Origin of the sequence: Brotonthovivens ammoniilytica (assembly GCF_025566885.1) — a bacterium.
GTDB lineage: Bacteria > Bacillota > Clostridia > Lachnospirales > Lachnospiraceae > Brotonthovivens > Brotonthovivens ammoniilytica.
Window position 1 is genome coordinate 57,672 of sequence record NZ_JAOQJQ010000009.1, and the last position, 41,998, is coordinate 99,669.

Annotated in this window: 37 protein-coding genes (1 of these 37 running past the window's edge); 8 read left to right on the forward strand and 29 right to left on the reverse strand. The window is 42.8% G+C overall.

What is annotated here, in order from left to right; translation table 11 throughout:
• The 7 genes from fliB to rho all read right to left on the reverse strand — a co-directional run.
• Nucleotides 1-335, reverse strand: the start of a protein-coding gene (gene fliB / locus OCV88_RS15245; protein WP_158426304.1) for a flagellin lysine-N-methylase. Its footprint begins 820 nt before the window's first position; only the first 335 of its 1,155 coding nucleotides appear in the window; it begins with the start codon at nucleotides 333-335; the stop codon falls past the left edge of the window.
• 7 nt (nucleotides 336-342) lie between these two features.
• Nucleotides 343-1,806 carry a S8 family peptidase gene (locus OCV88_RS15250; protein WP_158426305.1) on the reverse strand — a complete coding sequence of 488 codons (1,464 nt, stop codon included), beginning with the start codon at nucleotides 1,804-1,806 and terminating at the stop codon, nucleotides 343-345.
• 250 nt (nucleotides 1,807-2,056) lie between these two features.
• Nucleotides 2,057-3,130: a peptide chain release factor 1 gene (gene prfA, locus OCV88_RS15255; RefSeq protein WP_158426306.1), complete on the reverse strand. Its 1,074-nt coding sequence runs from the start codon at nucleotides 3,128-3,130 to the stop codon at nucleotides 2,057-2,059.
• The gene (gene prmC / locus OCV88_RS15260; RefSeq protein WP_158426307.1) at nucleotides 3,123-3,962 is read right to left on the reverse strand and encodes a peptide chain release factor N(5)-glutamine methyltransferase; all 840 of its coding nucleotides are present in this window, start codon (nucleotides 3,960-3,962) and stop codon (nucleotides 3,123-3,125) included. Before prmC ends, prfA begins: the two co-directional genes overlap by 8 nt.
• Nucleotides 3,959-4,969 (reverse strand): DUF1385 domain-containing protein, encoded by a 1,011-nt coding sequence (locus OCV88_RS15265; protein WP_158426308.1) that lies wholly within the window; start codon nucleotides 4,967-4,969, stop codon nucleotides 3,959-3,961. The genes prmC and OCV88_RS15265 overlap by 4 nt, the downstream gene beginning before the upstream one ends.
• 71 nt (nucleotides 4,970-5,040) lie before the next feature.
• Nucleotides 5,041-5,241, reverse strand: coding sequence for a 50S ribosomal protein L31 (gene rpmE, locus OCV88_RS15270; protein WP_158426309.1), 201 nt, complete (start codon nucleotides 5,239-5,241; stop codon nucleotides 5,041-5,043).
• 156 nt (nucleotides 5,242-5,397) lie between these two features.
• Nucleotides 5,398-6,798 carry a transcription termination factor Rho gene (rho, locus tag OCV88_RS15275; RefSeq protein ID WP_158426310.1) on the reverse strand — a complete coding sequence of 467 codons (1,401 nt, stop codon included), beginning with the start codon at nucleotides 6,796-6,798 and terminating at the stop codon, nucleotides 5,398-5,400.
• Between the two features lie 223 nt (nucleotides 6,799-7,021).
• Between rho and OCV88_RS15280 the strand changes: the two genes are divergently transcribed.
• From OCV88_RS15280 to OCV88_RS15290, 3 genes are read left to right on the forward strand one after another with little or no spacing between them, the layout of a single operon-like run.
• The gene (locus tag OCV88_RS15280; protein WP_158426311.1) at nucleotides 7,022-8,173 is read left to right on the forward strand and encodes an NAD(P)-dependent malic enzyme; all 1,152 of its coding nucleotides are present in this window, start codon (nucleotides 7,022-7,024) and stop codon (nucleotides 8,171-8,173) included.
• 2 nt (nucleotides 8,174-8,175) lie between these two features.
• Nucleotides 8,176-9,102, forward strand: coding sequence for a tRNA modification radical SAM protein MnmL/YtqA (gene mnmL, locus OCV88_RS15285; protein ID WP_158426312.1), 927 nt, complete (start codon nucleotides 8,176-8,178; stop codon nucleotides 9,100-9,102).
• A gap of 11 nt (nucleotides 9,103-9,113) precedes the next feature.
• The gene (locus OCV88_RS15290) at nucleotides 9,114-9,629 is read left to right on the forward strand and encodes a DUF4364 family protein (protein ID WP_158426313.1); all 516 of its coding nucleotides are present in this window, start codon (nucleotides 9,114-9,116) and stop codon (nucleotides 9,627-9,629) included.
• Between the two features lie 60 nt (nucleotides 9,630-9,689).
• Here OCV88_RS15290 and OCV88_RS15295 read toward each other — a convergent pair whose 3' ends face one another.
• From OCV88_RS15295 to nifJ, 15 genes are all read right to left on the reverse strand, one after another.
• Complete coding sequence (locus OCV88_RS15295; RefSeq protein ID WP_158426314.1) at nucleotides 9,690-10,343, reverse strand: flavin reductase family protein; 654 nt, start codon at nucleotides 10,341-10,343, stop codon at nucleotides 9,690-9,692.
• A 34-nt stretch (nucleotides 10,344-10,377) separates the two neighbouring features.
• Nucleotides 10,378-12,036, reverse strand: coding sequence for a putative manganese-dependent inorganic diphosphatase (locus tag OCV88_RS15300; protein WP_158426315.1), 1,659 nt, complete (start codon nucleotides 12,034-12,036; stop codon nucleotides 10,378-10,380).
• A gap of 217 nt (nucleotides 12,037-12,253) precedes the next feature.
• Nucleotides 12,254-13,195, reverse strand: a complete 942-nt coding sequence (locus tag OCV88_RS15305) for a hypothetical protein (protein ID WP_158426316.1) — start codon at nucleotides 13,193-13,195, stop codon at nucleotides 12,254-12,256.
• Between the two features lie 91 nt (nucleotides 13,196-13,286).
• Entirely contained in the window at nucleotides 13,287-14,384 is a 1,098-nt protein-coding gene (locus OCV88_RS15310) for a PucR family transcriptional regulator (RefSeq protein WP_158426317.1), read from the reverse strand.
• Between the two features lie 209 nt (nucleotides 14,385-14,593).
• Nucleotides 14,594-15,706 carry an ABC transporter ATP-binding protein gene (locus OCV88_RS15315; RefSeq protein ID WP_158426318.1) on the reverse strand — a complete coding sequence of 371 codons (1,113 nt, stop codon included), beginning with the start codon at nucleotides 15,704-15,706 and terminating at the stop codon, nucleotides 14,594-14,596.
• Between the two features lie 196 nt (nucleotides 15,707-15,902).
• Nucleotides 15,903-16,337: a dUTP diphosphatase gene (locus tag OCV88_RS15320; protein ID WP_158426319.1), complete on the reverse strand. Its 435-nt coding sequence runs from the start codon at nucleotides 16,335-16,337 to the stop codon at nucleotides 15,903-15,905.
• 2 nt (nucleotides 16,338-16,339) lie between these two features.
• Nucleotides 16,340-17,356, reverse strand: coding sequence for an NAD(P)H-dependent glycerol-3-phosphate dehydrogenase (locus tag OCV88_RS15325; RefSeq protein WP_158426320.1), 1,017 nt, complete (start codon nucleotides 17,354-17,356; stop codon nucleotides 16,340-16,342).
• 16 nt (nucleotides 17,357-17,372) lie between these two features.
• The gene (gene plsY, locus OCV88_RS15330; RefSeq protein ID WP_158426321.1) at nucleotides 17,373-18,023 is read right to left on the reverse strand and encodes a glycerol-3-phosphate 1-O-acyltransferase PlsY; all 651 of its coding nucleotides are present in this window, start codon (nucleotides 18,021-18,023) and stop codon (nucleotides 17,373-17,375) included.
• Nucleotides 18,020-19,348: a ribosome biogenesis GTPase Der gene (der, locus tag OCV88_RS15335; RefSeq protein ID WP_158426322.1), complete on the reverse strand. Its 1,329-nt coding sequence runs from the start codon at nucleotides 19,346-19,348 to the stop codon at nucleotides 18,020-18,022. Before der ends, plsY begins: the two co-directional genes overlap by 4 nt.
• A 3-nt stretch (nucleotides 19,349-19,351) precedes the next feature.
• Nucleotides 19,352-20,737 carry a DUF512 domain-containing protein gene (locus tag OCV88_RS15340; protein ID WP_158426323.1) on the reverse strand — a complete coding sequence of 462 codons (1,386 nt, stop codon included), beginning with the start codon at nucleotides 20,735-20,737 and terminating at the stop codon, nucleotides 19,352-19,354.
• A gap of 390 nt (nucleotides 20,738-21,127) precedes the next feature.
• Complete coding sequence (locus OCV88_RS15345; protein ID WP_158426324.1) at nucleotides 21,128-21,940, reverse strand: zf-HC2 domain-containing protein; 813 nt, start codon at nucleotides 21,938-21,940, stop codon at nucleotides 21,128-21,130.
• Nucleotides 21,937-22,422, reverse strand: a complete 486-nt coding sequence (locus tag OCV88_RS15350) for an RNA polymerase sigma factor (protein WP_158426325.1) — start codon at nucleotides 22,420-22,422, stop codon at nucleotides 21,937-21,939. Before OCV88_RS15350 ends, OCV88_RS15345 begins: the two co-directional genes overlap by 4 nt.
• A gap of 103 nt (nucleotides 22,423-22,525) precedes the next feature.
• On the reverse strand, nucleotides 22,526-23,077 hold the full coding sequence (locus OCV88_RS15355; RefSeq protein ID WP_158426326.1) for a GNAT family N-acetyltransferase: 552 nt from the start codon (nucleotides 23,075-23,077) through the stop codon (nucleotides 22,526-22,528).
• Nucleotides 23,067-25,265 carry a P-loop NTPase fold protein gene (locus OCV88_RS15360; protein ID WP_158426327.1) on the reverse strand — a complete coding sequence of 733 codons (2,199 nt, stop codon included), beginning with the start codon at nucleotides 25,263-25,265 and terminating at the stop codon, nucleotides 23,067-23,069. The genes OCV88_RS15355 and OCV88_RS15360 overlap by 11 nt, the downstream gene beginning before the upstream one ends.
• 195 nt (nucleotides 25,266-25,460) lie before the next feature.
• Complete coding sequence (gene nifJ / locus OCV88_RS15365; RefSeq protein WP_158426328.1) at nucleotides 25,461-28,994, reverse strand: pyruvate:ferredoxin (flavodoxin) oxidoreductase; 3,534 nt, start codon at nucleotides 28,992-28,994, stop codon at nucleotides 25,461-25,463.
• A gap of 449 nt (nucleotides 28,995-29,443) precedes the next feature.
• Here nifJ and OCV88_RS15370 point away from each other — a divergent pair, with 449 nt between their 5' ends.
• From OCV88_RS15370 to OCV88_RS15390, 5 genes are all read left to right on the forward strand, one after another.
• Nucleotides 29,444-31,084, forward strand: coding sequence for an ABC-F family ATP-binding cassette domain-containing protein (locus OCV88_RS15370; protein WP_158426329.1), 1,641 nt, complete (start codon nucleotides 29,444-29,446; stop codon nucleotides 31,082-31,084).
• 264 nt (nucleotides 31,085-31,348) lie between these two features.
• A complete protein-coding gene (locus tag OCV88_RS15375) occupies nucleotides 31,349-32,449 on the forward strand; it encodes a glycosyltransferase family 2 protein (protein WP_158426330.1) in 1,101 nt (366 codons plus the stop codon).
• Between the two features lie 17 nt (nucleotides 32,450-32,466).
• Nucleotides 32,467-33,549, forward strand: coding sequence for a glycosyltransferase family 2 protein (locus tag OCV88_RS15380; RefSeq protein ID WP_158426331.1), 1,083 nt, complete (start codon nucleotides 32,467-32,469; stop codon nucleotides 33,547-33,549).
• Nucleotides 33,550-33,572: 23 nt separating this feature from the next.
• The gene (locus tag OCV88_RS15385; protein ID WP_158426332.1) at nucleotides 33,573-34,688 is read left to right on the forward strand and encodes a glycosyltransferase; all 1,116 of its coding nucleotides are present in this window, start codon (nucleotides 33,573-33,575) and stop codon (nucleotides 34,686-34,688) included.
• Nucleotides 34,689-34,770: 82 nt separating this feature from the next.
• Nucleotides 34,771-35,580 carry an SDR family NAD(P)-dependent oxidoreductase gene (locus OCV88_RS15390; protein ID WP_158426333.1) on the forward strand — a complete coding sequence of 270 codons (810 nt, stop codon included), beginning with the start codon at nucleotides 34,771-34,773 and terminating at the stop codon, nucleotides 35,578-35,580.
• Here OCV88_RS15390 and pgeF read toward each other — a convergent pair.
• The 7 genes from pgeF to OCV88_RS15425 all read right to left on the reverse strand — a co-directional run.
• Nucleotides 35,575-36,438: a peptidoglycan editing factor PgeF gene (gene pgeF, locus OCV88_RS15395; RefSeq protein WP_158426334.1), complete on the reverse strand. Its 864-nt coding sequence runs from the start codon at nucleotides 36,436-36,438 to the stop codon at nucleotides 35,575-35,577. The two genes, OCV88_RS15390 and pgeF, sit on opposite strands and share 6 nt — an antisense overlap.
• 21 nt (nucleotides 36,439-36,459) lie before the next feature.
• Complete coding sequence (locus OCV88_RS15400) at nucleotides 36,460-36,828, reverse strand: YraN family protein (RefSeq protein WP_158426335.1); 369 nt, start codon at nucleotides 36,826-36,828, stop codon at nucleotides 36,460-36,462.
• Between the two features lie 45 nt (nucleotides 36,829-36,873).
• The gene (locus OCV88_RS15405; protein ID WP_158426336.1) at nucleotides 36,874-37,497 is read right to left on the reverse strand and encodes a hypothetical protein; all 624 of its coding nucleotides are present in this window, start codon (nucleotides 37,495-37,497) and stop codon (nucleotides 36,874-36,876) included.
• 33 nt (nucleotides 37,498-37,530) lie between these two features.
• A complete protein-coding gene (locus OCV88_RS15410; RefSeq protein WP_158426337.1) occupies nucleotides 37,531-38,208 on the reverse strand; it encodes a SanA/YdcF family protein in 678 nt (225 codons plus the stop codon).
• A gap of 444 nt (nucleotides 38,209-38,652) precedes the next feature.
• Nucleotides 38,653-40,122 (reverse strand): hypothetical protein, encoded by a 1,470-nt coding sequence (locus tag OCV88_RS15415; RefSeq protein WP_158426338.1) that lies wholly within the window; start codon nucleotides 40,120-40,122, stop codon nucleotides 38,653-38,655.
• A 5-nt stretch (nucleotides 40,123-40,127) separates the two neighbouring features.
• Complete coding sequence (locus OCV88_RS15420; RefSeq protein ID WP_158426339.1) at nucleotides 40,128-40,658, reverse strand: sigma-70 family RNA polymerase sigma factor; 531 nt, start codon at nucleotides 40,656-40,658, stop codon at nucleotides 40,128-40,130.
• 139 nt (nucleotides 40,659-40,797) lie between these two features.
• The coding region (locus OCV88_RS15425) for an MFS transporter (RefSeq protein ID WP_262591477.1) at nucleotides 40,798-41,998 on the reverse strand (1,201 nt) is incomplete at its 5' end.

The following is a 41,998-nucleotide window of genomic DNA, read 5'->3' on the forward strand; positions in this document are numbered from 1 at the left end:
GACAGGGAGATTTCCCTCAGATTTTCAAATTCTTCATAGTGTCTGGGATATCTGCGGCAGGTTTTGCAAAGATACTCTTCTCCTGCCTCCAGACAGATATCACACAGATTCTGTTCATTGAGGAACGCACAGCGTTTGTGATCGTACTGCAAAAAGGTCCCCTCCGGCCAGTCAACAGAATTATACAGACGATTTCCAAAAGGTCCTTTTTCCTTTTTGTACTTTTTCAGAGTCTTTTTGTCAATGGCAATCTGCCAGCCCGCACAGCAGGTGTCACTGCATTGATGGGCTGTACACTTAAATTGTTTATAATAATACGGATATGTATATTCCATGTTCTCCCTACTTTCTCATTTGAATTGCCGCACTGGCCGCTTTCTCTGCATTCAGCAGACCGTCTCTTTGATCATTCACCAGACAATTATCGGCAGTGCTGCACAAAATCTCTTTGATCTGGCTCCCGTCCAGACTGGGATTGAAAGAAGCCAGCAGCACAGCTGTGCCGGAAACATAAGGCGCTGCCATAGAGGTTCCCATCATACCGCCATAGCTTCCTTTTCTTTTTCCAAGGAAATTCTCCTTCACTATCGTACTGTAAATATCATTGTCCCCTCCTCCGGGAGCAATCAGATCCACACGTTCTCCGGGGCTGCTGTAATCAGCCAGTGAAAGACTTCCATCTTCATTTTGTTTCGCTGCCCCCACAACCAGAATCCGGCCTTTTACCTCTGGAGCATCAATGGCAGCTAACGGATCGCAGGATGCATCCGTTTCCGGCAGATTTCCGGCGGCTTTACAGATCAAAAAATCATACCCGTGATTCAGAAATGCCAAAAACAGCTTTTCAAGCTGCACGGTATATGCTTCTATATTGGGATTTCCTTTTACAGCTTCCTCCGTCAAATCATCCCCGCCAAAGCAGGTGAGACTTAAATTAATCACCTTACAGCCACGATCTGCAATCAGATAAGTAAACGCAGTCTCAAGCCCCATCAGATCTATTTTATCATCTTTCACCCCAAGTCCAAACACAGAAGCACCGTACAGATTTCTTTTCTCTGTGGGAATGATACCGGTTATGCCAATCCCGTTATCAAATCCGGCAGCAGCAATCCCGGCCACATGAGTCCCGTGGGTTTCTAACTGCCCCTCTTCATCATACAGCTGATTGGCAAGAGGCATCTCCGTAAAGTTCAAATCTTCATGTTCTGTATAAAACCCGGTGTCCAGAATCCCTAAATTTACAGAAGTCTTCATCTGCTCTTTCAGTTTCCAGACCTGATCCATATGCACCGCTTTCATCCCCCAGGTTTCATTGACAGAAAGCTCTCCTGTCCACTCCTTTTCCCACCTGCTGTCTGAAGGCATGGCCCCTGATAAAATGCTGCACAAAATATTAGGTGTTCCGCATACGGCAATTCCCTTCTGTATCAACTTCTTCTGGACCTGCTCTAATTCCGGATAGGTATAACAATCCGGAAACCTGATCTGCACCACAGACACAGCTTTCAGCTCCCCTGCAATCGTTCCGTGATACTCACTTACAGCATTCAAAACATCTGCTTTGGAACATTCTGCCGCAAGCGTAATGAGAAGCTCATTATCTATGTACTCTATACCGCTGTTTTCATCTACCGCCGCATGTTTTTTATCCGGCTTCGTATAATAACTTTGTTTTGCTGGATCATAAGGCAAATTTACCGCTTTTGTCTTAATTTTTCCTGCAGATATAAAAGCAGAAATACTCACCCCTGCCGCCGCGGCAAATATCACAGCAAAAACGAAAACTTTTCCTTTCTGTTTCATTTTGGTTCCTCTCAGACTGATAACAGTTCCATCTGCAGATTAAATTTCCTATAGATTAAAAAAGAATCCTGCCGCAGCAGGATTCTCCGCCTGCGGCGGGTTGCGTAAACAACATGATTCCTCTCCGCCGCAGTGCGAGCATCAGCGGAGCGTTTTTTGCTCTATAGGAATCGGTACTTTTCAACTTTATCACAACACAGTATTTCCTATAGAGCAAGAAAGGCAATTCATTTCTGAATCGCCTCCCCTTCTAGTTTTCCTGCATATTTGCCATTTTAGCCGCCTGGTCCGCAGCAATCAGACTGTCAATAATTTCCTGGATATCCCCGTTCATAATATTTTCCAGCTTATACAGAGTCAGTTTAATACGGTGGTCTGTAACACGGCCCTGGGGGAAATTATAAGTACGAATCTTTTCTGAACGGTCCCCGGTTCCAACCTGGCTTCTTCTGGCCTCCGCTTCTGCATCATGGGCCTTCTGGCATTCCAGATCATACAGCTTTGCACGCAGTACTTTTAATGCTTTATCTTTATTTTTCAGCTGTGACTTCTCATCCTGACAGGAAATCACAATTCCGGTAGGTATATGTGTCAGACGTACTGCAGAATCAGTTGTGTTGACGCACTGTCCGCCGTTTCCGGAAGCACGGAACACATCAAATTTACAATCGTTCATGTCAATGGCAACATCCACATCCTCCGCTTCCGGCATAATAGCAACGGTAATGGTAGATGTATGAATACGGCCTCCCGACTCTGTCTCCGGCACACGCTGGACACGATGCACGCCGCTTTCATATTTCAACACAGAGTAAGCTCCCTGGCCGGTCACCATAAAACTTACATACTTCATGCCGCCGATACCAATTTCCTCCACATCCATAGTCTCTACCTTCCAGCGGCGGGACTCTGCATAATGTACATACATACGGTAAATTTCCGCAGCAAATAAAGCTGCCTCGTCCCCTCCTGCTCCGGCGCGGATCTCCACAATAACATTTTTATCATCATTGGGGTCTTTCGGAAGAAGTAAAATCTTCATCTGTCCTTCTAGCTCTTCCACTCTGGCTTTTGATTCATTCAGCTCTTCCTTAGCCAGTTCCCGCATTTCTTCATCGCTTTCTTCCTGCAGAAGCTCCAGGCTGTCCTCGATGTTCTGTCTGCACTGCTTATATTCTCTGTATGCCTCCACAATGGGCGCAAGATCACTCTGCTCTTTCATCAGTTTTCGAAACCGGTTCTGATCATCTGATACACCCGGTTCACTTAATTCGCTTAACACTTCTTCAAAACGAATCAAAAGATCTTCCAATTTATCAAACATGTTTCGCTCTCCTTCCAATTACAACCCGGTCCAGCCCGGCTAAATCTTTCAAAACCAGAATCTCTGTAAATCCCTTCCGGTTTAAAATCTCCGATACAGCCCCTCCCTGATCGCAGCCAATTTCAAATATCAGTATCCCCTCTTCCTTCAAATACCGAATACCTTCCTTTGCTATTTCCCTGTAAAAATGCAGGCCGTCTAAAGCGCCGTCTAAAGCTTTCCTGGGCTCATAATCCCGCACTTCCGGCATTAATGTTTCTATTACATCAGAGGGTATATAGGGTGGATTTGACACAATCACATCAAATTCCCCTTCTGTCTTTTCAAACAGATCACTCTGTAAAAAACGGATTTCCGTCTGGTTTTTATCACTGTTATAAGCAGCAACTTTCAGCGCAGGCGCTGAAATATCCGCCGCTGTCATCTGAATTTCCGGCTGATAATGTTTCAGGCTCACCGCAATGCACCCTGATCCGGTACACAGATCAAGAACTTTCATTCCGGGCTTTAAGTAATTCAGCGCCGTCTCCACTAGTATTTCAGTATCCTGCCTGGGAATCAGCACATCCGGGGTCACCTTAAAAGCCAGCCCCATAAATTCCTGTTGACCAGTCAGATACTGCAGAGGAATACGCTCACAACGCTTTGCCGCTATTTCCAGAAGCTTCTCATACTGCTCCCCGGGCATTTCTTCCATTTCATGCAGAAAATAGAAACTTCTGTTTATGCCGCAGACCTCTTCCATTAAAAACCAGGCATCTGAAATCTCATTTTCAATTCCTGCTGACTTTAAAAGCTTCTGTACATTTCTGTATGCTTCTCCGTATATCATGACACTGCTTCTCCGGAGGACACCTCTTCTTTCATTTCTTTCTGATATTCTTTCCAGTCAAAAACCGCTTCCACAGACGCAATTCCAACCTGAATCATATCATCATCCGGCTCCTTTGTAGTCAGCCCCTGCATCCACATCCCGGGTTTACTCAAGAAATTAATAAAAGCATTATCATATCTGCCGGCAAGCCGGAGTATTTCATAAGAAAGTCCTGCAATTACCGGTACCAAAAGAAGCCGGATCACCAGCCTCATAGTATGTGAATCCACACGGATAAACAAAAACAAAATAATACTGATTACAACAACAAACATCAGAAAACTTGTTCCGCAGCGTTTATGTTCCTTGGAGCTTTTTCTGACATTCTCCACATTGAGTTCCAGGCCATGCTCAATGCAGTTGATACACTTATGCTCTGCACCATGGTACATAAAAACCCGCTGAATCTCTTTCATTCTTGAAATCAGAAGAATATATGCCACAAAAATCACAAGTCTGATAATGCCCTCAAAGACCGCTACCGCTGTCTGTGACGCAACAGCACGGTTAAACAGCATAGACAGGTAATACGGCAGTATCATAAAAACCGCTACTGCAATCACTACCGATACAATCACTACCCCTGTCATCATGGCCTTTTCCTTTGTATTCTGCTGTTTCTGATCTGTTTTCAGCAGATCTTCCGGATTGGTTACAGCCTCCCCTTTTTCTTTTATCTCTTTTGTCCTGCCCTTCTTCTTGTCTTCCGGCTCTTCCTCCTCTTCAAAAAAAGATGCCGAATACATAAGTGTGGACATTCCTAAAACAAGAGAATCAATAAAGCTGATGATACCGCGTACCATAGGTATCTTCTTCCAGACGGAGTCTCCTCCGATTCCCTTGTACTGTTTCACTGCCACTTCAATTTCCTGATCAGGCTTTCTGACTGCAACCGCATACTGATCGCCATTGCGCATCATTACGCCTTCCATTACTGCCTGACCACCGATTCCGGAGTATTTCATATTCTCCTCCTACTTATATTAAAATAGGTTGAGATTTTGCAACCTCAACCTTATTTTTGAAATATCTGCTATTATTTTAAGCCGTATTTTCTGTTGAACTTATCAATACGTCCACGAGCCTGAGCTGCTTTCTGCTGTCCTGTATAGAATGGATGGCATTTAGAACAGATTTCAACGTGGATATCCTGCTTTGTAGAACCTGTTACGAAAGTGTTTCCGCAGTTGCAGGTTACAGTTGCCTGATAATAGTCTGGATGTATTCCTTCTCTCATTATTTTCACCTCTCATACCAAATTTCTTTGTTTTCCCGCACTATTATATGCCTCTTAGAAACAATAAACTTGTTTGTTTTATCAGCTTGTTCTGATAAACAGCTTTGATATTGTAGCACAGGAATGAAAAATATGCAATAGTTTTAGGAAAATCTATTAAAAGAGTTTTCTCTTCTTCACCATCTGGACAAATTCCCGGTTGTTTTTCGTATGAAGGAACATCTGAAGAATATTTTCAACCGCTTCATCGCCTTTCATGCCATTTAATGCTTTGCGCATAATATAAACAGCTTCCTGCTCTTCTCTGTCAAGGAGCAGATCTTCTCTCCTGGTTCCGGATTTCGGAATATCAATGGCAGGAAAAACCCGTTTTTCAGACAATTTCCGGTCCAGCACCAGCTCCATATTTCCGGTTCCTTTAAACTCTTCGTATACAACATCATCCATTTTACTTCCGGTTTCCACTAAAGCGGTAGCCAGAATCGTAAGGCTTCCGCCCTCCCGCATATTTCTGGCCGCACCAAAAAACCGCTTCGGCATATGCAGCGCTCCCGGGTCAAGTCCTCCAGAAAGGGTCCGTCCGCTGGGGGGGACTACAAGATTATAAGCTCTGGCAAGTCTTGTAATGCTGTCTAATAAAATAATAACATCTTTTTTGTGTTCTACCAGACGCTTCGCCCGCTCGATTACCATCTCTGATACCCTTTTGTGGTGTTCCGGAAGTTCGTCAAAAGTAGAATAAATAACCTCCGTATTATCCCCTTCAATAGCTTCCTTAATATCGGTAACCTCCTCCGGACGCTCATCAATGAGAAGGATAATCAGATGCATCTCCGGATTATTCTTTTTAATTGCCTTTGCCACATCCTTAAGCAGCGTTGTTTTACCAGCTTTTGGAGGGGCCACAATCATTCCCCTCTGTCCCTTTCCCACAGGTGAGATCAAATCCACAATCCTCATAGATACTCCGCTTGTATAAGTCTCAAGCCGCAGCCTCTCATTTGGAAAAATAGGAGTAAGATCTTCAAAGGCTTTTCGTCTGGCAGCCTCCGCCGGATGCATCCCATTAATAGAAGAAATAAAAAGCAGGGCGCTGAATTTTTCCTGCTGTTGTTTCACCGTTGTATTTCCGCTGACAATATCGCCGGTTTTTAAGTTAAACTTGCGGATCTGGGAGGGAGATACATAGACATCATTTTCTCCCGGAAGATAATTTTCGCACCGGATAAATCCATAACCATCCGGCATCACTTCTAGAATACCGTTAGCGGTCACACCACTGTCTAAAACAGTTTCATCTGGTCTTTTGTCATCGGGTCTTTTCTCATTTCTTTTATTATTATGAAACTCTGCAGGTTTTCTGGCTGCCGCTGTCTCTTCCTCTTCTGCCGCTGTCTGAACCTCCGGCTGTTTTTCCTTTGCCGAAGACTTTTCATCCTCTGCTAACATCACCTCTATCAGCTCATGTTTCTTTAAAGCTGAAATCTTTTTTAATCCTCTGGCTTTTGCAAGTTCCCGCAAAACTGCCAGAGATAAACTCTCATACTTTTCTCTCATTTAATTCTCCTTATATCTACTATCTACGGAAAAAATCGTCAGAACTGACTGAAATTTACGGATCTTAATGATTCATATATAAATTTATACGAAAAACATATAAATTAGTACAATGCATTATACACTATATTTTACCAAATAGGAAGCCCTCTCGCCTTGATTTGTTTTTTTTTTAATGATATGATTATTTTGTTTTAAAATAAACCGTAAGGAGAATCATACTATGGATTTAAAAGAAAAAGCCATACAGTTACATAAAGAATGGAACGGAAAGCTAAATACCGTGTCCAAATCCCCTGTAAAATCAAGGGAAGATCTGTCTATCGCCTATACCCCAGGGGTTGCGGAGCCCTGTAAAATCATAGCCGAACACCCTTCCGAAGCCTACACTTACACCATGAAAGCAAATACAGTAGCTGTTGTCTCTGACGGAAGTGCCGTTTTAGGACTTGGAAACATCGGACCGTTAGCAGCCATGCCCGTTATGGAAGGAAAATGTGTATTATTTAAAGAATTTGCAGATGTAAACGCCGTTCCCATTGTTTTAAATACACAGGATCCAGATGAAATCATTCAGACAGTGGCTAACATTGCTCCCACCTTCGGAGGAATTAATCTGGAGGATATTTCCGCTCCCCGCTGTTTTGAAATCGAAGAAAAGCTAAAAGAAATGCTTGACATCCCCGTCTTCCACGATGATCAGCACGGCACAGCCATTGTAGTGCTGGCAGGAATTATCAACGGACTGAAAGTCACCGGCAAGAAAAAAGAAGACTGCCGCGTTGTTGTTAACGGCGCAGGGTCTGCAGGGGTTGCAATTACAAGACTTCTTCTCACTTACGGATTTAGACATATTACTATGTGTGATAAAGCCGGCATGATCGGAAAGAATTATCCAGATCTGAACTGGATGCAGAAACGCATGACAGAAGTAACCAATCTGGAAGAGCAGACAGGTACGCTTGCAGATGCATTAAAGGGCGCCGATATCTTTGTAGGAGTTTCCGCTCCGAATATTGTCACCGCAGAAATGGTTTCTTCTATGAATCAGGATGCCATCTTATTTGCCATGGCAAATCCGGTTCCTGAAATCATGCCGGATATCGCAAAAGCCGCCGGCGCAAAGGTTGTAGGTACCGGCCGAAGCGACTTTCCAAATCAGGTCAACAATGTAGTTGCATTTCCGGGTATCTTTAAGGGCGCTTTAGAAGGACATGCCCGTCAGATCACAGAGGAAATGAAACTTGCGGCTGCAGAAGCTATCGCAGGGCTTGTCAGTGAAGAGGAGCTTAATGAAGATTTCATTATGCCGGAAGCCTTTGACCCAAGAGTTGCGCAGGTTGTCAGCGAAGCCGTCAAATCACATATCCGATAAATATGAAAACATGGAACGATAAACGCTACTATTCTCTGGACTATTATCTAAAAAATACTTTCGGGGAAAAAGTTTACCGGATTTCCCTAAATGGCGGCATGACCTGTCCAAACCGGGACGGCACCCTTGGAACCAGAGGATGTATCTTCTGCAGCCGGGGCGGGTCCGGAGACTTTGCAGGCAGTGCCGCTGTTTCTGTCAGGGAGCAGATTGCATCCGGCAGACAGCTCCTCTCCGGCAAAACAAACTGCAGGAAATTTATTGCCTATTTTCAGGCCTATACAAATACTTACGCATCTGTTTCCTATCTGAGCCGGATTTTTAGAGAAGCAATTAAGGAACCAGAGATCGTTGTTTTATCTATTGCCACACGCCCGGACTGCATCACAGATGAGATTTTAGATTTACTGACTGAGTTAAACCGCATAAAGCCTGTCTGGATTGAACTGGGCCTTCAGACCATTCATCATCAGACAGCAGAATTTATCCGGCGGAAATTTTCTCTTTCCTGTTATGAGGAATGTGTACAAAAACTTCGCACAAGAAATCTTGCTGTGATCACTCATGTTATTCTAGGACTGCCGGAAGAAACAAAAGACCAGACGCTTGAAACAGTAAACTACCTGGCTAAAAGCCCCATCCAGGGAATAAAGCTTCAGCTGCTTCATATTCTGAGAGACACCGATCTGGCTGACGTATATCAGACTTCCCCATTTCCAATTCTGTCCCTGGAAGAATACTGTGATCTGATTGTTGACTGTATCGAACGCCTCCCGGAACATATTGTCATTCACCGTATAACCGGTGACGGTCCAAGAAACCTTTTACTAAAACCCTCCTGGAGTCTTGACAAAAAACGGGTCCTTAATACCATTCAAAAACAATTCCGGACCAGAAACAGCTGGCAGGGCAGATTATTTATTAAATAAGGAGTATTTTTATGTCAGAACCTCTTACCTTATATCGACTGATTATTTTATTTATGCTGAATAAAGTAGACTTTCCGCTGACAAATACCCAGATCACCAATTTCATTCTGGAAAATGACTATACAGACTACTTTACCGTTCAGCAGACATTTTCTGATTTAGCGGATTCCGGACTTATTACGGCAGAGTCCACACACAACAACACCAGATACCATATTACCGCTGAAGGACAGCAGGTACTGAAATTTTTCAGCGGCAAAATATCAGAAGCCATCAAAGATGATATTATTACTTATCTGAGAAACAATAAATGGAATCTAAAAAATGAAACATCCATTTTTGCGGATTATTACCGAACAACGGACAGTGCATATGCTGTCCGCTGTCAGATGAAAGACGGAGAAAAATCCCTGATTGATCTGACACTGACTGTCAGCTCCAAAGAACAGGCATCTGCTGTCTGTAAAAACTGGCAGGAACAAAATGACCGCATTTACAGCCTGCTGATGGATGAACTGATTAAATAAAAAGGTATACAGCCATGCAGTTTCCACACTGCAGGCTGTATACCTTTTTTCCAAAAAATCTTATACTGTTTTGTTTTTCCCGCTCTTTTTCTTATTCTCTGTAGTTTTTACTGCTTTGGCAGGATTCCTATGCTGTTCCTTTTTTTGAGTTTTCTTTTTTCTGACACTGAACCCAAAGGTTCCCAGACTTTTTCCAAGCTCCAGATAGGAGCCATGGGAATAAACCGCCAGGCCTGATTTATTCAGATGGAACTTTCCTCTCTCATCCAGCAGGCTTTCATCAATTCCTACCGACACCACCTCTGCCAGAAACATATCATGACTTCCAAGCTTTTTAATTTCCGTTACCCGGCACTCAATATTTACAGGGCTTTCCATAATTCCGGGAGCGGCAACTTTTTCAGACACAGAAGGGGTCAGTTTCATATCCTGAAACTTATCCGTATCTCTTCCGGATTTTACTCCACAGTAATCTGCCGCTCGAATCAATTCCTTTGTGGTGAGATTAATTACAAACTCTTTCGTCTCCCGGATTATTTCATAGGAATAACGCTCAGGGCGCACGGAAATGGACACCATAGCCGGGGAAGAACAAATAGTTCCGGCCCATGCAATGGTTATAATATTAGGCTTCTCTCCGGGCCTTTGACAGCTGACCATAACTGCCGGAACCGGATACAGCATATTGCCGGGCTTCCAAAACTGCTTTTTCATACTGAATAGATTCCTTTCTTCTGCCTGCTGACTGCTACTGCTCCTGCAGAGCAGACATAAACATTGGGATCAGCTGCTTCTTCCTGGATACAACGCCTCTTAACAGGTAATATCCCTGTTCCTCATGCACATGATAAGCCCGGAAAATCAGATCAGATGCCCCTTCTCCTGCGCAGATCATATACGTATTCTCTTCCAGAATATTCGTCAGCATAATAAATACCATGTCGATCTTCCGCTCATTCATTGCCTGTGTCAGGTACGGCAGCAGTTTATCCCGGACCTGATTCAGCTCTTCCTGGCTCATGGCGCTGATCTGTCCCACGCCAAAATCTGCTCCATTCAAACAGAATGCTTTAAAGTCCTGATAAAAAATCTCTTCCGCCGATTTAGAGGCAAAATCACTACCGGCCTGAAACATCGCCTTTGCATACTCCTCTGTTTTGATTCCCGCAATCTTTGCCAGCTCCTCCGACGCCATTTTATCAATGGCTGTGCAGGTGGGTGAGCGGTACATCAGGGTGTCTGAAAGAATAGCAGAGCACAAAAGACCTGCGATTTCCTTTTCAATTTTAATGCCTTTCTCCTGATACATCTGATACACAATGGTAGCGGTACATCCAAGAGGCTGGTTTCTAAAAAACACCGGCGCCATAGTCTCAAGACTTCCCAGACGATGGTGGTCGATAATTTCCAGAATTTCTGCACCGTCTATATTATCCACTGCCTGAGATTTTTCGTTGTGGTCCACCAGTATCAGCTGTTTTTTCTTCATATTCAGCAGATTTCGTCTTGAAATCATCCCCACGTATCTGCCTTTCTCATCCAGCACCGGAAAATCACGATGCTTTTCTTTCAGCATCGTTTCCTTTACATCGTCAATATAATCTTCACGCTCAAAGGTAATCAGCTGATCTCTCCGCATAAAAAACTTAATGGGAATGCTCTGGTTGATTAAACGGGCCGCGGTGTAGGTATCATAGGGGGTGCTGATCAGAACACAGTCCCTCTCCTCCGCCAGCTTCTGTATCGTCCTGGTTATCTTAGACCCGGAGCAGACAATTACACAGCTTGCGTTCATTTCCAGGGCGCACAGCTGGGACTCATAACGGTTTCCCAGAATAACCAGATCATTATCTTCGATGTATTCTTCCATCATATCGGGATTTGCCGCCGCAACCATAACCTTTCCATCCTGAAAATACGCATGTTCATTTCCCACAAGGATAGTCCCTTCCAGGGTTTCAATAATATTTTTATACTGTGTTTTGGCTCTGGATAACACCTTATTGTCATAAATATCCATGTAAGATGTGGCAATATCCCCGGTGGTAATCAGCCCTTCTAGATGACCGTGTTCATTGGTAACCGGAAGGGTTGCCACCCGCAGCTGTTTCATCATCTCCCATGCTTTTTTCATGGATATTTTGCTTCGGATTCCTTCTGTTTTCCGAATCTCTATATCCTTTACCTGTGCTCCTGCATCCACAATCAGCTTCGGGGCCTTTACATGGAAATGCTTTAACACATACTTCGTTTCTTCGTTTAATTCACCGGCACGCTTCGCTTCATAAACAATGCCCTCTTCTGCCGTTTTATTTTTCAAATCCGCATATGCAACTGCTGCACAAATGGAATCTGTATCCGGGTTTTTATGTCCTACCACCCAGACCTTCTTTGATTTTCCTGGCATAATTTCAACTCCCTGATTATTGTTTTCTATTCCCGCACCGGACATGGCCGCTGCGGCACTCTTTATTTTTACGCGAATGTACATCCTGCGCAAAGGGTTTTATACAATCAGGCAGCAAACTTTTCTGATTGTATAAAAAACTGTTCAGGATAATCACCTGAACAGTCTGTCTCTTTCACCGGAACGCAAATCCTGTGTATCACATAGTCCTCTCCTATCAGAAAAATCTGTCCAGCACACCAAACTGGAATAAAAGGAAGAATACCAAGAGCACACAGTCTACCAGTCCAAAAATGGCAAGGAACTTTAATCCCCCGAAAGACCGGTTTACCTGCTCTATCCCATCCTCCGATAGCTCTACTTTGGAAAACTGCTCTTCCTGCGTATCTATCAGATTCTTGATATTCCGATAACATTTCACATCTTCATTATGAATTTTATCATTGATTTCTGTTTTCATCTTCTCTAGAGACTCTTTTAATTCCTCTACAGAAAGCATTACGGTCTGTGTGTCCTGCGCTGTTTTTGCGAGACTTTCTCCCAGCTGTCCGCTTACTTTCTCGTCAATTTCACGCAGCTGCTCTGTCAGCTTTTCATCCATCTGGGTAAACTGAGTCTGAACAGTCTCATCTACCTGGTTTAAACGGCTTTCCACTTTATCATCTATGGAAGACAGCTGTCTTTGAACTTTTTCGTCCAGAGAAGTCATCTGTCCATCTACTTTATCATTAAGACTTTTTAGGCTTCTGTCCACCCCCTCCTGAAACTGCTGCATGCCTCCGTCAATTTCATGATCTACTCTCTCTAACTGACTTTGAATATTTCCATCCAGCTGCTGCATTTTCTGGTCCAGAATGTCAATCATATTCTGAAGCTGCTGCGCAACTCCTTTGATAAGCCTGTCCGCCTCTTCTCTTCTGGCCCTGAGCACAAAATCCAGTTCCTGAGCTTTATCTTCTCTTTCATTTACAAGGCTTTCCAGCTCACGCACCTGCTGCTCCTTAGTGCCAAGGAGATTCTGCAGCTGTCTGGCCTTATCCCTGAACTCGTCGATCTGTTTCAGTAAATAATCTTCCTTCTGCACGCTTTTCGGTTTCCTTTCCCGAACTTCTTCTGTTTTCCCCTGCCTCAGGCTGTCTCTGCCCAAAAACATACTCATAGGAGCTCCTCCTCACAGCCTATAGGCCTTCTATGTTTTATACTCTGATATTTTCTATTGTATCATTGCTGTTCCGGTTTGACAATATAACCTATTCTTTTTTCTTCAGGTTCCGGATATGGGCCTGCACCATCATGGCAATCCGAAACATCATCGCATCCTCAAATGTTCTGATATCCAGCCCAATCAGCTTCTCCAGCCGTTCCAGCCGATATACCAGTGTATTTCTGTGGACATACAGCTGTCTGGCCGTTTCTGAAATATTCAGGTTATTCTCAAAAAGCCGTTCTATGGTTACCAGCATTTCTTCATCCAGATCAATCTGCTTATGCTCTCCAAAGACTTCACGCAGAAACATCTGACACAATTCCACCGGTAGCTGGTAAATCAGCCTTCCTATCCCCAGATGTCCGTACATTACGATCTGGTTTTTTGGCTCAAAAATCCGGCTTATTTTCAAAGCCATACACGCCTCCTGATACCCCTTCTCCAGTCTTCGTATACTGTCTGCCTCACCGGAAATTCCCACTCTGACGTTTAAAAGAGCTTCTGTCTGCATGTTGTCTATAATCATTTCCGAAAGCTCTCTGGCCGCTTCTTCTTTTGAAAACTCACTGCCTTTCATTAATACTGCCCGGCAGGCATTCATATCAATCAGATAATCTTCCCTTTCCTGCACAAACAGATTTTTCAGCATTTCCATGGCAATGGCATTTTTTTCTTCCTCAAATTCAAGAACAAACAAACTCCGGGGATGTTCCTCCAGTTTCAAATGCTCCGCCTCTGTTTCCAGCTCGTCCTCCTTTAAATTTCCCATAAGAATCTGACGCAGATACTGCTGTTCATCCATAGGCACATTGGCCATCATGTCAATATTTTTAATCTGCGACGCGGCCATCTGCACCAGCATATTGGAATACTCATCCTGATTCCCGGCATTTACAAGGAGAATATAAATCATTCTGTCACAGCTCATAATTTTTACAAAATGGTATCCGTATGCAAACTGCCTTTGGGCAGGGGAGCTGATAAAGCTGCATACTTCCGCAGTTATTTCGGCGGCAAGCTCCTCCTTCGTCCCCCCCTGCAAAACACCGTCAGGCAGAAACAAATAATAATCTGTATGGGAAATTTCTTTCATTTCTTCTAAAACATTCTGGAGTTTTTCTGCTAACAATTCTGTATTCATCTGGTTCCTCCATTTATATCATTCAAAAAAGCGACATGACTCCATTCCGCCACAGTGCGATCATCAGCGGAGCGTTTTTTTGCTCTATAGGAATGGGTACTTTTCAGCTTTATCACAACACGATATTTCCTGTAGAGAAAATAAAGACCGGGTATACATCCACCCGGTCTTTACTATATCATCTTTTAATTGTCAAAATCAATTCCCAATTAATGTGAAATAATCTGCTCTGTTTCTTTATCAAAGATATGAGATTTGTTGATATCAAATGCAAGCTCAATGGTCTCACCCCGCTGTGCTGCTGTACTTGCATCAACTTTGGCAGTCATTGTCAATCCGTTTACTGTATAATAGAGAAGCACTTCTGAACCAAGAAGCTCGTACCCAGTACACTCAGCCTTGATAATATACTCAGGGAATTTCTGAACAAACTCAGGATAATCATCAATATCATCCGGACGAATGCCGAATACAACAGTTTTTCCGATGTAACCGCCTTCTTTTAATGCTTTCGCTTTATTCTCCGGCATTACGTATTTCATCTCACCGTGTACCAGCAGAATATTTCCGCCCTCTTCCTTTACTTCACAATCCATAAAGTTCATCTGAGGAGAACCGATAAATCCTGCAACAAACAGATTGTCCGGTTTATTGTACAATGTCTGAGGAGAATCCACCTGCATGATCACACCGTCTTTTAATACAACGATTCTTGTACCAAGAGTCATAGCCTCTGTCTGGTCATGGGTTACATAGATAATAGTCGCTCCCAGTCTGTGATGCAGAGCCGCAATCTCTGCACGCATCTGAACTCTCAGTTTTGCATCCAGGTTGGATAAAGGCTCGTCCATCAGGAATACTTTTGGCTCACGTACAATGGCACGTCCCATAGCAACACGCTGTCTTTGTCCGCCGGAAAGAGCTTTCGGTTTACGCTCTAACAGTTTCTCCAAATCCAGGATCTTTGCTGCGTCACGGACCTTTTTATCAATTTCAGCTTTTGGCACTTTTCTTAATTTCAATCCAAAGGCCATATTGTCATATACAGTCATATGCGGATATAACGCATAGTTCTGGAAAACCATAGCGATATCACGATCCTTTGGTTCTACTTCATTCATACGTTTTCCATCAATACAAAATTCACCGTCAGAAATCTCTTCCAGTCCGGCAACCATACGCAGTGTTGTGGACTTTCCACAGCCGGAAGGACCTACAAAGATAATAAATTCCTTATCCGCCACTTCCAGACTAAAATCTTTCACTGCTTCAAAGCCGTTTGGATATCTTTTGTAAATATGTTTTAAACTTAACTGTGCCATTATGTACCTCCAATATGATAAAAATCTTTTTTAACTATTTATCCCTATCTTAACAAAATGACGGACATTTTGCCATCAGCAGAACTTCCAAAATTATAATTCCATGCTTGTCATATCTGACAGTTCCACTGTGATTCGCCTGTCTTATTCAGCAAACTGACGGGATTTCATTAGTTACTTAGACACTTTGACGAAACTACTGTTTCCCTGTACTTCCAAATCCTCCGCGGCTTACATTTCCAAGGCTCTCCACCTGATTAAATGTAATTTTCGGCTGGTTTTCCATAATCCGAAACTGACAAATCCGGTCATTTTTCTGGATGGTAACATCTCTTGTTGCATACGCCGGCATTCTCCACATATCTTCATCGCCGCAGTATGTGCAGTCAATGATTCCACAGCTGTTGGCCTGCAGAATTCCATAATTTTTAAAGGTTGAGCTGCGGGGGACCACGTGCGCCTCATATCCTTTTGGAAGCTCCATGGCGATACCAAGGGGAATCAGTTTAAACTCCCCGGCCTTCATGGTTATCGTCTCCGATGCCCGAAGGTCAATCCAGTCTGACTTTCCGTCAATATACTCCAGTTTATCTATCTCTTCTGTAAAATATTTAATTTTGATTTCCGGCATAACTACTCCTGTTCCCAGAGCATATCTTCATGCTCTGTCTTTTTATCCCGAAGCATCAGATTTACCACAGCATCTTTCACCGGGTAATCCTCAAACAAAACGGCATTCACCTGCTCAATAATAGGCATGGATACTCCGTATTTTTTCGCAAGTCCCATGGCTGCTTTGGCGGAATATACTCCCTCCACAACCATTTTAACTTCTTTCATAGCCGCATCCATGGAATATCCCTGTCCCATCAGCATCCCTGCTCTCCGGTTCCGGCTGTGTTTGCTGGCGCAGGTCACAATTAAGTCTCCAATCCCGGATAAACCTGAGAGTGTCTCTGCTTTAGCGCCCATGGCAATGGCAAGTCTGGAAATTTCTTTAATGCCCCTTGTAATCAGAGCCGCTTTTGTATTGTCTCCGTAACCAAGGCCGTCTGCCATCCCCGCAGCAAGGGCAATTACATTTTTCAGCGCCGCTCCAAGCTCAATTCCAATCATATCCGGGCTTGTGTATACCCGGAAAGACTGATTCATAAAAAGGCTCTGTATATATTCGGCAATCTCTTTTTTTCTGGCTCCGGCCACTACCGTTGTAGGCAGGCCGATTCCAACCTCCTCCGCATGGCTTGGCCCGGACAATACCGCTGTCTCTGCCTGGGGTATTTCCTGCTTGATAATATCCGGCAGGGGCATCAGTGTATCTTCCTCAATCCCTTTTGCCACATTTACAATCAGCTGCCCCTCGGATACAAAGGGACACATATTTTTAGACGTACTTCTGATAAAAGGCGACGGCACTGCCAGCACAAGCATATCCATTCCTTTTACTGCTGATTCCAGATCTGTTGTAAACACAATTTTTTCAGAAAGCTTCACCCCCGGAAGCTTATCTAAATGCTCTCTTTTAGAGGAAAGCATTTCTACTTCTTCTTTGATAATAGACCAGACGGTTACGTCATTTCCATTTTTCTGCAGTACAGCCGCAAGGGCAGTTCCCCAGCTTCCTGCTCCAATTACACTTACTTTTGCCATTTTATAAACACCCCTGTTAATCTTTTTTATGTTTCGGTGCAAACTTATTCTCTGTACCGTTTACCAGCCGCTTAATATTCTCCTTATGCCGGATAAAAGCAATCAGCACAATGACTGCGGCTATTATGTAGGTTTCCGGCAGAAACTGCGGCCCTGCCGCCAGCAGCCCAAGTTGTCCGAATACTACAATCTGCGCAAAATAAGAACTGATAATCATTAACGATCCGATGGAAATAAAACCTGTGGGAATCACTGTTGCAAAAAACAATGCCGCAGAAATAGGAACCATATACACAAAAGTTGAAAATACAATTCCTACCGTGGCCGCAATTCCCTTTCCGCCCTTAAATTTCAGATAGAAGGGGAAGTTATTTCCAAGAATCACGCCAAGTCCCGCATAAAGCTCAAGCATTTTCACAGCTTCCGGATACTTATCCTTAAACAGCACCCATGTAACTACAATGGCCAGAACCGCCTTTAAGCTGTCTCCGAAAAATACAATAATTCCCGCTTTCCAGCCAAGGGTTCTTAAAGAATTTGTCATTCCCGAGTTTCCGCTTCCATGCTTGCGCAGGTCAAAATGGTGAAGCTTTCCATAAATAACACCTGTCTGGAACAGTCCGCAAAGGTATCCAATTACCAGACATATGATACGACTTGCAATCATTTCCGGTCTTCCTTCCTCTCTCTGATAATAAATTTCAGAGCTGTCCCCTTAAACCCAAAGGCATCTCTGATTCTGTTTTCCAGATAACGCACATAGGAAAAATGCATTAATTCCTTATCATTTACAAAAATTACAAAGGTGGGCGGCTTTACCGCAGCCTGAGTAATATAGTAGAGTTTCAGGCGTTTTCCTTTATCAGAAGGGGGCTGCTGCATAGCCACCGCTTCTGTCATGATTTCATTTAACACACCCGTGGATACACGCATGGAGTTATTTTCCAGAACCATGTCAATCATATCAAACATTTTTGGCATACGCTGTCCGGTTTTGGCGGAAATAAATAAAATTTCTGCATAAGGCATAAAGCTTAAAATTTCGCGAATCCGGTTTGTATGTTTGTAAATGGTCTTATCATCTTTTTCCACGGCATCCCATTTGTTCACTGCAATGATAATCCCTTTTCCCCGTTCATGGGCAATTCCCGCAATTTTAGCGTCCTGCTCTGTAACGCCTTCTGTGGCATCAATAACAATCATTACCACATCCGCCCGCTCCACAGCTGTCACTGCCCGGATAATGCTGTACCGCTCAATTTCTTCTTTAATTTTGTTTTTTCTGCGCAGACCGGCAGTATCAATAAAAACATATTCTCTGCCATGATATTTAATCTCAGTATCTATAGCGTCCCGGGTCGTTCCGGCAATATCCGATACAATCACCCTGTTCTCACCGGTAAGCCTATTTATAATGGAAGACTTGCCAACATTGGGCTTTCCAACAATGGCCACTTTTGGGCGTTCATCCTCTTCTTCCTCTTTAGCCTCTCCCGGAAAATGCTTTACAACTTCTTCCAGCATATCACCCAGTCCAAGCATAGAAGAAGCTGAAATCGGAACCGGATCCCCAATTCCAAGATTGTAAAACTCGTAAACATCTCCCATAAACTTTTCAAAGCTGTCGACTTTATTCACCACCAGTATCACCGGTTTTCTGGAGCGCCGGAGCATATCGGCCACTTTCGCGTCCGCGTCCGTAAGCCCCTGACGCACATCCGTCATAAATAGAATCACATCCGCCGTTGCCATGGCAATCTCTGCCTGCTCTCTCATCTGGGATAAAATAATATCTTTGCTGTCCGGCTCTATACCTCCGGTATCTATCATGGTAAATGTATGGTTTAACCATTCAACGTCCGCATAAATACGGTCTCTTGTCACGCCCGGCGTATCCTTAACGATGGAAATCCGCTCCCCCGCCAGAGCATTAAACAGTGTAGATTTTCCCACATTGGGGCGTCCTACAACTGCTACCACTGGTTTACTCATAACCTACTCCTCTCTTTCCTGTATACATAAAAACTCCTGATAGAGTGATTGCCCGTCTGATTTTACAATACCAACCGGCACTTGTAAAGTTTTTTCCAGCTCTTCCACGGTAATATCATCCAAAAATACGAATTCTCCGCTGCGAAGCATATTACAGGGCAGCAGCAGCTTTTCTCCCAGTTCCAGAGCACAGAGCTGCTGAGCTAAATCCTGTCCGGTAATCAGTCCGGATACGGTAATCTGATTTCCGAAAAATTCATTTTCTATCGGAACCACCTGTATTTTGGTTTCCGGATGCAGTGCCGTAAACATCCCCGCCAGTTTCATAAGCATGGGAGCTGCCAGCTTTCCAGTTGCCACTGTTATTTTATGATGCCCGGTTTTCGCCTTTTTTTTCCTGCCAAACCGGAATTTTGGGGAAAATATTGCATTTTCCTGTTCTTTTTGGTCTTCTTTCAGGGCTGCTGTAAATTCTTCATATAAAAGACGCATCATGCCAACACCGTTTTCCAGCTGGATATAACCGTCATACCGTTCCTCTTCTGGAAAATCCTGTCCGGCCAGCAGATACCATTCATCGCCGGCATGAATAAAATGGGTACCGTGTTTTTCATAACAGATGTCCTGCCATTTATGAATGATCTCAAGAACCTTTCTGGCATCTTCCTTTAAAAAAGGCTCCAGAGGATACAGATTGTCACGATACCTTGTCATTCCCACCGGCACTACCGAAACACTTTCCATAAAGGGCAGATACCCGGTCAGCTCCCGGATGCTTCGCTCAAGCTCATCCCCATCATTGATTCCTTTACAGAGTACAATCTGGCCATTCATCTCTATCCCGGCCTCATACAGGCGCTGTATTTTCTTTAACGCATCTCCCGCAAACCGGTTATTCAGCATCTGACAGCGGAGCTCTGGGTTTGTGGTATGCACAGATATATTGATGGGGGCCAGTTTATACTTAATGATGCGGTCAATATCCTTATCAGACATATTCGTAAGGGTTACATAATTCCCCTGAAGAAAGGACAGCCTGGAATCATCATCTTTAAAATAAAGAGTTTCCCTCATATTAGGCGGCATCTGATCAATAAAGCAGAAGATACATTTATTACAGCAGGAACGGTACTCATCCATCAGTCCGTTTTCAAATGTAATTCCAAGGTCCTGGGAATATTCTTTTTCAATCTCCAGTTCCCACTCTTCCCCGCTTTCCTTCCGAACCAAAAGAGTCAGTGACTCGTCACTGACCAGATAATGAAAGTCAAAAACATCCTCTATTGTCTGCCCATTCACAGCAAGAAGCACATCACCGGGAACCAAATTCAGTTCCTGTGCGATGCTGCCGTCCTCCACCTGAATTATTTTATGTTCTTTTGTCTGCATATTATTATCCTTGTCCTTATTTATAAGCTTTGAAACAGGTAAATTCTTTGATATCCAAAGCTTATATATCGGTATTATCATACACCAGTTTTTCTTCCTGCGCAAACCTGAAATGCCCCGGAGCGTTTTTGCTCTATAGGAATCGGCACTTTTCAGTTTTATCACAACATAGTATCTCCTATAGAGTAAAAAAGAATCCTGCCACGGCGGGATTCTCCGCCTGCGGCGGGTTGCGTAAACAACATGATTCCACTCCGCCGCAGTGCGATCCACAGCGGAGCGTTTTTGCTCTATAGGAATCAGCACTTTTCAGTTTTATCACAACATAGTATCTCCTATAGAGCAAAAAAAGAATGCGCCGCGCACATTCTTTTTTTGAAAATTCACATATTATTGTATCAGTTCCTCCCGGTTATATCCAGAATCTTCATATAACAGCTCCAGGACATCCTCATTCAACGTTATCATATGAAATGCTGCATTCACTTCCTGATGATCTGAATACATTGCAATATTGGGAGTTATTTTGCCTCCGGAAACAAAAGCGGTCATATAGGCGCTGCTGCCGTCCTCCAGCATCAGTTTCATTCCAATCTGCCACTGACCGTCCACATAATCAGCACTTCCGTAGGAATCCTCTTCCACCTGAAGACCCTGAGCCTTCAGCATCTGCATCTGCTCTGTAAAAGAACTCCTGCAGGCATTCTGATACCAGTCATATCCCCGCTCTGAGAGCTTCTCTCCCTGTTCTTTTAATGCATAAGTGCCATCTGTCAGATGTTCATAATTTCCCTGTATATCCAGATAACCATATGCCTTTTCGTATTCTTTGTTCTCCACTGCATCTAAAAATCCGGATACTGTGCGGATTTCCCTGACATTTGTAAAGCACCTTCCTGTTTTGCGGATTTGATTGACAGAAGGGACACTAAGTACCGCTGCCGCAGATGCCAGGATAAGAATCAGAAATCCCCGCTTTTGTCTCCGCCTTATTTTTTGATATCCACGCTTTAAGACCTCTGCCTCCGGTTCCTTACAGACTGTCTCCTCCAAAAATTCCTGCTGAAAGGTTTCACTTAATCCCCTGCAGGTATTGCATGTCTTTACATGTGCTTCTACAAGCTTCTTTGTTTCTTCACTGCAGCACCCGTCCTCATACAGCGGCAGCAAATCTTTTATTACTTCACAGCTGCATTCTTTCATCGGTATCCCTCCATTCGTTCAGCCAGCATAGCTTTTCCCCGAAAAAAGGTTACTTTGGCCCAGCTTTCTGTTTTCCGGTACTTCCCGGCAATTTCTTTATATGTCAGCTCCGCATAGACCCGAAGTACTATCACATCCTGGTAAGGATTCGGAAGATTCCGTATTTCCTGCCGCATGATTTCCAAAAGCTGTTTTTTGAGCACCTCCTGTTCAGGACTGTCTCCTTCTTTGTTTTCCGGATTTTGTTCTGTTTTCGAAAAATGCTTTTGTCTCCTGCATTCTAAGAGCCATTCGTTTTTTCCGATTTCACAAAGCCAGGTATACAGACTGCAGCGCCCCTGAAACTGCTCAATATGCAGAAAGGCTTTATATAAAGTCTCCTGTGCCAGCTCTTCCGCTAATGTCTCATTTCCGGAGAGTTTCAGTAAAAAACAATATATTTTTTTGTAATATGTTTTAAAAATCTCCTGAAATGATTCCATCTTCCCTTTTCTCAGTTCTCTGCTTTTTGCTTTTCCTTTTGTGACCTTTCTTTACTTATTAGATACCGATACCAGAATAAAGTTACACCATTTTTACTATTTTTTATAAAACAACATGGCCGTAATAAATCGTATCCACCCCCGGCCCTCTGTCATCTTTTAACACCACAAGCTTTTCGTATCCTCTGCGGGCAAGTCCGTTCATATGGGCCCCATTCAAGGACCATGTCCGGGTAGAGACTCTCGGACAATTACAGATTTTTGTCCCTTCTGCTTCCATATAGTCATAGAGTTTTCCCATAACACTCTGCCCCCTGCAGTGTTTTCGGACACAAATGGTAGTAATATACAAAGATGTTCCAAAGTCTTCTAAAGCTTCACAGATATAATCCGTTTTAAAGGTCATAAAACCAATGACACATCCTGTATCATCATAGGCCAGAAGAAACTGCTGTTTTATCATTTCTTCAAAATAAACCGTCGGCTGTCCGGACTTTATCATTGTTTCTCCGGGGGCTGCTTTTAACTGCTTTTGGGCTGAACTGTTCCGGGCGGATAATGGAGGATAAAACTCATCATCACACTGACATAAAATTTCCCATACTTGTTCTCTTTCCTGCTCATTTAATGCTGTTCCCTTATATTCAATCTTCATCTTCCTGTTCTCCCTGCTTTTTCTTTGGTCTGGCTGCAAATATGTACAGACGGTGAGAAGATTTATCAACTTCTTCTGCTGCGCAGATTCTGAAATATTCTTCCTTTACCGCTTCATACTCTTCCTCTGTTACCGATGAAATCTTGTAAAAAATCAGACTTGCATTGGCAAAATTGTCTACCAGATTGTCATTGTCCTTCTCATCAGAATATACGCTTTCCACACGAATATCCTCAAAACCAATAGAAGAAAGTAAAAGCTCCATCTCTTTCTTTTTGGGATAAAAAGCAGGAAACAGCCATTTTTTATACTTTTCTTCCAGACCTGTATTCTTAATCGCCTGGCGGACCGTCTTATGAAGTCCTGCATAGGTTCCATATCCCCCTTGATGGACAGCCAGCTCTCCCCCCGGCTCCAGTGCATCAAATAACAGCTGATACATTCTCTTTTCGTCGGTAATCCAGTGAAGGGTGGCATTGGAAAAAATCAGATCATATACCCCCCTCTCCTTTAAATCCAGGGCATTCATCACGTCAAAATCAATCCCGCCTTCATAGCTTCCTTCCGGAATTGTCCCAAGCAGCTGCAGATATTTTTCATTGGCTTTTTCAATCTGGCTTACTGCCAGGTCAAAAGCCCGTACCTGCATATCCCGGTTCTGATTCCACAAATCCAGGGTTGTATTCCCATTGCCGCAGCCCACATCTAACACTTTCGTAAATCGGCTGAAATCAATGGCACTTACCAGCTTTGTTCCCTGACGGTACTGAGTCTGAGAAGACCGGTCATAAGCTTCCCCGTCGTATTCGATCTGTTCATTCTCATCCTGGGTTCTGCAGATGACATTTACAATGCCAAGAGCGTCCTCCACCCGCTCTCCCACCTTATGACAGCGGTCCTGCAGCTGTTCATAGATTTCCAGCAGACGGGCAACCCGGTGATAATTATGGCGGATCACCGCATCCTGGGACACTACTCTGTAAATAATCTCCTTCCATTCCTCATCCAGCTTGTACTGATTTTTTGTAAACTCACTGATTTCTTCCTGTTTTTCCATTATAAAGCTCAGTTTCCAGGTATCCAGATTATTATTTTTACAAAGAATCGTATACACCTTTGGGAAAGATAACTGCAGCGCCATTAAAAGCAGCTCCATCATCCGAAGTTCTGCGTGACGCTTTTCCTCCCCCAGCTTCATAGCCGTCATCAGGTGAAGCATATTTAAAAGCCGCTTCATGGTCCGGGGATTTTTATTAGTAGCCAGCTGAAAGATTTCTACAATCCGCCCCTCATATTTTTCATAATCATATTCCCGTTCAAAATAGTCAATCCGTTTTAACCGTCCAAGTACCATGTCTTTGATATCATATTTTGCCATGGGAATCATGTAGGGAACCTGAATCAGCTTGTCAAAAAAGTCCTGTCCAATGTTTCTGTTGGCCAGATGCTTTCTTCCGTATTTTTGTTCAATGCCAAATGTCACCACATCATAGTCGATGGCCAGAACGAAAATACATTTCTCTATATCAAACAGGTTTTTCAATGCCTCAAGAAGAGTCACCGCAAGCCTTGGCTCTAACCGGTCCAGATCATCTACAAAAATAATAAATGCCTGATCTGTCACCCCGTTCCCCTTTTGCGCCACCTCCTGCTTTAAAAAAGCTTCAAACTCATGCTTTAATGTTTTTACGGATGCGTAATCATGTCCTCCAAATACTTTATCCAGCACTTTCCCGGAGGTTTCTAGTTCAATGTTAATAATGGACATCATCACACTGGAAACACCCTTTAAATATTCCTTCACCTGGCGTTTGCGCTCTTCATTTTTCTGTTTTGTATGCAGCTTCTCAAAATGCCGTTCCATCTGAGAAAACAGACTGGTGAGAAGTTTTTTTACCGCCACCCCGTATTCATTTTCCAAAAACAAATCCCAGGTATTCAGCCAGATTGCTTCATATCGTTCCTCCTGGGATACCAAAGGAGAACACAGGCAGTTTTCCATCATTTTCATAAAAGATGTCTTCCCGCTTCCCCACTCCCCGTGAAGTGCAATAGTAATTGGCGTGTCGCTGCTTTTTATAAAGGTACACAGTCCCTGCACATATCTTTGAATACCAAACTCGTCCTGTTCTAGTGTTTCCACAGGTATATCTCTTCGCTCCATCGTTCCTTCCCCTTTGTCTTTCACTTGATCTTCCTTTAGTTTAACAATGAATCATCCCGGTCACAACTGATTTTTTCAAAAAAGAATATTCGCTGCGCTCTATCAGCAGTGTCCTTGAAAACCGGGACAAAAAAAAGCTCTGACGACACATATGTGTATCGTCAGAACTTCTTTTTTCATTAGGTTATACATTCAGCTTCAAAATCTATTGATTTGAAATTACTCCTCAGCACCGTAAAGTGTTACTAATTTATTCAGATATTTATATCTTTCTTTTGCATTCTTTTCAGCTGCATCAAAGAGTTTTTCTGCTCTTTCCGGATTGAATCTTGCTAAAGCATTGTAACGTACTTCGCCGTTTAAGAACTCTTTGTAATCGCCTGTAGGAGCTTTGCTGTCCAGTGAGAATGCTGCTTTTCCTTCTTCTGCCAGTGCAGGGTTGAAACGGAAGTTATGCCAGTAGCCTGCTGCTACTGCCTCTTTCTCTTCTGTCTGCGCTTTGCTCATACCTTTCTTGATACCATGGTTGATACATGGAGCGTAAGCAATAATCAGAGATGGTCCCGGATAGCTTTCTGCCTCTGCAATAGCTTTTACACACTGATTATAATCAGCGCCCATTGCGATCTGTGCTACATATACATAACCGTAGCTCATTGCAATACTTGCCAGGTCTTTCTTCTTAATATCTTTACCGCCTGCTGCAAACTGTGCAGTTGCACCTGTAGGTGTTGCTTTGGAAGACTGACCGCCGGTATTGGAGTAAACTTCTGTATCAAATACCATAATGTTAATGTCCTGACCGCTTGCCAGTACGTGATCTAGACCGCCGAATCCGATATCGTATGCCCATCCGTCACCGCCGAAGATCCACTGGGATTTTTTAGCCAGATACTGTTTGTCCTTTAAGATCTCTCCGGCTTTGTCGCATCCACATGCTTCCAGTGCTGCAACCAGTTTATCTGTTGCAGGTCCGTTTTCCACACCGCTTGTATAAGTATCCAGCCATTCCTGACCGGCTGCTTTTACATCTTCATTGGATCCGTTAGCAACAACATCTTCTACTTTCTCTTTCAGAGCGCCTCTTAATGCATTGTTTGCAAGAAGCATACCGTAACCAAACTCTGCCGCATCCTCAAACAGAGAATTAGACCATGCAGGACCATGTCCTTTTGCATTTACCGTATATGGTGTGGACGGTGAAGAGTTACCCCAGATAGAAGAGCATCCTGTAGCATTTGCAATGTACATTCTGTCACCAAACAGCTGTGTAATTAATTTCGCATAAGGTGTCTCTCCACAGCCTGCACATGCTCCTGAGAACTCAAGCAGCGGTTTCTTAAACTGAGAACCTTTTACTGTATTCATTTTGAATTTATCTACAATATCAGTTTTTTCAGGAAGGCTTGCTGCATAATCAAAGTATTTCTGCTGTGCTGCATTTGCTTCAAAGTTGTTCATTGTAATTGCTTTTTCTTTTGCCAGGCAGACATTTACGCAGGAACCGCAGCCTGTACAGTCATATGCGGATACCACAATAGCAAATTTCTTGTCTGTTCCTCTTAAATCAAGCATCTGCATACCTTCCGGAGCGTTGGCAGCTTCTTCTACAGTCATAGCTACCGGACGGATAACTGCATGGGGGCATACATAAGAACATACATTACACTGAATACATTTTGCCGCATCCCATACAGGTACATCTACAGCAATACCACGTTTTTCATATGCGGAAGATCCGGATGGTGTGGAACCGTCAGCGTATTTTTTCACTACAGATACAGGTACTGAATTACCCATCTGGCCGTTTACTTTTTTCTGAATATCATTTACAAAATCAACTACATCCTGACGGTCACCGGTTGCAGCTTCTCCTGTAATAGAAGTATCCGCTGCCGTTTTCCAGCTTTCCGGCACTTCAATTTTAACAATTGCATTTGCCCCTGCATCAATGGCATCGTAATTCATCTGTACGATCTTATCGCCTTTTCTTCCGTAAGTAGCTTTTGCTGCTTCTTTCATCAGTGTGTTTGCCTGATCTGCCGGAATAATATTTGCAAGTTTGAAGAATGCAGACTGTAATACCGTATTGATACGGCCTCCCAGTCCGATTTCTTTACCGATTTTAATACCGTCGATGGTATAGAACTGAATATTGTTTTCTGCAATATAACGTTTTGCCTGTCCCGGAAGATGTTTCTCCAATCCTTCCATATCCCAGGAGCAGTTTAACAGGAATGTTCCACCCGGAACCAGATCCTGAACCATGTTGTATTTCTGTACATATGCAGGACAGTGACATGCAACAAAGTTTGCTTTATTAATCAGGTAGGTTGAGTGAATCGGAGATTTTCCAAAACGAAGATGGGAAATCGTTACACCGCCTGATTTTTTAGAGTCATAATCAAAATATGCCTGCGCATACATGTCTGTATTATCACCGATAATTTTAATGGAGTTTTTATTTGCTCCAACAGTACCGTCAGCTCCAAGACCCCAGAATTTACAGCTGATGGTTCCTTCCGGAGAAGTTACCGGATGCTCTTCTTCTGCCAGAGACAGATTAGAAACATCATCAATGATACCAATTGTAAATTCACCTTTGTCTGCATTGTGGTAAACAGCCATAATCTGTCCCGGTGTTGTATCTTTAGAGCCAAGGCCGTAACGTCCTGTAAAGATTTCAACTCCGTCAAATTTTGTGCCTTTTAATGCTGCCACAACATCCAGATATAACGGTTCGCCAAGAGAGCCCGGCTCTTTTGTTCTGTCTAATACTGAGATCTTTTTCACAGTATCCGGAATTGCTTCTAACAAAGCAGATACACAGAATGGTCTGTACAGACGTACTTTTACAAGACCGATTTTTTCGCCTTTTGCTGCAAGGAAATCAATGGTTTCCTCAATGGTCTCACATACAGAACCCATAGCGATAATAATATGTTCTGCATCTTCGGCGCCATAATAATTGAATAATTTATAGTTTGTACCAATTTTAGCATTTACTTTATCCATGTATTCCTGAACAATGGCAGGCATTTCTTCATAAGTGCTGTTGCACGCCTCTCTTGTCTGGAAGAATAAATCCGGATTCTGTGCAGAACCCATCTCACATGGATGTGTTGGATTTAAGCAGTTGTCACGATATGCTTTTAAAGCATCCATATCCATCAGATCTTTTAAATCTTCGTAATCCCATGTTTCAATTTTCTGAATCTCATGAGAAGTACGGAAACCGTCAAAGAAATTGATAAACGGAAGTTTCCCTTTGATTGACGCACAGTGGGCAACGGGAGTTAAGTCCATAACTTCCTGAACAGAAGAATCACAAAGCATGGCACAGCCTGTCTGACGGCATGCGTAAACGTCTGAATGATCACCGAAAATATTCAGCGCATGTGTTGCAACGCATCGTGCAGATACATTAAACACACCTGGAAGGCCTTCGCCTGCCACTTTATAAAGATTTGGAATCATCAATAATAATCCCTGTGAAGCTGTGTAAGTAGTTGTCAGGGCACCTGCTGCCAGTGAACCGTGAACCGTACCTGCCGCACCTGCTTCGGACTGCATTTCTGTTACTTTAACAGTTTGTCCGAAAATATTTTTTCTGCCCTGAGTCGCCCACTCATCTGTAGCCTCTGCCATAACAGATGACGGTGTAATCGGGTAGATAGCCGCAACATCAGTAAAAGCATATGAAGCATGTGCTGCTGCATGGTTACCATCCATGGTTTTCATAGAACGTTTCATACTAATTCCTCCTATTATTTCTACTCATTTTACTTCGTCAATTTCTTAACAATTTCTTTCTTTTATCATACAATACCAGTGCAAAAAAGCAACGTCATTATACCATAATTTTGCATTTTTTCAAATACACTTTTCCGGAAATACAGCCCATTTTCGGGGATTTTATTTTGATTATTTACATATTTCCACAATTTCATCCCACAATCAGATCTCTTCCAGAAATATCCAGCAGTATGATTTTGATATATTTTTCACCAGAGATCTTACTTTTTCATCTGTTCTTTCTTATTTTATCACAATATTTTGGGAATAACAGCTTAAAACACTTGCAAATTCTTTTATTTACCAATACAATAAACGGTATTGAAACCGTTGCTGTCTGGCATACGGTTTTTGTCTTGTGTATCTTGTATAAAATAATTGACATATATAAGGAAAGGAAACTATTTATGATCAGTGCAAATAATGTCACATTACGACTGGGAAAAAAAGCTTTATTTGAAGATGTAAATATTAAATTTACGGAAGGAAACTGCTATGGCCTTATTGGTGCTAACGGCGCCGGAAAATCAACCTTTTTAAAAATCCTCACCGGCCAGTTAGAGCCTACCAACGGCGACGTCAGCATCACACCGGGGCAAAGACTCTCCTTCCTTCAGCAGGATCATTTTAAATATGATGCATTTACCGTTCTTGATACTGTTATTATGGGAAATCAGCGCCTTTACGATATTATGAAAGAAAAAGACGCTATTTATATGAAAGAAGACTTTACCGATGAGGACGGCATCCGGGCCAGCGAACTGGAAGCCGAATTTGCAGATATGGACGGATGGAATGCTGAATCAGATGCTGCCATGCTGTTAAACGGCCTTGGCATTGATACAGATTTTCACTATCAGATGATGTCTGAGCTGACCGGCCCTTTAAAGGTCAAAGTACTGCTTGCCCAGGCATTGTTCGGAAACCCGGATATTCTGCTCCTGGATGAGCCTACCAATAACCTGGACTTAGATGCCATTGCATGGCTGGAAGAATTTCTGATTAATTTTGAAAATACTGTTATCGTAGTTTCCCATGACCGTTATTTTCTCAATAAAGTCTGCACACACATCGCAGATATTGATTACGCAAAAATTCAGCTGTATGCAGGTAACTATGACTTCTGGTATGAATCCAGCCAGCTGATGATCAAACAGATGAAGGAAGCCAACAAGAAAAAAGAAGAAAAGATCAAAGAACTCCAGGACTTTATCTCCCGTTTCTCTGCAAATGCTTCTAAGTCAAAACAGGCTACTTCCAGAAAAAAAGCCCTGGAAAAAATTCAGCTGGATGAAATCAAGCCTTCCAGCAGAAAATATCCATACATCGACTTCCGTCCGGAACGTGAAATCGGAAATGAAGTGCTCTGCGTAGAAGGTTTATCCAAAACCATTGATGGAGTAAAAATCCTGGATAATATATCCTTTATTATCGGCCGCGAAGATAAAGTCGCTTTTGTAGGCGGCAATGAGCTGGCCAAAACCGTTTTGTTTAAAATTTTAACGGGAGAAATGGAAGCAGACGAAGGAACTTACAAATGGGGTGTTACCACCAGTCAGTCTTACTTTCCAAAGGACAATACCCAGATTTTTGATACCGATCTGATTATTGTTGACTGGCTGACACAGTTTTCTGAAATCAAAGACGCTACCTATGTCCGCGGTTTCCTTGGCCGGATGCTGTTTCCGGGAGAAGACGGCGTCAAGAAAATGCGCGTGCTCTCCGGCGGTGAAAAGGTCCGTGTTCTCTTCTCCAGAATGATGATTGAAGCTTCCAACGTACTGATTCTGGATGAGCCTACCGACCACCTGGATATGGAATCCATTACGGCCCTGAATAACGGACTGATTAAGTTCCCCGGCGTCCTTTTATTTGCCTCTAGGGACCATCAGATTGTACAGACAACAGCCAGCCGTATTATGGAAATTTTACCAAATGGAACTTTAATTGATAAAATTACCACTTATGACGAATACTTAGAAAGTGATGAGATGGCAAGGAAACGTCAGGTATATACAATGGCCCAGTCTGATGAAGAAGATAACTAAACATCATACATGTTACAAAAGATGCTGTATACAGAATATTTACTGTGTACAGCATTTCTTTTTCCCGATTTTTGTTTTCAATTTCTTTTTCTTAATGACTTTACAATGATTTCACGAATATATAACGCTGCCCTGATAGTGCCTGTTCATTTCGTCTGATATATTAAAATCAATGTAAGCACTCACAGATTCCTTCCCTTTATTCATCGGAAACAGCCAATTCATGTTTCCTTAGGGAGAGGATTACAGGAACAGGAGCAGGTTATGAAAACAGCGATTTCAGTTATACTTCCTATTTATAATCAGGAAACCTATTTAAGACAATGTCTTGACAGCATTATAGAACAAACCCTTAAGGATATTGAAATTCTCTGCGTCAATGACGGTTCTACTGACAGTACTGCAGAAATTCTCTCAGAATATCAAAGAAAGGACAGCCGGATCAAAGTTTTTACCCAGGAACAAAAAGGCGCCGGAGCCGCAAGAAACCTGGGGCTTTCACAGGCCAGCGGAGAATTTCTTGTTTTCTGGGATTCCGACGACTGGTTTGAAAAGGATGCCCTGGAAACCATGTATATGGAAATCATTAAAAAACACGGGGACATCTGTGTCTGCGGCGTCAGAAAATATAATGAGGCAGACGGCAGCTCTCAGCCGGCTCTGTCCTACTTAAAGCTGCAGTATCTGGAACATAAAACGGTTTTTAATATTAAAGATATCCCTTCCCGGATTTTTAACTTTACCACAAATGTACCCTGGAACAAGATGTTCCGCCGTTCTTTTATCTTAGACCAGAACATCCGCTGGCAGGAAATTCCCCGTTCTAACGATACGCTCTTTGTAATGACCGCTCTCTCCTGCGCAGATAAAATATGCTATACTTCTAAATTTTTGATTCATTACAGAGTGAACAATCCAAAGAGTCTCATGGGAAGCGTCTCTGCTCAGCCCTTATGCGTCTGCGAAGCTTATCAGGAGACGTACCGGCAGCTGATTAGCCGGCAGGTGTTATCAGACCCTTCTGTAACACGCAGTTTCTGCAACAAAGCTTTAGATACCCTGCTTTACGTCCTTGCTTCCCAGACAGATGCAGCCGCTTTTATAAAACTTTACGGCTGTATTAAGGATCAGCTGATTCCCCTTCTTGGCATTACAGCTATGCAGGAGCAGGATTTTTACAATAAAGAGCAGTATCATCAGCTCCAGCTGATTTTACAGCACACTCCTTCCGAATATCTGCTGTTAAACTGGAAAGACGGGAAAGCAAAGGTAGATCAGTTAAAACGGGAAACCAGGGAAGTAGCCATCAGCAAGTTTAAAGCTGCTAAATTCATACTAAAACAGTTAAAAATTATAAAATCATAGCAGCAGGAGAAAGGATTATGAATGATTCTGTAAAGGTATCTGCCATCATTCCGGTATTTAACGGCGGTAAGTTACTAAAGAAGTGTCTGGATGATCTTATCTGTCAGACCTTAAAAGAAATTGAGATCATCTGCGTCAACGACGGCTCCACCGATGATACCCCCGAAATTTTAGAGCAATATGCAAAACTAGACAGCCGCATCCGTGCTTTTCATCAGGAAAACGGCGGCGCTGCTACAGCCAGAAACTATGGTCTGACCAAAGCCCGGGGCAGCTATGTTTTGTTTCTGGATGCAGATGATTTCTTTGAACCGGATATGCTTGAAAAAACCTGGCAGCGGGCCTGTAAGCTGAATACTGATATTGTGCTGTTTAAAGGCGACCGGTACCGGCATCAGGCACAGGAATTTATCCCTATGAAGTACGCTCTGCGGGATGAGCTGCTGCCTTTCAAAGAAGTATTTAACTATCATGATCTTTCTGATTATATTTTTAATTTTGTTGTGGGCTGGGCCTGGGATAAATTATATCGAAGAGAATTTTTAGAGACATCCGGACTTTCCTTTCAAAATCTTCGGACCTCCAACGACTTATATTTTACATTTCTGTCTCTGATTCTGGCAGAGAGCATCTGTGTGGAAGACAGCCTTCTGATTCATCACAGAATACAAATCAATGAGTCTCTCTCCGTTACCAGGGAACGCTCCTGGAACTGCTTTTATCTGGCAGGAAAAGAGCTTTATAACAAACTGCAGTCCTTAGGTGTATATCCGGAGGTTGAATTGTCCTTTGTAAACTGGATGCTGCATTTTTCCTTCTGGAATCTGGAAACCATAGAGGGCCCCTGCAAAGAAAAGGTTTACAATCTGATCCGCTCCGAAGTACTTCCACTGATTCAGTTTTCCCGTTTTCGGAAAGAGGATATCCGGCAGCCCGGACTTTATAAAAAGGCCAGGGATATGCAGACCATGGGCTTTACAGCGTATACAAAAAAGAATGCTGCCCGCAGGATTCTTCGCTTTCACGGAAGGCAGATAAAAAAAACGGCGAAAAAAATACTCCAAAAAACAAAGGGTTTTCAAACAAAAAGTTCTCAATAATATTTTTTTAAGGAAGGGGTACTATGCCAAAGGTATCAATTATTATTCCAACCTACAATGTAGAAGCTTATTTAAGACAATGTATGGACAGTGTCACCGGCCAGACACTGACAGATCTTGAAATTCTGGCTGTCAATGACGGTTCCACCGACCATTCACTGGAAATTTTAAAAGAATATGAAAAAAAAGACAGCCGCATCCGCATTCTTGACGGACCAAACGGCGGATACGGAAAAGCAATGAACCGGGGGTTAAATGCTGCCACCGGAGAATACATCGGCATTGTGGAACCGGATGATTTTATTCTTCCGGACATGTACAAAGATCTGTATCAAATTGCTGTCAAAGAAAATCTGGATATTATCAAAGCTGATTTTTACCGCTTCACCGGAGATAATCCTTCCAATCTGGAAAAAACCTATGTGCCTCTCTCCCCCTCCGGCCGGGGATACCGTCAGGTGATCTGTCCTGCCCACCGGCTGGAAGTCTTTAAATTTGTTTTAAATACATGGAGCGGCATTTATAAACGTAAATTTCTGGAAGACTTTCAGATCCGCCACAATGAAACCCCCGGCGCCTCTTATCAGGACAACGGATTCTGGTTCCAGACATTTACTCAGGCAGAAAGGATTATGTTCCTTGACAAACCTTATTATATGAACCGCCGGGATAACCCAAATTCTTCTGTCCATAATCGGGAAAAGGTTTATTGCATGAATGAAGAATATGCCTTTATCCGCCGGTTTATGGAACAGCACCCTGACATTTTAAAAACCTTTATGGGTGTTTATCACTACAAACAGTATCACAATTACGTATTTACCTTTCAACGGATTGACGATTCTTTCCGAAAAGAATACGCCAAAAGATTTGCCCTGGAATTTAGGGAAGCTTATGACCGTCAGGAAATAGATGAGTCTTTATTCTCTGATAAGGATCTGTACAACCTCTCCATTCTGCTGGAGGATCCGTTAAAATATTATTACTGGCAGAGCTTCAATTCCGAAATGCAGCGTCTGCTTCAGGAAAATAACCGCTTAAAGAAAGAAGTCCGTTATGTGGAAAAGCTTCGCAAAAGCCCTGTTTACCGGCCCGCAAAAGCTCTGATAAAAACCTGCCGCAAACTGCGCCGGAAATAATTTTTCCTAAATGATACTGGGTTTTATTACTTTTCTGTTATATGATAGTATATAAAAGAAAAAAGGAAAGAAACTATGAGATATGATGACACCTTCAAATGATACCATAAAACAACCAAAATCCATCGCCATTGTCACCGGCGCCTCTAGCGGACTTGGGCAGGAATATGTGAAATATCTGTGTGAAAAATTTCCCTTAGATGAAATCTGGCTGGCGGCAAGACGTAAGGACCGGCTTTATGCACTGGCAGATACACTGTCCGTCCCATCAAAGGTTTTCCCCCTGGATCTTGCAGATGAAAAAGCTATAGAAGTGCTCTCCCTGGCATTGGAAAAAGAACAGCCCTTTATTCAATTTTTAATCAACGCCGCCGGTTTTGGGAAAATGGGCTCTTATAAAGATATCCCGTTGAAAGAACTGGATCATATGGTCCTTGTAAACTGCAAAGCTATGATGGACATTACCCAGATTTGTATTCCCTACACAAAAAAAGGAAGCCGGATACTGGAAATCTCCTCCGTTGCTTCCTTTCAGCCCCTTCCGGGGTTTAATGTGTATGCAGCTTCTAAAGCCTTTGTCACCAGCTACAGCCGGGCACTGCACTGGGAACTGTTTTTAAAGGGCATCAAAGTCACCGGCGTCTGCCCTTACTGGATCCGCGATACGGAATTTATCGAAACTACAAAATCCGGAACCGCCAGGCCCGATGCCATCCGCCACTTTATGCTGGGCACCACTGCAAAAAAGGTCGTCCGAAATTCTATGTTTCAAAATAAAATAGGACTTGGTATTGCAACCCCAGGAATTATCAGTACACTTTATCGGCTGGGAGCTAAATTTGTTCCCCACGAAATCGCCATCGCCGCCTGGGAAGGCCTGCGGCGGCTATAACTTCTTCAGGCACAAAAAACCCCCCAGATTCCCCCGCTTTCCGTGGCTTGCTCTGTGGGAAAATAAAAGATCCGGATTACAGCAGGTGCAGATATTGGTAACTGCCAAGTGAGACTTTTTAATACCGGCTTCCAGCAGAAGGATTTCATTGGCTTTCCAAAGATCCAGCTGATACTTTCCTCCTGTTTTTGGAAGCAGAATTTCCTGCTCCTGTTCTTTAAATTCTCTTTTAAAAGCATCAGCCACATCCTCACTGACCTCATAGCAGTCCTGACAGATGGACGGGCCTATGGCAGCCACCACATCCTCAGGGCGGGTGCCGTAAGCATTTTCCATTGCCTGAATTGTTTTTAATCCAATCCTTCCCACAGTTCCCCGCCATCCGGAATGGGTCATTCCAATGGCTCGATGTATGGGATCCACAAAAAACAACGGTACACAGTCGGCGAAAAAAGTTGACAGCGTCAGTCCCGGCACATTTGTAATCAGGCCATCTACATCCGTATAAGTTCTGGGCTTTATCAGCCCGCACCCGGCGTCAGCCTCTGTAACTGTCCGGACATTTGTGGTATGTGTCTGATCTGAAAATACAAATCCTTCAAACTGCGTATGAAGAGCCCGGGCAGTCCTTTTAAAATTCTCTGTAACGTCTTTGGCACGGTCGCCTCTTGTAAAGCTTAAATTCAGTTCCGAAAACATTCCTTCACTGACTCCGCCTTTTCTGGTTGTAAAGCCATGTGACACAATCCCGGTTTTTTCAAGATTTTCAAAATAAAGCAGCGGAAACTTTTCTTTTTCACCTATTTCTTCATATTTCAGCTTTAATATCCGGTCCGCATTTTTTCTCACAAATTCCATAAATAACTATCCATCCTCCTGTTATATCCGAAATGTTCCGCAGTATTCAAAAGCATTTTGATACAGCCTGCATCCGGTATCATCAATACAGATAACATCAAACCTGCAGGCCGTAAAGATATTTTTTCCATGGGTTTTTAAATAAAACAGCGCCGTATTGGAAATATGTCTCTTTTTATTTAAGGTAACAGCCTCCTCCGGCGTTCCTGTCATATGATTACTGCGGTATTTTACTTCCACAAATACCAGCTCTCCATTTTCTCTGGCGATTAGATCAATCTCACCCAACATACAGCGGAAATTCTGTTCCAGGATTTCATATCCCTGCACTGTAAGCCAGGCCGCCGCCCGCTTTTCATAGAGCTTCCCCTTCTTATAATGATGATTCATCTGCTTCCCATTTCTGCTCTCTATGCTTATATGCCGGACACTTCTCTAATATTCACCGGTGGCTTCCTGATATTTTCGGCTTCCGGTCTGGGCATAACTTCTCTTTCCTGAAGGAATTACTGATTTTGTTTTCAAATCCACCGCATAATATTCCACCAGATAGGTGCTCTGCCCATCCTGTTCTGTTCCGTTCACTGCATACAGATAGCATTTTCCGTTTTTAGACATCCGGTCAAATACCAGCCGTTCTGAAAGTTCCTTTTCTTCTGATCCTATAGTTTCCCCACAGAGACCAAGATCATAGTATGTATTTCCTTTAGCATCAAACCCTTCTGTAAAAGAGCATCCCTTTTCTTTTAGTATCTGATCATATATCAGCCGGGCAGCCTCACTGTAGGGATCCTTAAGGTTTTGATCCTGCCACTCCTTTTGAACCTTATCTTCTTTTGCTGATTCATCATCACTTTCTGCTTTTGACTGTTCTTTTTGTGTCTGTTCTTCCTGCGGTTGCTCTTCCTGTGCTTTATCTGATTCCTGTGTTTCATCTGTCTCATAAAGAAACTCTATATCCTGATCTGACTCAATAGGTTTCCGCGCAAAGATTCCCACAGGTTCACAAAAATAATGCTCACTTTTATCCAGAAACCGGGGAATCAAGCTGTAAATCACTTTATCTGCATCCTGTTCTCAAGATTAGTATACTCAGTCATTGGTAAGATTTCCATCTCCTTTTATAGAAATAACCTCACCTTCATAGGTTGGTTTTGCGTGAACAGCGACGGTAAATACATCTTTCACTCTTGCCAGTATCTCTCGAAGCTCCCGGTAGGACTGTCTGGAATAGGTTCTGGCATCTGCAGACACTCCGTAAGCATCCAGCCCTAACTTGTCTGCCACATACAAGGCCCGGTATAAATGGTATTCCTGGGTAACAATAATTACCTTTTCTGCCTGAAAAATTTCTTTGGCCCGATACATACTTTCATATGTGGAAAACCCGGCATGGTCCATAAAAACATCCTCAGATACAATTCCCCGATCCATGGCATAATTCTTCATGGTGTTTACTTCGTCATAATCCTTTCTCCCGTGATCTCCTGACATCAAAAGCTTTGGTGCCGCATGTTTCTGATAAAGATCTATCCCCGCATCCAGCCTGTCCTGAAGCATATAGCTTGGCTTTCCTCCTGACCAGACCGCACAGCCCAGCACCAGAATACAATCCGCATCTTTCATCTGTGCAGCTTCTTTGGAGGTTATAATCCTCTCCTTCACAGAATATTTCACATATCCGTTTATGCCAAATACAACTCCCAGCACTGCCAGTACAACACATAATAATCCTATTAAAAAACATCTGATTCTTTTTTTCCACTTCATCTTCTGCTGTTTCCTCCTCCGGTCTCTGATACAGACCGGTTCCTGATAAAAAAGGCCGCCTTTGCGACATGACTCCATTCCGCCGCAGTGCGATCATCAGCGGAGCGTTTTTTGCTCTATAGGAATCGGTACTTTTCAGCTTTATCACAACACAGTATTTCCTATAGAGTAAAAAATTTGTTCTTCGGAACAATTTACTTTAACATACAGGACCAAAGTATTTGAAAAGAAAAAATAAATTTTTTATTAACATTCTGGGTTGTGCTGCATTGGCGGCAGAAATCTGGATTATTGCCGATATGACAAACAGCCATATAGAATATAGAAATGATATGTTTCACTTACTATACCACAATGGCTGTTTTTTGTCACTATTCATTTAGTTTATAAATTCATTTAAAACGCTGCTTTTCTACCGTCAGCAGTTTCAAAAGAGGACATTTTTTAATTATCCAGTTCAACATTCCCATCCACCGGATCAAATAAAAATTCATCCTGAATCAGGCGAAATGCGCCTATACTGCTTAATTCTTCATGCATTCTCTTTTCCATGGCAGTTACCGCAGGATACTGAAACCAGTTTTTTTGATGTATATAATTAAACCAGCTGCTGACCGTATAACCCTCCTGAATTTCATTTACAGTGTAGGATACATAACCTCTCTGCTGTCTGCTTCCATAAGGCATGGAAAACGCTGCGAAGACCTGCGTACTGTTCTGATCTTCTCCCTGGATATTGTTTGAGACATCTGTCTGGGAACCCAAAAAGTAATAATCAGAAACAAAAGTTTCCCCATTTTTATCATATAGTACACGCCCGGTTACATCACCGGCCGACTCCCATCCGTCAGAAACTACATGATACGCAGGCAAAAGCTGAATCGCTTCCGTACCGGAACAACCGAAATCCTTCTTCCAGAGAAAATGGTGGAAAATTATCCATTGTTCTTTCTCACCGGAAATCTGCACCCCAACCCCGGTGATACGCAGATTTCTAATATCTTCAGCAGGTTCATCTGCCACATTAACAACTACCTGCCGTGCACCCTCACAGGCCGCCAGATCCTCAGCACTGATATCATTTAAAACATACTCCGGGAAACCAAGCTGAAGAAGTCTTGATTTCGTATCAGCAGCCTTCGCAGCTTCATCTGCTTTAAGAACAGTCCATTCCATGGGATAACTACCGCCAAATGTATAACCACAGGCAGATCCGGCCAGGAGAATTGAAAGAAGTAATATCACAATACTGCGGTCTGACACTTTTTTGTATGCAGGCCGGATTACATACCCGGCTTCATCAAATTCTTTTGACAGTTTACACAGACTTCGAATGATAAATATATAACTGACAATCATGGCTCCCGGCACGATCCATCCGCTGTACTGAATAAGGGCAAGAAGGCACAAAAGAGCATACCAGACAATCAACGCCGTCGCCCCTCTCCCATGAGGCGAAATCCCTGCTTTTTGTTGAACAGACAGCACTCCCCGCCAAAGACAAACCAGTTCAAAAAACAGAATCGCCAGATGAAACAGTTTCAGTATGAAAACAGCCTGAGTATTATATATTACAGTTCGATAAATACTCGTATTAAGTATCAAAAAAGTATAAAAATATATGGTCTGAAAAACTGATAGAATAAAACAAATTTTAAACCACTTATTTTCATGTCTTAAATTGCAAAACCCCAGCAGAAGCAAAGTTGTACCGATGGCCGGCAGCACATATTCCAGCCACAGGAAGTCCAGTATGAAAGCATTCAGCGCCAGTCCTGCCAGTATTCGATACATCGGCTTTTTCCAAGGTGTTACTGCCGCAGCAATATTATCAGGAGGCAGTTTTGAAATACTGCTTTCCAGCATTTTTTCAAAATCCTTTTCTTTTATTGTTTCCCAGCTATGATTACTCATATTGTTCACCCCCCCAGCATCCTGCGCAGCTTCTTTTTCAAACGATAGAGTTTTCCTTCCACATCTCTCTTTGTCATATTCATTTCAGAGGCAATCTGTTCTGTGGACTGCATATAATAATATTTTCTGTAAAACAAAGTTCTTTCTTTTGAGGATAAATGCTGCAGTGCATCATAAACAGCTGCCTGTCTTTCCCGGCAAATGGCTTCATCTTCCGGATTCAGTTCTGTAGAAGGCATATCTTCCGGAATTTCCACGGTATTACTATGCAAAAAAATACTTCTTTTATAGTTCAGGGCACCATTTCTGGTAACTGCGGTTAACCAGGCATGAAAGCTTCCCCGTTTTGGGTCATACTTCCCGGCTTTTTCCCATACCTTCATTGCCACTTCAAAAAGACAGTCTTCTCTATCTTGCTCATTTGATAACACAGGGGCAATAATATATCTCATCAGAGGCCCATAATGCTTTAACAATGCCTTCATTCCTTCTTCCTCTTTCTGAAGCAGCAGTTTAACTATTTCCTGTTCCTTCACAACTATGCCCCCTTTTTTACTGTCTCTCTATTAAATCATACACAAATCTGCAGAAAAACCCACGGTTATTTTCAAAAATCCGCAAAAAAACAGCGATACGAAAAGCCAAAGCCCAGTATCGCCATTTTTTATTTTTCTATCATCCCGCTTTTCCAATAAACTTATCCCGGGAAGCAATCATCATAATAAATCCGATTACCAGCATTATAATATCAAAAATATACATAATTCCCGGATTTGTAAAGAATCCGATCATCATAACGCCCACACCTGCGCCGATTTCGAAAATGGTTCCAATGACACGATAGCCCGCTGTATAATCCCAGCGGCCGTATTTTGTGGCAACATAAGACGGAAGAAGATTACATAAAGCTCCCTGTGCCGCAAAAATAATAATTCCTGCCAGCCAGCAGAAAATTGCTCCTCTTGGCATTAATAACGTAAACAAAAATCCGATAATAATACAGATAAAATAAATAATAAATGCTTTTTTTGTTCCTGCTTTCTGATCAATAACTCCAAACAGAAAGCTTCCGATAATTCCCATAATACCGCCTGTGGCAAATATACCGGTTGCAAATCCCGGAGCATATCCATATCCGATCATTGTTGGAATGGCAGAGGCAATATAGCTCATTACCGCCATAAATGCAAATGCAGAACCAAGTCCGATAAACCAGGTATCACGGTCAGCCAATACTTTTTTCAGAGTAAACGGTGTTTTATATTCTTTCATCTGACGTGCAATCTCAACACCGTTTGCTGCATAGGAAGGATCTCCATCCGGAAATTCTCCTGCCTCTTCCGGTGTATTTTTTATAAACAGCATTGCAATAACAGCTGCTGCCACCAATATGATGGCAATTACTGTCATGCCCATTCCAAGTCCCAAGGCGCCTAACAGCTTCGGCATATAAGGTACATATACAATATTCATTGCCACAATGCCCATGGTGGTAAATCCAAGAACAACACCCTTTTTGGTGGGCCACCAGTTAGCAGTCAATGTCATACCGCCGTTCTTTTCATAGCCGCCCCCTAAAAATCCCATCACCAGAATAACAATCAAAAATACCGGAAGACTTTTGGTAGTTCCAAATACAATCAGCAGCGCTGCCGAGATAAATAACGTAATTACCGTTAAGTTTTTAGGTCCCAGTTTTCTCACTGCACCTGCCAGTGCAAGCACACCGATAGCTTTCATAATACATGCAATACCTGAGACAATATTGATCAGATTAATATCCCATCCCCGTATTTCTGAAAAAATCGGAAATACTGTATTATTGTTGCCGCCAATAATACTTGTTCCGATGAGAAACAGAATTGCCGTGTAGACC

Coding starts and splice junctions, on each gene's coding strand:
- OCV88_RS15250 (WP_158426305.1), bottom strand. CDS start 1,806: ATGAAACAGAAAGGAAAAGTTTTCGTTTTTGCTGTGATATTTGCCGCG.
- prfA (WP_158426306.1), bottom strand. CDS start 3,130: ATGTTTGATAAATTGGAAGATCTTTTGATTCGTTTTGAAGAAGTGTTA.
- prmC (WP_158426307.1), bottom strand. CDS start 3,962: ATGATATACGGAGAAGCATACAGAAATGTACAGAAGCTTTTAAAGTCA.
- OCV88_RS15265 (WP_158426308.1), bottom strand. CDS start 4,969: ATGAAATACTCCGGAATCGGTGGTCAGGCAGTAATGGAAGGCGTAATG.
- rpmE (WP_158426309.1), bottom strand. CDS start 5,241: ATGAGAGAAGGAATACATCCAGACTATTATCAGGCAACTGTAACCTGC.
- rho (WP_158426310.1), bottom strand. CDS start 6,798: ATGAGAGAAAAGTATGAGAGTTTATCTCTGGCAGTTTTGCGGGAACTT.
- OCV88_RS15280 (WP_158426311.1), top strand. CDS start 7,022: ATGGATTTAAAAGAAAAAGCCATACAGTTACATAAAGAATGGAACGGA.
- mnmL (WP_158426312.1), top strand. CDS start 8,176: ATGAAAACATGGAACGATAAACGCTACTATTCTCTGGACTATTATCTA.
- OCV88_RS15290 (WP_158426313.1), top strand. CDS start 9,114: ATGTCAGAACCTCTTACCTTATATCGACTGATTATTTTATTTATGCTG.
- OCV88_RS15295 (WP_158426314.1), bottom strand. CDS start 10,343: ATGAAAAAGCAGTTTTGGAAGCCCGGCAATATGCTGTATCCGGTTCCG.
- OCV88_RS15300 (WP_158426315.1), bottom strand. CDS start 12,036: ATGCCAGGAAAATCAAAGAAGGTCTGGGTGGTAGGACATAAAAACCCG.
- OCV88_RS15305 (WP_158426316.1), bottom strand. CDS start 13,195: ATGAGTATGTTTTTGGGCAGAGACAGCCTGAGGCAGGGGAAAACAGAA.
- OCV88_RS15310 (WP_158426317.1), bottom strand. CDS start 14,384: ATGAATACAGAATTGTTAGCAGAAAAACTCCAGAATGTTTTAGAAGAA.
- OCV88_RS15315 (WP_158426318.1), bottom strand. CDS start 15,706: ATGGCACAGTTAAGTTTAAAACATATTTACAAAAGATATCCAAACGGC.
- OCV88_RS15320 (WP_158426319.1), bottom strand. CDS start 16,337: ATGCCGGAAATCAAAATTAAATATTTTACAGAAGAGATAGATAAACTG.
- OCV88_RS15325 (WP_158426320.1), bottom strand. CDS start 17,356: ATGGCAAAAGTAAGTGTAATTGGAGCAGGAAGCTGGGGAACTGCCCTT.
- plsY (WP_158426321.1), bottom strand. CDS start 18,023: ATGATTGCAAGTCGTATCATATGTCTGGTAATTGGATACCTTTGCGGA.
- der (WP_158426322.1), bottom strand. CDS start 19,348: ATGAGTAAACCAGTGGTAGCAGTTGTAGGACGCCCCAATGTGGGAAAA.
- OCV88_RS15340 (WP_158426323.1), bottom strand. CDS start 20,737: ATGCAGACAAAAGAACATAAAATAATTCAGGTGGAGGACGGCAGCATC.
- OCV88_RS15345 (WP_158426324.1), bottom strand. CDS start 21,940: ATGAAAGAATGCAGCTGTGAAGTAATAAAAGATTTGCTGCCGCTGTAT.
- OCV88_RS15350 (WP_158426325.1), bottom strand. CDS start 22,422: ATGGAATCATTTCAGGAGATTTTTAAAACATATTACAAAAAAATATAT.
- OCV88_RS15355 (WP_158426326.1), bottom strand. CDS start 23,077: ATGAAGATTGAATATAAGGGAACAGCATTAAATGAGCAGGAAAGAGAA.
- nifJ (WP_158426328.1), bottom strand. CDS start 28,994: ATGAAACGTTCTATGAAAACCATGGATGGTAACCATGCAGCAGCACAT.
- OCV88_RS15370 (WP_158426329.1), top strand. CDS start 29,444: ATGATCAGTGCAAATAATGTCACATTACGACTGGGAAAAAAAGCTTTA.
- OCV88_RS15375 (WP_158426330.1), top strand. CDS start 31,349: ATGAAAACAGCGATTTCAGTTATACTTCCTATTTATAATCAGGAAACC.
- OCV88_RS15380 (WP_158426331.1), top strand. CDS start 32,467: ATGAATGATTCTGTAAAGGTATCTGCCATCATTCCGGTATTTAACGGC.
- OCV88_RS15385 (WP_158426332.1), top strand. CDS start 33,573: ATGCCAAAGGTATCAATTATTATTCCAACCTACAATGTAGAAGCTTAT.
- OCV88_RS15390 (WP_158426333.1), top strand. CDS start 34,771: ATGATGACACCTTCAAATGATACCATAAAACAACCAAAATCCATCGCC.
- pgeF (WP_158426334.1), bottom strand. CDS start 36,438: ATGGAATTTGTGAGAAAAAATGCGGACCGGATATTAAAGCTGAAATAT.
- OCV88_RS15400 (WP_158426335.1), bottom strand. CDS start 36,828: ATGAATCATCATTATAAGAAGGGGAAGCTCTATGAAAAGCGGGCGGCG.
- OCV88_RS15410 (WP_158426337.1), bottom strand. CDS start 38,208: ATGAAGTGGAAAAAAAGAATCAGATGTTTTTTAATAGGATTATTATGT.
- OCV88_RS15415 (WP_158426338.1), bottom strand. CDS start 40,122: ATGAGTAATCATAGCTGGGAAACAATAAAAGAAAAGGATTTTGAAAAA.